We start from the raw sequence: 57,671 nt of genomic DNA, 5'->3' as shown, positions 1-57,671 counted from the left end.
AAGAAGAGGAAAAAGACCAATTATTTCGAATTCTCAAATTAAAACTTGGGTGCCTAGAGGTTATATTGTAGTGCATTCTTCTTCCCCTGGAACAGGTTTGTCTGATGGATCACCAACAGTTGGAGGAGATAATGAGTCTTTAGCTCCAAAAGCGGTTATAGAGTGGCTTAATGGAAAAGCAAAAGGTTATGCTTCTAGAGAAGGAAACGAAGAAATAAAGGCTTTTTGGTCTACAGGAAAAGTAGGTATGACAGGTACTTCTTATAATGGTACAATTCCTCTAGCAGCTGCAACTACAGGAGTAGAAGGTTTAGAAGCGATCATTCCAATTGCGCCAAATACTTCTTATTATCATTATTATCGATCAAATGGTTTGGTGCGTTCACCTGGTGGATATTTAGGTGAAGATATTGATGTTTTGTATGATTTTATTCACAGTGGAAAAGAAGAAAATCGTGCAAGAAACAACAAAGTTGTTAGAGATACAGAATTGGTTAACGGAATGGATAGAGCAACTGGAGATTATAATGATTTTTGGGCTGGACGTGATTATTTAAATGAAATGCAACCAATGAAAGCAGCATTATTAATGTCTCACGGATTTAATGATTGGAATGTAATGCCAGAGCATAGTTATAGAATTTATAAGAAAGCATCAGAAATGGGTTTACCAACTCAAATTTATTATCACCAAAATGGTCATGGAGGACCACCACCAATATCAATGATGAATCGTTGGTTTACACGTTATTTACATGGAGTTGAAAATGGAGTTGAGAATGATGCAAAAGCATGGATTGTTAGAGAAAATGATAAAAGAGAGGCACCAACTTCTTATGAAAATTATCCAAATCCGGCTGCAAAACCAGTTACTTTTTATTTAAATCCAGGTGCACCAGGAGCAGGTACTTTATCTACAGAAAAACCAACATCAAATACAAAAGAAACATTAGTTGATAATTATTCTTTTTCTTCGGAAGCTTTAGCGCAAGCTGATTATACAAATCATCGTTTATTATATGTAACTCCGGTTTTAGAAGAAGATGTTCATATTTCTGGATTATCAACCATAACCATAAAAGCAGCAAGTTCTAAACCAGCTGTAAATTTATCTGTGTATTTAGTTTCATTACCTTGGAATAAAGGTAGAAGAGCAAAAATAACTGATAATATTATTACACGTGGTTGGGCAGATTTACAAAATTATAAATCCTTAACAAAGAGTAAGCCTTTAACACCAGGCAAGTTTTACGAAATGACTTTTACTTTACAACCAGATGATCAAATTATAAAAAAAGGACAACAAATAGGTTTAATGATTTTTTCTAGTGATAACAATTATACATTACTACCAAAACCAGGCACAGAGTTAACTGTTGATTTAGAAAATACCTCTATAACAATACCTGTTGTGGGTGGTGTAGCTAGTTTTAATTTTTAGATTAAAGAAACTAAAATAGAATTTAATTAACATGTAATTTACCTATTTTTGCAACATGTTTAAACCAAGAATAGAGCTAGAAAAAGACGATTTTTATTTAAACGAACAAGGTTATAAAGTTTTTACAGAAAAATATCACCTAAAACGTGGTTATTGTTGTAAAAGCGGTTGTAAACATTGTCCTTATGGTTATGATAAAAAAACAGATAGTTTTAAATAATTTGAGTGACTTTTCATAAAAAAAGTGTCTAATAATAGTATAAAATAAATCAGGAATAATGATAAAAAGAATTTTAGTTTTAGTAGTTGCAATTCAGTTTGCAGGTTGTGCAGAGTTACAAAAAGTTGTTAGTCAATTACCAAGTGGAGGTGGAGTTTTAACACAAGAACAAATTGGTAATGGATTAAGACAAGCTTTAGATCATGGAATTGAAAATCAGGTTACAAAACTAACTTCTGTAGATGGTTTTTATAAAAATGATTTGGTTAAAATTTTATTACCACAAGAATTACAAGCTGTAGATAATGGTTTAAGAAAAATTGGTTTAGGTAATTTAGCAGATGAAGGAATTAAAGCATTAAATAGAGCTGCAGAAGATGCTGTAAAAACAGCAACGCCTATTTTTGTTGATGCTGTAAAAGAAATTACTTTTGCAGATGCAAAAAATATTTTATTAGGCGATCAAAACGCGGCAACATCTTACTTGCAATCTAAAACAAATCAAAGTTTATATAATAGCTTTAGTCCTGTAATTAATCAGTCTTTCTCTAAAGTTGGTGCAGATAAAATTTGGAGCAACTTAATTACTAAATATAATTCTATTCCTTTTGTAAATAAAGTAGATCCAGATTTAACAGCTTATGTTACTAACCAAGCTTTAAAAGGCGTTTTTACTATGATAGAAGTAGAAGAAAAAGGAATTAGAGAAAAAGTAGGTTTAAGAGACACTGCATTATTAAAGCAAGTTTTTGCTTTACAAGACAATAGATAAAACAAGTTTTTATTATCAGTATGGTATTTGTATAGGTGTTTTTTTACGAAACACCTGTATTTAAAGATATATTTGTAGTAATACATCAAAATCTTAAAAATGCAAAATTTTTTTATACTGATTGCCCTAGTTTTTATCAACTCTATTTTAGCACAACAAAAAGTCGAAGACGATTTTGAAGGTAATGGAACAATTTCTTCTTGGTTTGGAGACGATTGTGTAATTGATAATTCATCTCTAAATCCTTTTAAAACCGATTCAAATACATCAGATACCGTTTTAAAATATACTGATAATGGAGGGCAATATGCAAATGTTCGTTTTGATGTTCCTATAAACTTTAATTTATCTACAAACAGTACGTTTTCAGTTAAAATTTATGTTCCATCTTCTGGTATTACTGGTAACGAAACAAACCAAGTTTCTTTAAAGTTACAAGATGGGACAGTTGGCAGTCCTTGGGCTACACAATCCGAAATTATAAAACCTTTGGTTTTAGATCAATGGCAAACAGTTTCTTTTGATTTTAGTAGCGATAACTTTATCAATTTAGATGCAAATTCCCAAAATCCAATAAACAGAACTGATTTTAATAGGATATTAATTCAGATAAATGACGAAAACAATAACAGTTTTGTCACAGCTTATATTGATGATTTTATTTATGATGGAACCCTCAATTTAGGAACAAATCCTGTTTTTAACCATTTGGTTTGGTCTGATGAATTTGATGGAACTGGAGCTATTGATGGTGATAAATGGTTTCATCAAACACAATTACCAAATGGAGGAAGTTGGTATAATGGAGAAATTCAGCATTATACAAATCGAGTTGAAAACTCTTCAGTAAATGATGGGATTTTAAGCATTACTGCACAAAAAGAAACGTTTACAGACCAAGGTTACACTAAAAATTATACTTCTGCTAGGTTAAATTCTAAGTTTGCTTTTAAATATGGTAAAATAGAAATTAAAGCAAAATTGCCAACAGGTGCAGGTACTTGGCCAGCCATTTGGATGTTGGGCAAAAACATTATTGAAACTGGTGGTTTTTGGACAGATACTTATGGCTCAGAATATTGGCCTGCTTGTGGAGAAATAGATATTATGGAACATTGGGGACGTAATCAAAATTTTGTGCAAAGTGCTATGCATACACCTTCTAGTTTTGGAGGAACTGTAAATCATGGAGGTAGAAGCATTGCTACTGTTTCTAGTGAATTTCACATATATTCCTTAGAATGGTCTTCTGAAAAAATGGTTTTTAAAGTCGATGATGTAGAACATTATACCTACAATCCAAGTGTAAAAAATGAAAATACTTGGCCTTTTGATAAAGAGCAATATCTCTTATTAAATATAGCCATAGAACCAGGTATTGCTTCCTCTTTTACAAAAAGTGCTATGGAAATCGATTATGTAAGAGTATATCAAGAAGCTGTTGCCTCTGTAATACATGTAAATGATTTAAGTAAAGTAAAATTTTACCCAAACCCTGTTCAAAATAATTTAAACATTCAATTGTCATCTAATTTAGAGAAGTTTCAAGCTGAAATTTATAATGTATCAGGTCAAAAAATACTATCATTTTATCAGAATTCAAATCATAAAACAATCAATCTTTCACATTTATCAAAAGGTATTTACTTTTTAAAATACGAAACTGAAAACGGAATTAAAATACAAAAAATTGTAAAAAACTAATTTGATTTCTAAACTGATTAAAAAGTATAAAAGACAATGTATTTCTTTTAAGAAGATTTTATGATATACTATTAATTGCTAGTTAATAATTTTTTATTACATTTGAAATATAATATTAAAACCCCCATTATTATGCACTACAAAGTACAGCTTTCAAATTTTAAAAAGCAATTACAAAAACGTTACAAAAACCTTGTTGAAAAGTCTAACAGTTATAGACATATAAACGAAGCAGTAAGTGATTTAGCAGCTTTTAAAGCTATGAAAGTTTTAGAAAAGTTGAATAGATTTCGTTATTTGAACAGAGAAGTAGCAGTTTAAAAAGCTCGTTAAAACTTTTTAGAAATTTATTTATTTCCTATTTATTAGGAAAAAGAAATCACCATTAATTTATTAAGTTAATGGTGATTTTTTTTTTGATTTGACTTATGAAGATTTTAATAATATATCTCTTCTAAACTTGCAATCTCTTCGTCTTTTCTACGTCTAAATACTTGATTTGCTTGTATATCTTCAATAGAATCTAAACCAATAGCTGCAACCATTTCTTTTACAGCTGTAATAGTTTTATTATGGTAATTTTTAACACGAACGTTTTTTTGTTCTACTACTAAAGCTTCAACTAAGTCTTCATCTTGTGTAGCTACTCCAACTGGGCAAGTATCTAAATTACACTCTCTAGCTTGTATGCAGCCTAAACTTAGCATAAAGCTTCTTGCCATTCCTATTGCATCTGCACCTAAAGCAAGATATTTTACAATATCAAAAGCATCAATAGCTTTACCAGAAGCAATTATTTTAATATGATGTTTTAAATTGTATTGTATTAAAAGTTTATTTACAAAAACTAACCCCTCTACTAAAGGAGATCCAATATAATTGGTAAATTCTAAGGGAGCAGCACCTGTACCACCTTCTCCACCATCAACAGAAATAAAATCTGGGTAATTGTTAGCTTCAGCAAAAGCTTTAATCATTTGTTCAATTTCATCATTATTACCTACACAGAACTTAATTCCCACAGGTTTTCCTTCTGATAAATCTCTTACTTTCTGAATAAAATCAATCATTTCAGAATAATTAGAAAACGCAGAATGACCTGGAGGAGAATCTACTTGAGTACCTGCTTCTACAGCTCTAATTTTTGCAATTTCAGGTGTGTTTTTCTTGGCTGGTAAAATGCCTCCATGACCAGGTTTTGCACCTTGAGAGAATTTTATTTCAATCATTTTTACTTCTGGTCTTATTACGTTTTGTTTAAAAATATATTCATCAAAAACACGTTTGCCATCTACAGATTTTCCTGCTCCAAAATAACCTGTACCCACTTGAAAAATTAAATCTCCACCTTGTAAATGATAAGGAGATATTCCTCCTTCACCTGTGTTGTGTGCAAAATTGCCCATTTTAGCTCCTTGATTTAAAGCCATAATTGCATGACTACTTAAAGAACCAAAAGACATTGCAGAAATATTTATAATAGAGCCACTATACTTTTTTGTGCATTTATCAGAACCAAAAAGAACTCTTTCTCCTTTTGTTTGATGATGAGTTTTAGGAAATAAAGAGTGTTTTACAAATTCATATCCTTTTTCATATACATTATGTTGTGTGCCAAAAGGTATAGTGTCTTTTGCTAATTTTGCTCTTTGGTAAACGATACTTCTTTTTTCTCTATTTATTGGTGTGCCATTTAAATTGTCTTCTATAAAATATTGCTGAATTTTATCTCTTTCTTCTTCAAAAAACCAACGTAAACGAGCTATTAAAGGAAAAGCTCTCAATAATGAGTGCTTGGTTTGTAAACTATCGTAAATGGCTATTAAGGTTAATAATCCTGATATTGAGAGCAGTATTATATTACCAATATGTGGTAAAAAATAGACTAAAACTCCAGAAAGAATAGTTGCAGTTATTAAAATAGAAAGTATGGTATTTCTCATTTTTAATTTTCGTTTTTAAGAAGATTAAAAGTAATCTATTTGTTTTAAAATAATTAAAAAAGTTGGCAAATAATTGCGTTAGGGGTTGCAGTGGAAATCCTTTTTTAAGCTGTTTTTTTCAGCTAAAAAAAGATTGTAGCGTAAAACCCGACCTGAAAGGAAACGCCCAAATAATTATTTTTTAATTTTATTGAAAAGAAAAAGCCTCAACAATTGTTGAGGCTTTTGATATTGTTAAAACTCTAAGAAAATTATTTCTTGAATTTTGCGTATTTGTTTTTGAACTTGTCAATACGTCCTGCAGCATCAATAAGTTTAGATTTACCAGTGTAAAATGGGTGAGATGTTCTAGAAATCTCTAATTTTACTAAAGGATACTCTACACCATCAACTTCTAAAGTTTCTTTAGTGTCTACAGTAGAACGTGTTAAAAAAACGTCTTCGTTAGACATGTCTTTAAAAGCTACCATTCTATAATTTTCTGGATGAATTCCTTTTTTCATTTTATAATATTTTAATTCTTTAATGTTATGTTTGCAAAGTAAAGTTGGTAAGGCTTTACAAAATTCTCTAAATAGCTATAAATTACTATTTTGAGGATGCAAATTTAAGGATATTTTTTAATTTACAAATAAATAAATTACTTTTCTTTGTAGTTCTAATGAATTTCTGGTTTAAAACACTAAATATAAGTGGTTAAAAGTTATTTTTAGCTACTTTAAATCATATAAAATAAATATTAAAATGAAGAAAATTGCTTTTGTTACATTACTATTATCGTTCTTTTTATTTACAAGTTGCGATAAAGATTACAAGTTTACTTTAAATGTAACCAAAAAAAATACGATTAAAGATAAAATTACGATCACTTTAAAAGAAGAAAATAACCAACAAGTTAATAGTGTTCAGTTTTTTGTAAACGGAAAAGAAATTTCTTCGGATGGAAATTCGTTAACGTTAAATGCTGCAGATTTTGGTGTAGGTAAACATTCTGTTTCTTCATTGGCTTTTTATCCTGGAAAAACGAAAAAATTAAACAATTCTTTTGAAATTTTTGCTGACAAAAAACCTGTGCTTTACAACTTTGAAATTGTAAATTCTTATCCACATGACACTAATGCATTTACACAAGGTTTAGAGTACAGCAATGGTTTTTTATATGAAACAACTGGTAGAAGAGGGCAGTCTACGCTGAGAAAAGTGGATATTAAATCAGGTAAAGTGCTACAAAAAATAGATTTAGATAAACAATTTTTTGGTGAAGGAATGACCATAGTTAATGATAAAGTGTATTGGCTAACTTGGGAAGCTAAAAAAGGTTTTGTGTATGATTTAAAAACGTTTAAACAAGAGAGTGAGTTTAAGTACAATAAAAGTAAAGAAGGTTGGGGTTTAACACATAATGATAGAGAATTTATAAAATCTGATGGTTCTAATAAAATATGGTTTTTAGATTTAGAAACATTAAATGAAAAAAGAGCTATACAAGCGTATACAAATAAATTATCACTTAAAAAGTTAAACGAATTAGAGTGGGTTAATGGTAAAATATATGCGAACTATTGGCAAAAACCTTTAATAGCAATTATAAACCCTAAAAATGGTGTTGTAGATGGTATTATAAATTTAAAAGGTTTAGTTAAAGAAATGGAGAAAACTCAAAAATTAAAAGATCAAGATGATGTTTTAAATGGTATTGCTTACGATGCTGCTAATGATAGACTTTTTGTTACGGGTAAAAATTGGGGTAAACTTTTTGAAATCAAATTAATAACTGAATAATAAACCATTCATTTTAAAGTTCTATTTTTATAAAAATTGATTTATGCGTTATTTTATTACTTTTTTAATTTGTGTTGCTTTAATTTCTATGAGTTCTTGTAGAAAAGATTTTTCTACAGTACCTAGTTTTGGTAGTTTAGAATTCTCTAAAGACACTGTTTTTTTAGATACTATTTTTACAAACATTGGTTCTGCAACTTATAATTTAAAAGTTTATAATAGAGGTAATGAAGCCATTACAATTCCGCAAATTTCTTTAGAAAATGGAACCACATCTAACTATAGATTAAATGTTGATGGTATACCAGGTAAAGAATTTAACGATATAGATATTTTAGCAAAAGATAGTATTTTTGTTTTTGTTGAAACTACCATTGATGAAAGTACAATTTCAGATCCTTTATATACAGATCGTATTTTGTTTGATACAGGAACAAATCAGCAAGATGTAGATTTGGTTACTTTAGTACAAGATGCCAATTTTATTTTTCCTGATAGAGACCCAATTACAATGAAAATTGATAGTTTAACCATAGATGGACAAGCAACAACAATAAAAGGAAGATATTTATTAGATACAGAGTTAACGATTACAAATACAAAACCTACAGTAATTTATGGCTATGCAGCTGTGCCTGCTAATAAAACATTAACTATAGAAGCTGGTGCAAAACTCTATTTTCATGATAATTCTGGTTTAATAATCGATGATAAAGCCACTTTAAAAGTAAATGGAACTCTAAATGAAAAAGTAGTTTTTGAAGGAGATCGTTTAGAGCATAGATTTAACCAAACTCCAGGTCAATGGGGTACAATTTGGATGCGTGCAGGAAGCAAAGACAACGAAGTTTATCATGCACAAATTAAAAACGGAGTTATAGGTATTTTAATTGATAGTATTGGCTCTGATACCAACCCAACTTTAAAGTTGCAAAATACAGAAATCTACAACCATTCTAATTTTGGAATTTTAGCAAGAGAAACCAATATAGAAGCACATAATGTTGTAATTGGTTCTGCAGGCGAAGCTTCTTTAGCAGCAACCATTGGTGGTACTTATAATTTTACTCACAGTACTTTTGCAAACTTTTGGAACAATGGGATTAGACAATTACCTGCAGTTTTAGTAAATAATTTCTTTGTTTATAATGATGAAAATGGACAAGAAATTATAGAAACTAGAGACTTAAAAGCGGCTAATTTTACAAATTGTATTTTTAATGGGAACAACAATATCGAATTTGTTTTAGATAAAGTTGAAGGTAGCTTATTCAACTATAATATTAGCAATTCTATGATTCAATTTAACGATGTAAGTGGTTCTTACATAGGTTTTTATGAGTTAGATTTCGAAAACAATACCAATTATCAAAATATAATTTTAAACGGATTTTCAAATTTTAGAGATTCGCAAAATGAAGATTTTATTATTGGTCAAGATTCTGATGCTATAAACAAAGCAAAAACAACATCTTTTTCTTTTGATATATTAGGGGTAGATAGAACTACAAATCCTGATATTGGAGCATATCAAAATATTACTTTTGACTAATTTTTAAAAGTTTTTGTATGAAATAATAATAATTTTTAACACCTATTATTAACCATACAAATGCTAAAAACCAAAATTTAAATTCTTTACCTAAAATAGTAATTGAATTAATTTGATTCGTTTTTAACTCGTTAAAAATGATTATTGTTGCTAAAATAGCCCAAAAAAGATTCAAGTATTTTTTCATAGTAGAATTTTTCTTGGGGGAAGAGTGTAATTAGTTTTAAACTAATTGAATACAAATATAAAGCAATCTTCTTTGTTAACGCCTAAGTTCTAGTTAAAATGTAATATTTTATTTCCATTTAATACCACAACCTACACTTGGCTTTTGGTTTTCTAACGGATTTTTAAGTGTTAATATATTGTTTAAAGAAGTTCTTAAATCAAAACCTGTAACAGATTTGCCATTTCCAGGTCTAGAATCATCTAATTGTCCATGATAAACTGATTTTAAATCAGTATCAAAAACATAAAAATCTGGAGTACAAGCAGCATCGTAAGCTTTAGCAACTTCTTGTGTGTCATCATATAAATAAGGAAAAGTATACTTTTCTTTTGCAGCCAATTCTTTCATTAGATGAGGTGCATCTTGAGGGTAATTATCAACATCATTAGAACTTATAGCTATAAAATTGATGCCATTTTGCTGATACTCATTTGCTATTTTTACTAATTCAGCATTTACGTGAATTACAAACGGACAATGATTACAGATAAACATAATAACAGTTCCTTTATCACCTTTTAAATCATTTAAAGAGTAATTTTTATCATCAATAGAATTTATTAGATTAAAATCTGGAGCTTTTGTGCCTGTTTTAAATTCGTTAGATTCTGTTCTTGCCATTATAAATTAGTTTTTAAGTATTCGTTTGTCATTTCGATTTTATGGAGAAATTTCTAATATTTATATCTCAAGAATTCTCAATTTCGTTTCACTTTATTTAAAATAACAAAAAAAGATTAATTTTCAGCTAATGCTTTAGCGCAAATATAACCACCTGTCCAAGCATTCTGAAAGTTAAATCCACCAGTAACAGCATCAATATTTAAAACTTCACCTACAAAGAATAAATTTTTATGTTGCTTACTTTCAAAGCGTTTAAAATTAATTTCTTTTAAATCTACACCACCTGCAGTTACAAATTCATCTTTAAAAGTAGTTCTGCCATTGGCATTAAAAGTTCCTTTTGTTAATTGATTTGCTAAATTCTCTAATTGAGAATTCTTTAAATCTGCCCAATTTTGATTATTTTTTATTTCTGATGCAATTACAAAACGTTCCCATAATCTTTTTGAAATTTCAAAAAAAGGTGATTTTAAGATTACAGTTTTACGTGGTTCTTTCTTTTTTAGATTTAATAAAACGTTTAAAACCTTATCAGTTGGTCTAGATAACCAATTGACACTTACATTATATTGATAATTTTTATCAGCTAAAATTCTTGCACCAAAAGCAGATAATTTTAAAATAGCTGGACCACTCATACCCCAATGTGTAATTAATAACGGCCCAGAAGCTTCTAATTTTGTACCCACAATATTTACAGTAGCATTGGGCACAGAAGTCCCTAATAAATCTACAAGTCTTTTATCGTTAATGTTAAACGTAAATAAAGACGGAACTGGTTCTACAATAGAATGATTTAAAGATTTACATAAATCCCAAACTTTTTTAGAACTACCAGCAGCAAAAACAACTTTATCAGCTGTAAAAATTTTATTTTTTGTGTTGATAACCCACTCATTTTCTTGTTGATAAACTTCATTTACACCACAGTTTGTTAACACTTTAATTTGTAGCTTATCAACAGCATTTTGAAAACAATCTATAATTGCTTGACTTGTATTTGCTTCAGGAAAAACACGATTATCGTCTTCAATTTTTAAAGGCACATCTCTTTCTTCAAACCATTCAAAAGTGTCTCCTGTCATAAATTGATGAAAAGGACCTAAAAGTTCTTTTTTCCCTCTTGGGTAGAACTGCACCAAATCTTTAGGAATAAAACAAGCGTGAGTTACATTACAGCGTCCACCACCAGAAATTTTAACTTTTTGTAAAACATCTTTTCCTTTTTCGAGAATGGTGATGTCTAAATCAGGATTGTTTTCTTTGGCATTTATGGCTGTAAAATATCCTGCTGCACCACCTCCAATTATAATTATTTTAGTCATAAAATCATTTCTTGATATGTAAGAATTGTATCAAATCCTTTGTTGTTAAAATATGCTTTTGTTTTTTCGTTTCCTGTTGCCATTACAAAATCTCCACCCCAAGCTCCTAAACTTTTAATTTCTCCAAAATAATCAGAAAATAATCGTTCTTTTACTGGTTTTAGTTTGATGATTGAGCTTATAATCTGTTCGTGTTCTACTATTAATTTATTAAATTCTGTAATTGAATTCACTTTTAAAAAAGCATCAGAAATCTCAGAAATACGCGCTATTTCTTTGTCAAAAGAAATGTTACTTTCTCTAAATTTTGCAATTCCTTTTTTAGAATCTTGTTTCTGATTTAAATACACAAAAAAGATGTTTTCTTTAAAACTTGGATTAAAATTAACTTGTTTTACAACAGGTTTCTTATCCTGAATTTTATAAAAAATAGGAGAATTATTTTGAGCACAAGCAATGTCATATCCACTGCCTTTAAAGGAATTCCAAAGCAATTGAAAAGCATCAACCTTTGCCCAGGTTGCAATAGAATTTATTAAAGTAGAAGAGCTGCCTAATCCCCAATTTCTAGGAAAACTCAGTTTTGTTTTTACAATAAATCCATTTTCTGAAGACAAAAATTCTGGATTCATTCTTTTGGCTTCCTGTAAAATTTCTAACAAAGTCTCTGCAATAAACTCTGCACTTCCTTCTTTATCAGAATTAAAAGTACAGTTTGCCAAACGTAGCTTTGGTAAATCAAAAACTGCTTCAAACCAACATTCACCTATATTTGTGAAACTTCCCCAAATAATTTGAGGTTCTTTAATTTTTTCAATAATTAAATCTTGCCCAAATTTTGTAGGAATTGCTAATGATTTTGCACCATCTAACACAAGGTATTCTCCTGTTAGTAGCAATTTTCCATTAGAGTAATAGTTTGTCATTTGGTATTAAGGATTTTTCTTTTTTTTATTTAGAAACACACAAAGATAGTTATCTTCGTTTACTAAATAATTAAAATAGTTGCTTCTAATTGATGTTTATATTTTGTTGATTTTATGGATAAGATAAAAAACAAAATCAAAAAAAATAAAAAACCATGGCTAACTCAAAAGGCAATGGAGCAGATTTATGACTTGAATCTTTGGGGAGGAAATAAAACTGAATTTTATTCTGGTTTTGGCTCTCATCATCCAGAATTGGTGCAACCATATAGAGATATGGTAAAATCTTTTTTAACTTCTTTTGATGTTCCTCTCACAGTGTTAGATTTGGGTTGTGGTGATTTTAATATTGGTAAAGAACTCTATAAATACTCTAAAAATTATATTGCTATTGATATTGTTGAAGATTTAATCAATTATAATACAGAAAAATATAAAGAGGATAATCTAGAATTTAGATGTTTAGATATTGCAAAAGATAATTTGCCTAAAGCAGACTGTGTAATAATTAGACAGGTTCTACAACATTTATCGAATGCAGAAGTAGAAAGTATTTTAAATAAATTAAGCAATTATAAATACTTAATTTTAACTGAACACTTACCAAATGGAATCTTTGAACCCAATAAAGATATTATTTCAGGACAAGGTATCAGAATAAAAAAACAAAGCGGATTGGATATTTTAAAACCACCTTTTAATTTTAAGGTGAAATCTAAAAAAGAAGTATTATCTATTGATTTAGCTGATGGTAAAGGTATTGTTGTTACTTGGTGTTTTGAAGTTTTTTAATGATTAAAAAAATCCGTCTAAATTATTTTAAACGGATTGATTATAAAAAATTGAAGACTATTTTTTGTTATAAATAATAAGTGAATCCGAAAAGAAAATCTGAGGAATTTAAATGTTAGTTTACTGGTAATATAAGTCTGTTTTAAGCTTTTTTATTTTCTATAAACTTAGATAATTTAAAGAAATGTTTTTGCATCATTTCTTCAGCTTTCTTAGTGTTTTTTGCTTTTATTGCTAAATAAATATCTTTATGTTTATTTATTTCTGAAATAACTTGATCACCATCGCAAACAGCATCTCTTTCGTAAGTATCTAAAATTGGTGGTATTATTAAAAGCATAACAGAAAGCATTGTACTGTTTTTACTTGCTTTAGCAATTGCTAAATGAAACAATAAATCTTCTTCTAAATAATCTTGCCCATTAGTGATTTTTAATTCAAATGCTTTAAGCGTTTTTTCAATTCTAATTAAATCCTCTTCTGTTCTTCTTTTAGAAGCCAATGCAACAGTTTTTAATTCTAGAGAAATTCTAGTTTCTGCGAGTTCTATAAAAGAAGGAGAATCTATTGTTAAAATTTCTTCTACAATTCCGTTAAAACCTGTTAAGCCAATAGATAAAAATGTACCACTTTGCGATATTGATTTTACAACTCCATAAAACTCTAACCTTTTAATTGCCTCTTTAATATGATTTCTTTTGATATTAATTTTTTCAGAAATAACACGTTCAGAAGGTAATTTTTCTCCACGTTCTAAATTTTTAGAGTTTATTAAATCTCTAATTTTTCTAATAATATCATTTTGTAAAATTCTATTTTCATTAGAATCTATTAAGCTAATCTTCATTTAAATAATCAATCAATTAATTATGTGTTTTCTATTGTATGTCTATAATAATTCATAAAGCTATCAAATTTATTTATTTATCAATAATAATTTAATAGTTATTTGTATAATTTTATTAAAATTATTTTTTTTAAGACATAATTTCTTCTACATATAATCTTCAATTGGGGTACAAGAACAATTTAAATTTCTATCACCAAAAGCATCATCTACTCTTCTTACAGTTGGCCAGAATTTATTATCAGCAATATAATCTAAAGGAAAAGCTGCTTGTTTTCTGGTATATGGCAATTGCCAATCATCTGCAGTTAGCATTTCTTGAGTATGAGGTGCATTTTTTAAAGGATTATTTGCATCCTCTTTCGTTGCATTTTTAATTTCTTCACGAATAGCAATCATTGCATCACAAAAACGATCAAGTTCAGCAATAGATTCAGATTCTGTTGGCTCTATCATCATTGTGCCACCAACAGGAAAAGAAACAGTTGGAGCATGGAAACCATAATCCATTAAACGTTTGGCAATGTCTACAACTTCAATCCCTTTTTGTTTAAAGTCTCTACAATCAATAATCATTTCGTGAGCTGCACGTCCTTTTTCGCCTGTATACAAAGTATCAAAATGACCATTTAAACGCTCTTTAATATAATTTGCATTCAAAATTGCATTTTTTGTAGAGTTGGTTAATCCTCTAAAACCTAGCATGGTTATGTATCCATAAGAAATTAGGCAAACTAAAGCAGAGCCCCAAGGAGCAGATGAAATTGCTGTAATTGCATTTTCTCCACCAGTTTCTATTACAGGATTTGTAGGTAAAAAAGGGACTAGTTGATGTGCAACACAAATAGGGCCAACACCTGGACCACCTCCTCCATGAGGAATAGCAAAGGTTTTGTGTAGGTTTAAATGACAAACATCTGCGCCAATTGTTGCAGGGTTTGTTAAACCAACCTGAGCATTCATATTTGCACCATCCATATAAACTTGACCACCATTATCATGAATAATTTTAGTGATTTCTTTAATTTCACTTTCAAAAACACCATGTGTAGATGGGTAAGTTACCATTAACGCTGCTAAATTATCTGAATGTAATTCTGCTTTTTCTAGTAAATCAGCAACATCAATATTACCATTTTCGGCAGTTTTGGTTACAATCACTTTCATACCAGCCATAACAGCAGAAGCAGGGTTTGTACCATGTGCAGAAGCAGGAATAATACAAATATTTCTATGTGATTCGTTTCTAGATTGATGATAAGCTCTTATAGTCATTAAACCAGCAAACTCACCTTGTGCACCAGAATTTGGTTGTAAAGAAGTTCCTGCAAAACCAGTAATAATATTCAATTGATGTTCTAACTTTTTAAGAACTTCTTGATAACCTTGCGCTTGATTTAAAGGTACAAATGGATGAATATTTCCCCAATTAGGATTACTTAAAGGCAGCATTTCTGATGCTGCATTCAATTTCATTGTACAAGAACCTAAAGAAATCATAGAATGATTTAAAGCTAAATCTTTGCGTTCTAGTTTCTTTATATAACGCATCATATCTGTTTCTGAATGATATGTATTAAACACTTCGTTATCTAAGAAAGATGTGTTTCTAGAAACAGAATCATTAATAACTTCAAAATCTGAATGAAATGGTTCTTGAGTTAAAATTTGAGAAAAGGTATCGTAATTTTCTTCATTTACAGGGTTTGGTCTTTTTTTCATCTGACCAAAAATGGTAAACAAAGTCATTAAATCTTTTTGAGTTGTAGCTTCGTTTATAGAAATAGAAACAGAATTATCATCTACATAATTAAAGTTTACTTTAAAAGATTCTGCAATTGGTTTTAATCTAATGGCATCAATTTCTACTAAAAGCGTATCAAAATAAGATGAGTTTAGTTGTTTAAAACCAGCCTTTTCTAAAAAGTCTGCAACTAATTTTGTTTTATTATGAACTGTATCAGCAATATATTGTAAACCATTTTTACCATGGTAAACTGCATACATACCAGCCATAACTGCCAATAAAACTTGTGCTGTACAAATATTAGAAGTTGCTCTTTCTCTTTTAATATGTTGTTCTCTAGTTTGCAATGCCATTCTTAAAGCACGCTTACCATTCATGTCTTTAGTAACACCAATAATACGTCCTGGAATACTTCTTTTATATTTTTCTTTGGTAGCAAAATAAGCAGCATGAGGTCCTCCATAACCTAATGGGATTCCAAAACGTTGTGTGGTTCCTACAACTACAGAAGCACCAAATTCACCAGGAGCTTTTAGTTTTACTAGTGATAATATATCAGCAGCAACTGCTACTTTAATATCATTTTCATTGGCTTTTGTAACAAAATTTTCATAATCAAAAATTTGACCAAATTTTCCAGGATATTGTAAAATTGCTCCAAAATATTCATCAGAAAAATCAAATTCTTCATGGCTTCCTATTACTAGTTCTATACCAATAGGAGTGGAGCGTGTTTGTAATAAAGATAAAGTTTGTGGTAGAATTTCATCAGAAACAAAAAACTTATTAGCGCCAGCTTTTTTCTTTGCACGTTCTCTAACATCAAACAATAAGGCCATAGCTTCTGCAGCAGCAGTAGATTCGTCTAACAAAGAAGCATTTGCTAATTCCATTCCTGTTAAATCGCAAACCATTGTTTGGTAATTTAACAAGGCTTCTAAACGACCTTGTGCAATTTCTGCTTGGTAAGGTGTATAAGCTGTGTACCAACCTGGGTTTTCTAAAATATTTCTTTGAATTACACTAGGTACAATCGCTTCATGGTAACCTAAACCAATATAGGTTTTAAAAACTTTATTTTTATTAGCAAGGGCGTTAATATGCTGTAAGTATTCATATTCGCTCATTGCAGGATCTAAATCTAAATCATCTTTTAAACGGATATTATCTGGTACAGTTTCATAAATCAGTTGCTCTAAACTATCTGCTTTAATAGCTTTTAACATCTTTTCTTGCTCATTTGCATTTGGCCCAATATGCCTTAATTGAAACGAATTTGTGTTCATTAAATAAAGTTTTTAAAGTCTTATTTCAATCGATTTAGTCGTTTAAATTCTTAACGAATTTTATCGATTTTAAAAAACAACAAAAATAGCGATTTAATGAGTTCTAAAGTTCTATTAAAAATGATAAAAGTCTGTTAATTATCAACCAAATTAAAATGTTATTAACATAAACTTTACTTTTGTAAAATGAGATTCTTAAAATTTATTTTCGACTTTTATATTAAAGCTAGCATTCACGTTGCTATAGCTGTATATGCTTTTTTAAGAATCACAGAAATTTATTTTGATTTACCTTTTAACTCAAACTTAAATTATTTTGTATTTTTTGGCACAATAACAGGTTATAATTTTGTAAAATATGCAGGTGTCGCAAAATTGCACCATAGAAGTTTAACAAATAGCTTAAAAGTAATTCAAATTTTTTCGTTTTTTTGTTTTCTAGGGCTGTGTTATTATGCATATTTAGTTCCTATAAAAACGTTATACTATACACTTCCATTTATTGCATTAACTATTTTATATGGTGTACCTTTTTTAAGCGGATTTGATAAAACTTTAAGAGAAGTTAGTTCTCTTAAAATTGTAGTTGTAGCCTTAGTTTGGGCTGGTTTTACTGTTTTAATTCCTGCAATGGAAGAAGAGAAACAAGCCGCGATTAATATTGTTTTGTTAATGTTGCAGCGTTTTTTAATTGTAGTAGTTTTAATTTTACCTTTTGATATTAGAGATGTAAAATATGATGCAATTTCTCTACAAACTATACCAAAGAAAATTGGTGTAGAAAAAACAAAAAGATTGGGTTTAATGTTAATGGTTTTTTCGTTGATTTTAGAATATTTAACTTCAACATCAAACACAGTAAAAACTCCTTTTATGATTTTCTTTTTTTTGGTGATTATTTTCTTAATGAGAGCCAAAATAGACCAATCTAAATACTACAGTTCGTTTTACATAGAATCTTTACCAATTGTTTGGTGGTTAATACTTTTAGGATTTGATAATTTTTAATTAGAAAGTGCCTTTTTTTTAAAATGTTTTTTAAAGAATTCCAAGAAATTAAATTTATATCATAAAACTGCTAACTTACTTCTTAATTCCCCACTATATTTGTAGATTTACTCACTTAAATTCAATTAAGATTTTAAAGTAATGATTACTACAAAAAGAAATTACATTTTCGACTTTGACAGCACTTTAACACGTGTAGAAGCCTTAGATGTTTTAGCCGAAATTACGCTACAAAATAACCCTAAGAAAGACGAAATTATTCAACAAATTATAGATATTACCAATTTAGGAATTGATGGTGAAATCTCTTTTACAGAATCTTTAGAAAGAAGAATTAAGTTATTAAATGCGAATAAATCTGATTTAGAAGGTTTAATAAAAGCGCTTAAGAAACAAGTATCTAAATCTATAGAAAGTAATAAAGAATTTTTTGAAGATTTTGCAGACGATATTTATGTGATTTCCTGCGGATTTAAAGAGTTTATAGATCCTATTGTTGCAGAATACAATATACCATCAGAAAGAGTATATGCAAATACTTTTGAATTTGATACTGATGGAAAAATTGTTAGCTTTGACGCTAATAATCCTTTATCACAACATAATGGAAAAATCAAGTGTTTAAGTGATATGAACCTTGATGGAGAAATACAAGTAATTGGAGATGGTTACAGCGATTATGTAACTCGAGAAGCAGGTGTAGCAGATAAGTTTTTTGCATATACAGAAAATGTTTCTAGAGATAAAACAACAAAAAACGCAGACCATATTGCGCCAAATTTAGATGAATTTTTATACGTTAACAAGTTGCCAAGAAATATAAGTTACCCAAAGAACAGAATTAAAATTTTATTATTAGAAAACGTACATAAAGATGCTTTTACAAAGTTATCTGGAGATGGGTTTTCTGTAGAAACGGTTTCTAAAAGTTTATCAGAAGATGAATTGATAGAAAAAATAAAAGACGTACACGTTTTAGGTATTCGATCTAAAACACAAGTAACTCAAAAAGTAGTTGATGCAGCAGAAAAGTTAATGGTAGTTAGTGCATTTTGTATTGGAACTAAACAAATTAACTTAGATGCTTGTAAAGAAAGAGGAGTTGTTGTTTTTAATGCACCTTACAGTAATACACGTTCTGTAGTAGAATTAGCTATTGGAGAAATTATTATGTTAATGCGTTCTGTTTTTCAAAGAAGTACAGAAATACATAATGGTCAGTGGCAAAAAACAGCAGCAGGTTCTAGAGAAGTTCGTGGTAAAAAACTAGGTATAGTTGGTTATGGTAATATTGGTAAGCAATTATCTGTTTTAGCTGAAGCTTTAGGTATGGATGTTCATTATTATGATGTAGAAGATAAACTTTCTTTAGGGAATGCTACAAAAATGAATTCATTAGAAGAACTTTTAGCTATTTCTGATGCAGTAAGTTTACATGTAGATGATAATGCAGCAAATAAAAACTTCTTTGGAGAAAAAGAAATTTCTCAGATGAAAGATGGTGCTGTATTGGTAAATCTAGCACGTGGTTTTGTAGTCGATATTCCAGCTTTGGTAACTGCTTTAAAAAGTAAAAAAATAGCAGGTGCTGCAATTGATGTATATCCTTCTGAACCAAGAAAAAATGGTGAGTTTGAAACAGAGTTAAGAGGTTTAGATAATGTTATTTTAACACCTCACGTTGGTGGTAGTACAGAAGAAGCACAAAGAGATATTGCAGATTTTGTACCAAGTAAGATTATGGCTTATATTAATTCAGGTAATACTGTAGACGCTGTGAATTTTCCAAATATTCGTTTACCAAGACAAACGAATGCACATCGTTTTTTGCATATCCATAAAAATGTTCCAGGAGTAATGGCAGAAATCAATAAGATTTTAGCAAAATACGAATTGAATATTAGTGGGCAATATTTATCTACAGACCCTAAAGTAGGTTATGTTATTACTGATTTAGATAAAGAGTATAATAAAGAAGTTATAGACGAATTAAGAGAAGTTGAAGGTACTATTAAATTTAGAGTATTGTATTAACATTATTTTATAAGATAAATTTAAGCCTCTAAGTGTTAAAAAGCATTTAGAGGCTTTTTTATGAGATAGCCATTTATAAAGTGTAAGTTAAAAGGCTTATATGCTGTTAAATACTTATAAAATCACATCTAAAACACCCTTTTTTAATAAATGATAAGGAAAACAACAAAGTTAACAAAATGTTAAATACGCGCATGTAGTATTGTTAAAATCTGAAATAGTTGCGAATTATATTAACAAAATTTTTAGTTTCGTTCGATATTAATATAAATCAATTCAAATTTTTTATGAAACAAATTAACAAAAAAGCGTTGTTGTTGGTATTTCTCTTGGGAGTAATCACTTCAATTAGTGCTCAAAAATTGTCGGTTACAGGTACTGTATCCGAGGATTCAGGCGTTTTACCAGGTGTAAGTGTATTAGTTAAAGGTACATCTACAGGTGCAGAAACAGATTTTGATGGAAAATACACTATTTCTGCTGCAAAAGGAGATGTGTTAGTTTTTCGTTACTTAGGTTACAAAACAGTTGAGAAAACTGTAGGGAACTCTACTACTATTAATATTTCTATGGTAGAAGATAGTAGTGTTTTAGAAGAAGTAATTGTTGTTGCTTATGGTACAACTACAAAAGAAGCATTTACAGGTTCTGCAGATGTTGTTGGTGAAAAAGATTTAGCACTTAGAACTGTTACTTCTCCAATTGCTGCCATAGAAGGTAAAGCAACTGGTGTTCAGTTTATTTCTGCTTCAGGTCAGCCAGGTTCTTCTCCAGGTATAGTAATTCGTGGTGTTGGTACCCTTAATGGTAGTACTGCTCCATTATATATCGTAGATGGTATGCAATTTGATGGTTCTTTAAGTTCAATCAATCAAGATGATATTGCTTCTATGACAGTATTAAAAGATGCAGCATCTACTTCTTTATATGGTTCTAGAGCAGCAAATGGTGTTGTTATTATTACTACTAAAAAAGGTAAAAAAGGTAAATTAGCTGTAAATGCATCTACTCAATATAGTGTTATTACAAGAGCTATTGATAACTACGAAACAGTAGGAGCAAAATCTTACTATGAGTTAATGTGGGAAGCTTACAAAAATACTTTAAGTGGTACAGATGTAGAGGCTCAAGCTTCTGCTACAATTTTTAATCAATTAGGTTATAATCCTTTTGATGTTGCTAATGATCAAATTGTTGGTACTGATGGTAAGATAAACCCAGATGCTAATCTTAAATACCAATCTTTAAACTGGTTCGATTATTTAGAAAGAACAGGTTCTAGAGAAAACCATTCTGTAAATGTAGCTTCTGGTGGTGATAACTATAATGTATTTTACTCTGCTTCATTTTTAAAAGAAAAAGGTTACGTAATAGAAAGTGATTACGAAAGAGTTACAAATAGAATAAATGCAGATTTTCAACCAACTGAAAATATTTCTATTGGTGGTAGTGTTTATATTACAACTACAGATTCTCATGGGCCAACAAGTGGAGGTACAAGTTCTATTGTAAACCCTTTTAGTTGGGCAACAGATTTAGGTCCTATTTATCCTGTTTATCAGGTAGACAATGATGGTGCTATTATCAATGATACAGCTGGTAATCCATTATATGATTTAGGAGAAGGATACCCAGATTACAATATTCAAACAAGACCATATAACCCAGGTAGACATGGTATTGCAGAGTTAATTTTAAATGAAGATGTAAATAGATTAAACCTTTATGGATTTAGAAACTATTTAGAAATCGGAATTTTAGATGGATTAAAAGCTAAAGTAACTTATGGTAGAGATATTCAAGATAATATCATTAAAGGTTACGAAAATGAAATCGTAGGTGATGGAGCACCAACAGGTAGATATAGTGAAGACAGATATAGAAGAGTTATAGAAAACTTTACTCAAATCTTAACTTATGGTAAATCTTTTAATGACATACATAACTTAGATGTTACTTTAGGTCATGAAAGTATGGATAGAAACTATTCAGCTATGGGAGGTATTGCTAATACTCAAACTGCAACAGGTATTTATGAGTTTGATAACTTTGCTGCTGGAGATAATGTAGATGGTAGTACAACTGAACATAAAATTGAAGGATATTTTGCAAGGTTAAACTATAACTTTGATAGTAAATATTATTTAAGTGCTTCTGTAAGAAGAGATGGTACATCAAGATTTTCTAAAGATGCAAGATGGGGAACATTTTATTCTGTAGGTGGTTCTTGGAGAATAGACCAAGAAAAATTTATGGAAAACGTTTCTTTTGTAGATAGATTAAAATTAAGAGCTTCTTATGGAGAGATAGGTAACGAAAGAATTGGTAGTTATTATGCGTCTCAAGCATTATATGAAATTTTACCAAATGCAGGTTCTCCTGGTATCTTTTGGAGTACAACAGGTAATACTCTTTTAGAGTGGGAAAACCAAATTAGTTGGGATGTTGCTTTAGAGTTTGGATTATTTAATAACCTTATTGATGGTTCTGTAGAATTCTATAAGAAAACAAATAAAGATTTATTATATAACTTACCTATTCCAATTTCTGAAGGATTAAATGAAGCACCAACTAATGTTGGAGATATTTATAATCAAGGTATTGAAGTTGGTTTAACAGGTCATTTAATTAAATCAAACGATTTTAATTGGGATTTAACTGTACAAGCTTCTACTTTTAAGAATGAAATTACTAAATTAGATAGCCCTGCAGATAATGGGTCTAAACGTTGGGAAGTTGGTAGATCTAGATATGATTATTACATTTATCACTTTGCAGGAGTAGATTCAGATAATGGTGATGCACTTTACTATATGTTCGAAGATGATTTAGAAGCAGGAACTAGAGTACCAGTTTTAAACGCAGATGGTACACAAGCTACAACAAACGATTATCAAGCAGCAGGTGAAGCTTACACAGGAGATAGTAGTATACCAGATGTAATTGGTTCACTTTCTAACTCTTTTAGTTACAAGCAATTTTCTTTAGATTTCTTATTCACATTTGGTCTTGGAGGTAAAATCTTAGATGGTGGTTACTCTAACGCAATGCATGCAGGTACTTATGGTAGATCATTACACGTTGATGCAGAAAATGCTTGGAGAAATCCAGGAGATATTACTGATGTTCCACGTTTAGAAAATGGAAACCCAAATCAAAGTATTGCTGGTTCAACTCGTTTTTTAACTGATGCTTCTTATTTAGCATTAAGAAACGTAAACTTAGGTTATAATTTAGATAAAAGTGTAGCAGAAAAATTAGGTTTAACTAATTTACGTCTTTCTCTTTCTGGAGAAAACCTATTTATCAATGCAAAAAGAAAAGGAATTAATCCTCAATATAACTTAGCAGGTACACAAGGTGGAAACGACTTTAATCCTTCTAAGATAATTACAATGGGGTTAAATTTATCTTTCTAAAAAATAATAATAATTATAAAATATTACAATATGTTACGAAAAATAAACCTATTAATTTTAGGGATACTAGTAGTTTTTGTTACAAGTTGTTCAGAAGATTTTCTTGAAACAACACCAACAGATTCTATATCAGAAGGAGACGCTTTTGCAAGTGTAAATAATATGTTTTTGGTACTTAATGGTTTGCATAGACAAATGTATGCTCAAAACCCATTATCAGGTACAGCTTCAAGTAGGAGTGGTCAGAGTCACTTTATGCCATCATTAGATGCTATGGGTGGAGATATGATTCACTCATCACCAGGTAATGGTTGGATGACAAGTGATTTACGTTGGTTAACACATACTAACTCTACTTTTACAACAGTAAATAACTTTTGGTATGAGCGTTATCACTTTGTAGCTACTGCAAATAATTTAATAAACTTAATTGCAGATAATGGTTACGAAACTACAGACCCAGATATTAGAAATATCCTTGGTCAAGCATATGCATATAGAGCTTGGGCTTATCACCAATTAGTAGCTACTTATGCTAAAGGTTATTTAATTGGTTCTCCATCTACAGATCCTGGGGTACCATTATTATTAGTTGCAGGTGCACCTTATACTAGTGAAGCTAGATCTACTGTACAAGTAGTGTATGATCAAATTAATTCTGATATTGCTAATTCAATTAGTTTTTTTAATGGTGCTTCTAGCCCTGATAATAAATCTCACTTATCTATTAATGCAGCACAAGGTATTAAAGCAAGAATAGATTTAACTCAAGGTAATTGGGCAGCAGCAGCTACAGCAGCAGCTGCAGCAAGAGATGGTTTTCCATTATTATCTGAGTCTGCTTGGTTATCAGGTTTTAATTCTGCAGATTTGTCTGAGGTAATTTGGGCAGGTACAGTAATCGATGCTGAAACAAATTATTTTCAATCTTATTTCTATTACATCTCTCCAACTTTTAACGGAAGTCAGAATAGAACAAACCCTAAAATGATTAATAATGAGGCTTATGATGCAATACCAGACACAGACTTTAGAATTAATATGGCATTACCTTTAGCGCCAAATACAAATTCTTCTGCATCTAATGGTTTAGGAGGTAGTTTTGAAACTGATCCAAATTATGATAATGCAGACGATTTCTGGGGTGCTTGGGAAGATATAATTAATGAATATGGTATGACTACTGGTCATAATACTCACCCATATATGGCTGTTAAATTTTTACAATCTAATCCAGGAGGTATTGATCCAGATGATGTTATCTATATGAGATCTGCTGAAATGTATTTAATTGAAGCAGAAGCTAAAGCAATGTTAAATGATGTTTCTGGTGCGCAAGCTGTATTACAAGTATTTGGATCTAGCAGAGATTCTGCTTATGATGCTACAGCATTTGCTACACAAGATGATTTAATGGACCATATTAAATGGCAAAGAGCTATTGAACTTTATGGTGAAGGTTTCAGTTTCCATGATCACATTCGTTGGGATGAAGGAATTGATATGACCAATTCTGGAGCTTCTGAAGTATTATATAGAGATGGATTTATGCAAGACAAGCCTTTTGTAAACGATGCTTGGATATGGAAAATTCCACAAGATGAAATTGATGCAAATCCAAACTTAACTGAAGCAGATCAAAACTAAGATTTAAGCTAATAATTAGTTTTTAAATTGTCAGATATATTATTCTGACAGTTTTGCAATAGATATTAAAACCAGAACAAGTAATTGTTCTGGTTTTTTTATATGAAAATTTTTCAAAATGAATAGTTCAAAGATTTATAAAAAGTATTGAGTTAATTTCATTTATAAATTAAAATGAAGGTTTAGTATCATTTTAACTTCTGATTTTTAATAAGAATTTTCGTTATTAGTTAAGAATTAATGTTAAAATTATTTATTTAATAGAAACTCATATAAGCTCTTAAATATTAATTTAGATTACATATTGGTTAATTTAGAACTTGTTAACTCTTTGATAATTAGTTATTTTAATGGGGTCTAAACAAATATAACTAATTATGAAAGCTTGTCCCAAATGTAAATCTACATCAAGATATAGAATGAAAAGGGATTGGTATGTAAAGCTAATTCCAGGTTCACATTCTTATGCATGCGATAAATGCAACACAAGATATACTTGGATTCCAATCATAAATCGTTCTATTTAAAACTAAAAAAACCTCGCAATTGCGAGGTTTTTCAATAATATAAATGCTTTATAGTTTATTTAAATAGCCTAAAAATATCATTTCCGTTTGCAAAGAGTAGTAGTGCAACTAATAAAACAAAGCCAACTACTTGAGCGTATTCTAAAAATTTATCACCAGGTTTTTTACCTGTAATCATTTCCCAAAGTGTAAAAACTACATGACCACCATCTAAAGCCGGAATTGGTAAAAGGTTCATAAAACCTAACATAATAGATAAGAAAGCTGTAATATTCCAGAAAGATTCTGCACTCCATTCATCAGGAAAAATACTACCAATAGAAATAAAACCACCTAAACCTTTATAAGCACCTGTACTTGGGTTAAAGATTTTCTTTAATTGTTTAACATAATCAGTTAATGTTTTCCAAGATTTGTTCCATCCAGCAGGTATAGCTTCTGCAAAAGAATATTCTATATCAGCTAAGTCATAGTAACCTAGTTTTTCTAAATCTTTATATTTTAATCCTGCAAATGCAACACCTACTTTGCCTTCATCTGTAATTTTTAATTGAATATCTTTTGTTTCAGTTCCTCTTTTTATGGTTGCAGTTACTTCTTGTCCTTTGTAATTAGATAATACTTCTTCTGCTTCATCATAATATTTTAAACTATTACCATTTATAGCAGTAATAATATCTTTAGCTTTAAGCTCTGAATCTATATTAGGTGAATCTTCAGAAACTTCTGCAATAGCAAATGGATAACGTGGGTATAAAAATGCACCAGCATCTTTGCCACGATCCATTAATTGAGAAATAAAATCTGTAGGAATTTCCTTATCAATTACAACTCCATTTCTTTCAATCTGAAAATTATTTCCGTTGATAAACTCTAAAGTTAAACCAGAGAATTTTTTAATTTTCTGTCCATCAATAGTTAAAATTTTATCACCAGTTTGTAAACCTAAATTCATAGCTAAAGAGTCTTGTACCCAAATACCATCTTTTACGTTTTCATTAGGCAGATATTTTTCTCCATAAGCATACATCAACATAATGTAAATAAAAATACCCAAAACAAAGTTTACAAAAACACCACCTAACATAATTATTAAACGTTGCCAAGCTGGTTTTGAGCGAAACTCCCAAGGTTGGGCTGGTTGTTTCATTTGTTCAGTATCCATACTTTCATCAATCATTCCAGAGATTTTTACATAACCTCCTAAAGGAATCCAACCAATACCATAAACAGTTTCACCAACTTTTTTCTTAATTAAAGAAAATTTATAATCAAAAAATAGATAGAATTTTTCTACTCTTGTTTTAAATAATTTTGCAGGGATAAAGTGCCCCAATTCGTGCAAAACAATTAATAAAGATAAACTTAAAATAAATTGCGATGCTTTTATTAATATTTCCATTCAGCGTTAAATCATAATTAAAAAACGCACAAATGTACGTTTTTAAAGATTGGATAAAAAGAACTATTTTAGGTTGATTTTATTTTTAACAAACATTTTGGTACAAATTTATTTAGCCTCACTTTTCTAAGCTATTTTTAAGCAGTAAATTTGCAGAAATAACTCGTTTAATGGATTTTAAATTCTTCAAAAAAAGTAAATCAACATTAATATTTTTAATTGTTTTTTCGGCAGTTTCTCTCCCTGTTTTTTATCATTTATTAAAATCTGATAAAAAATTAAAAGTCTATAGCCCTGCTGATGTAAATCCCAGTTTAGTTGATGCTTCAATAAAGCATATAACCAAAGATCATACAATTGCTAATTTTGAATTAACAAATCAAAATGGAGAAATAATTACCAATAAAAATTATGAAAATAAGATTTATGTTGCAGATTTCTTTTTTACACGATGTACGAATATTTGTATAGCAATGGCATACAATATGAGTGAATTACAAGAATTTTATAAAAATGATGATGATATTATGTTTTTATCTCATTCTGTAACTCCAAATATTGATAGCGTTTCTGTTTTAAAAGAATATGCCATTAATAAAGGTGTTATTGATAATAAATGGAATGTTACAACTGGCTCTAAAAAGCACATTTATGAACTTGCTAGAAAAAGTTATTTTGCAGTGATTGAAGATGGTGATGGAGGAGAAAACGATTTTATACACACAGAACAATTTGTGTTAATTGATAAAGAAAGACGCATTCGCGGATTTTACGATGGTACAGAAAAAAAAGATATGGTAAAATTAAAAGAAGATGTTGCGCTATTAAAAGAAGAATATAGCACTAAATAACTTGTTTAGAATCATTCTAAAGTATTATCTTTGTAGAGAACAATATATCCCGCTTTTTTTTGCGGGATTCTTTTTATAACAAACGAATTGAGTACAATTGCAACTTTAAATATTGGTGAAATAGGTTATATTTCTGAAGAATCATTAGATTTTATTCCTTTAAAATTATTAGAAATGGGCTGTTTGCCAGGTGCAGAAGTAGAGTTAGTGCAAATTGCACCATTAAAAGATCCACTTTATATTTGTGTAAATGGCAGTCATTTGGCAATTAGAAAAGAAACAGCAAGTAAAATTCAAATTCTTAAAGCAAGTAATTAATGTCTAAGAATGATATAAAAGTTGCTTTAATTGGTAACCCTAATACAGGTAAAACCTCTTTATTTAATCAACTTACTGGTTTAAATCAAAAAGTAGGGAATTACCCAGGAGTAACTGTAGATAAAAAACAAGGAGTAAGTAAATTATCACCTACTCAGAATGCAATAATTACAGATTTACCTGGTACTTACAGTATAAATCCAACTTCGTTGGATGAAAGTATCGTTTTAAAAACCCTTTTAAATAATGATATTAAAGCTTCACCAGATGTTATTCTTGTGGTTGCAGATATAGAAAATTTAAAAAGAAATTTACTGTTATTTTCGCAGATTAAAGATTTAGAAATTCCTACAGTTTTGGTCATAAATATGGTTGATCAAATGCATAGAAAAGGAATTAGTATAGATTTATCTCTTTTAAAGGAAGAATTAAATACAGAAATAGTTCTTATTAGTGCAAGAAAAAATGAAGGGATTAAAGAGGTTAAAGAAGCTATAATTCGTTGTCATGTTGCAGCAAAAGCGTCTCCTTTATGTAGTATAGATTCTAAAATTGATCCAGATTATTTTGAAAAATTAAAAGAAATTAGCCCTAACTTCTCAATGTATCAATTGTGGTTAATGGTTACCCAAAATAATTTTCCAGAATCTATTACTAAAGAAGAAAAAGAAAAACTTTTAGCTTTTAAACAAGATATTTCTAAGCTTAAAAAATATCAGCATAAAGAAACCATTTATCGTTATCAAGAAATAAATAAGATTTTAAAAAAAACTTATATTATTGATAAAACTAAAGCTACAGACTTAAGAGGTAAATTAGATAAAATTTTTACCCATAAAATTTTTGGATATGTGTTTTTTAGTTTGATTTTACTTGTAATTTTTCAATCTATTTTTGATTGGTCATCAATTCCTATGGATTTTATTGATACCATATTTGCACAATTGGCAGACTTTGCAAAAAATAATTTACCAACAGGTGTTTTTACAGATTTGTTAATAGAAGGTATAATTCCAGGAATTGGAGGTGTTATTATTTTTATACCTCAAATTGCAATTCTATTTTTATTTATAGCTATTTTAGAAGAAACTGGTTATATGAGTAGAGTCGTCTTTTTAATGGATAAAATTATGAGACGTTTTGGTATGAATGGTAAGAGTGTAATTCCGCTAATTTCAGGTACAGCTTGTGCAATACCTGCAATAATGGCAACTAGAACTATTTCTAGTTGGAAAGAACGTTTAATTACCATTTTAGTTACACCCTTTACAACCTGTTCTGCGCGTTTACCTGTTTATGCTATTTTAATTGCATTGATAATTCCTGACACTAAAATTCTAGGGTTTTTAAACTTACAAGGTTTAGTTTTGTTACTGTTATATTTCTTAGGTTTTGCGTCAGCAATTATTGCTGCTTATATTTTACACAAAACATTAAAGATTAAAACAAAATCTTTTTTTGTAGTAGAAATGCCAAATTACAAAATACCATCAGTTAAAAATGTTTTTTATGAGGTGTTAGAAAAAACTAAAGCATTTGTTTTTGGAGCAGGTAAAATTATTTTAGCACTTTCTATTGTATTATGGTTTTTGGCATCTAATGGAGGTGAAGACTATAAAAAAGCTGAACAAAGTGTAATTACTAATGTTGATAATCAGAATTTAAATGATGATGAGCTTCAGCAAAAAATAGCATCAGTAAAATTAGAGAAATCGTATATAGGTGTTTTAGGAAAAACAATTGAACCAGCTATTAAACCTTTAGGTTACGATTGGAAAATAGGAATTGCTTTAATTACCTCTTTTGCAGCTCGTGAAGTGTTTGTAGGTACTTTGGCTACCATTTATAGTGTAGAAGCAGATGATGAAGATACTACAACTATTAAACAAAAAATGGCTTCTGAAATAAATCCTGATACAGGTAAAAAACGATTTAATTTTCCTGTGGGTATGTCTTTAATGGTTTTTTATGCTTTTGCAATGCAATGTATGGCAACTTTAGCCATTGTAAAACGTGAAACAAAATCTTGGAAATGGCCTTTAATTCAGTTGTTTGGAATGGCATTATTGGCTTATGTTTCATCATTATTAACCTATCAAATTTTAAGTTAATGCAACAAGTTATTGTATATCTTTTAGTGGCTTTAGCAGCTGTTTTTTTAATAAAAAAGTACGTTTTTCCATCAAAAAAAGATAAGAATTGCAGTTCAGATTGCAATTGTCATTAAATATTAACAGAAACTTAAGGATTGTCTTTGTAAGGTTTTTTACTTTTATAACACAAAACAGAAAATATAAATTTAAAATAAATGAAAAAAGCTATTTTATCAATTGCAATATTTACAATTGCTTTAATTTCAACAAAAAACACTTTTGCTCAAGAATTTGCTAAATTAGATGTAAGTCCTATGGATGCAGCTGCTTATCCTGTAAACTGGAGAAATGCAGATAAATTAGTAAAAGTTATTTACAGTAGACCGCAATTAAAAGGAAGATCTTTAGAAAAACTAGCGCCAAAAGATAAAGTTTGGAGAACTGGTGCAAACGAAGCTGCAGAAATTACATTTTATAAAAATGTAACTTTTGGAGATAAAAAAGTAAAAGCAGGTACTTATACGTTATTTACTATTCCTGCTGATGGTAAATGGACAGTAATTTTAAGTAATCAAAAAAATGTTTGGGGTTCTTATTTTTATGATGAAGATGAAGATGTAGTTAGAGTTACAGCAGAAGTTTCTAAAAGAAAGGAATCTGTTGAGGCTTTTTCTATTGCTTTTGATGGTGAAGAAGAGAACGTAACAATGTATTTAGCTTGGGGAGAAACAGTTGTTTCTTTGCCAGTTAAAGGGTAAAAAACGGATAACAATAAAAAATAAAAAACCTCAAAAGTAAATATACTTTTGAGGTTTTTTTATGAGAATTCAATATAGAATTAAGATTGTTTCTGTTGCCATTTCCAAGCAGATTCTAAAGCTTCTTCTAAGCTTTTTTCTGTTTTCCAGTTTAATTCTTTGTTTGCAATTGTAGTATCAGCAAAAGCAGCAGTAATATCACCTTCACGTCTACCAACAATTTTATAATTTAATTTTACGTTGTTTACTTTTTCGAAAGTATTTATAATTTCTAAAACAGACGTTCCTCTACCTGTACCAACATTAAAATATTCAAAAGTTTCTTTGTTGCTATTACCAATTAATCTTTTTAGAGCAGCAATATGTGCTTTGGCTAAATCTACAACGTGAATATAATCACGAACAGCAGTTCCATCTTCAGTTGGGTAATCATCACCAAAAACAGATAATTCTTTACGAATTCCTGCAGCAGTTTGTGTTACAAAAGGTATTAAATTGGCAGGCACACCTAATGGCAATTCTCCAATTTTTACAGTTGGGTGAGCACCAACAGGATTAAAGTAACGTAAAGCAATTGTGTTTATATTGTGTGCTGTACTAGCATCTCTAATAATTTCCTCTCCAATTTGTTTTGTGTTTCCATAAACAGATTCAGCAGTTTTTACAGGTGCATTTTCTGTAATTGGTAACTCATCTGCTTGTCCATAAACAGTACAAGAAGAAGAGAAGATAAAGTTATCTAATTTACGATCTCTCATTTCTTGTAGTAAATATACAAGGCTTCCTAAATTATTTTCGTAATAATCTAAAGGCTTGCTCATACTTTCTCCAACAGCTTTAAAGGCAGCAAAATGTATAATTCCATCTACTTTATTATTGTCAAAAAAGTTTTTTAAATCATTTTTAACACGTAAATCTATTTGATGAAAATCTGGTTTTGTACCTGTAATTTCTGTAATGCTATCTAAAACAGAAATTGTTGTGTTAGATAAATCATCAATAATTACTACTTCAAAACCTTCATTTTGTAATTCTACTACTGTGTGCGATCCTATAAAACCTAGACCTCCTGTTACTAAAATTCTTTTCATTTTTTTTGATTGTTATTTTTAGGGTTAGTTAATTTAAAAAATTGATTATAGTTTCTGTAATAAAAGTAAGTTGTTCTTTATCTAATTCTGTGTGCATTGGTAAAGAAATAACTGTTTTTATTAAACTGTTGGTTACAGGGAAATCTTCTTCATTATATCTTTTATCTTGGTAGGCTTTTTGCGAATGTAAAGCTACAGGATAGTAAATTGCATTTGGTATGCCTTCTGCAAGTAAATGTTTATGCAATTCATCTCTTTTTCCGTTTGTAATTTGTAATGTATATTGATGATAAACGTGGCAGTCACAAACATCACAAATAGAATTACAATTTTCTGTTTTATTAGATTTTATAGTAGGTGTAATAATGTTAGAGTTGTTTGCAAAAGCTTTATTGTAAAAACGTGCGGCATTTCTACGAGCATCACAATAACTATCTAACTTAGGTAGTTTTGCTTTTAAAACAGCAGCTTGCACAGAATCTAATCTAGAATTTACACCAACAACATCATGATAGTATCTTGTATACATTCCGTGATTTACAATTCCACGAATGGTGTGTGCAAGTTCGTCATCATTTGTAAAAATAGCACCTCCATCTCCATAACAACCTAAGTTTTTTGATGGAAAAAATGAAGTTGTACCCACATTACCAATAGTTCCTGCTTTTTTCTGTGAACCATCTTTAAAAGTGTAATCAGCGCCAATAGCTTGTGCATTATCTTCGATTACAAATAAGTTGTATTCTTTAGCTATTTCTAAAATAGCATCCATATTTGCTACTTGTCCAAATAAATGAACAGGTACAATGGCTTTCGTTTTTGGTGTAATTGCTTTTTTAAGAGCGTCTATATCAATATTAAAAGTATCCTCTTCTACATCAACCAAAACAGGTGTTAATTTTAGTAAAGCAATAACTTCTACAGTTGCTGCAAAAGTAAAATCTGCTGTAATAACTTCATCACCTTGTTCTAAACCTAAACCCATCATTGCAATTTGCAAGGCATCTGTTCCGTTTGCGCAAGGAATTACGTGTTTTACGCCTAAATATTCTTCTAAATCTTGTTGAAATTCTTTTACTAAAGGACCATTTATATACGCTGAAGAATTTAAGACTTCTTGAATTGAAGTGTCAACAGTTTCTTTAATTTGTTGATATTGGCTTTGCAAATCAACCATTTGAATTTTTTTCATAAAAGCTACATATATTGATACATCAAAAATACGATTTAAATCCTTTATCTTTGATAAGTTCAAAAATTTTCAAATGAAATTTCTAAAAAAAGGTTTAAAAGTTGTAGTTTTTCTTGTAATTCTAATTGCTGTCTTAATTTTTGTGTATTCTAAAGTAAATGAACCAAAATATTCAGGTGAATTAGAAATTAAAAATCTATCAGAAGAAGTAACTGTTTATTTTGATGAAATTGGTGTGCCACATATAAATGCACAAAATCAGAAAGATGCATATTTGGCTTTGGGGTATATTCACGCACAAGATAGATTGTGGCAAATGGAACTCATCAGAAGAATTGCACCAGGAAGATTATCGGAAATTTTTGGTAAAGATTTAGTAAGTACAGATGTGTTTTTCTCTGGATTAGGAATAGAAGAAGCTGCAGATAAAACGATTGCTAGTTTAGATAAAAACTCAGATTCTTATATGTTATCTAAAGCTTATTTAGATGGAATTAATCAATATTTAGAAGAAGGAAGTACGCCTTTAGAATTTAGATTAATAGGTATTGAAAAAGAGAAATATACCCTAAAAGATATTTATAATGTGTTTGGTTATATGTCTTTTAGCTTTGCTGTTGCTCATAAAACAGATCCGCTTTTAACAGAAATAAAAGAGAAATTAGGTAAACCTTATTTAGATGAAGTTTTAGGTGCTTACTCCAAAAATTTATTCATCAACAAAATGGATAGCGTTTCAAAAATAAACGCAAATTTCTCAAAAAGTGTGAGCGCAATTATGGATAATATGCCTGTATCGCCTTTAATAGGGAGCAATTCTTGGGTAATTGGTGCAGATAAAACTAAAAACGGAAAAGTGATTTTTGCAAACGATCCTCATATTGGGTATTCTCAACCTTCTGTTTGGTATCAAAATCATATAAAAACACCCGATTTTGAAATGTATGGATTTAATATTGCCTTAATGCCTTTTCCATTATTGGGTCATAATAAAGATTATGCTTTTGGTTTAACAATGTTGGCAAATGACGATTTAAACTTTTATATCGAAGAAAATAATCCGAAAAATGAGGGAGCTTATAAAACTGAAAATGGTTATAAATTTTATGAAACTAGAACAAAAACTATCAATATAAAAGGAGATACAGATACTACTTTTACAGTTAAAGTTTCTAAACATGGGCCAATTATGAACGGTATTATATCTCATTTAGAAGATAAAAGGCCAATAGCAATGAATTGGATTTATACACAATTAAAAAACGAAATGTTAGATGTTTCTTATGGAATATCTCATTCTAATTCAATTGATGATTTTAAAGTTGCTGTTTCTAAAATTCACGCTCCAGGTTTAAATGTAATGTATGGTGATGCTGATGATAATATTGCTTGGTTTGCTTCTGCAAAATTGTATCAATTAAGAGATAGTTTGTCATCTAAAATGTATTTAAATGGTGCTTCTGGTAAAGATGAAATTACAGAATATTTAGATTTTAGCGAAAACCCGAAATCAATAAATCCGAAATCAAATTATGTATATTCTGCAAATCATCAGCCAGATTCTGTAAGAGGTAAATTGTATCCTGGTTATTATCAGCCAGAAAATAGATCTAAAAGAATTGTTACCCTTTTAGAAGCTAAAAACGATTTTACAAAACAAGATGTTGCAGAAATGTTATACGATGTTACTTCTTCTGTAGATCATAATATTGCTAAAGATTTACTGCAATTTGTTTCTAAGAAAAATCTTGGAGCATCAGAAAAACAAGCATTTTCAATTTTAGAAAAATGGGAAGGTGTTTATTTAAAATCATCCATTGCACCTACAATTTACAATCGTTTTTTGTTTGAGTTTTTACAAAATACCTATAAAGATGAATTAGGTAATGGGTTTGATTTATTTATCAATTCTCAGTTGCAAGATCAGGTTTTGGTTAATCAAATAGATAGAGAAAATTCTGTTTGGTGGGATGATGTTTCTACAAAAAATAAAATTGAAACAAAAGAAGAAATTATTACAAAATCATTTAAAAATGCAATCTCTTTTTTACAAAATCAATTGGGTCAAAATGTAGAAAGTTGGACTTGGGATAGAGTGATTTCTGTTGAACACGAACACGCAATTGGTAAAGCTGGTGGACTTTTACGTAAAATTTTTAATGTTGGGCCTTTTAAAACAGTAGGTGGTAATGAGGTAATTAACAATCAAATTTTTAAGTTAGATAGTACAGGGATTTATAAAATTACGGCTGGTCCCTCTTCTAGAAGAGTTATCGATTTTTCTGATGTGGAAAATAGTTTAGGTATTGTTCCAACAGGTCAATCTGGTAATGTTTTTAGCGATTATTATAAAGATCAGGCACAAAAATATGTTGATGGTAAATTTGAAAAAATGAAATTGAATGAAACCGAAATTAAAAAAAGTGAGAATGTTTTGATTCTAAAACCCAAGAATTAATTAAAATCAAGATTTTTAACTTGTTCAAGAGTATAAACTTTATAGTTAATGCTTAATTGTTTAGAATATTCTTCAATTGTTGAAGTAAATCCTGTAGACTTTCTCAGTTCATTAATTTTCTCAGGATTTTTAATTGGCCAAATAAACCATTTATATTCTTCTTCTCCAGTATCTTTCTTTATTAGTCTTGAAGATCCTTGTGTCCCGTAAATTTGCTCTTTATTTTCAAACATTAATTGTCTGTCTTGCATCATAGCAACTAAAGTAAATTTCAGTTCACCATTTTTACTAGCATTTTCTATAATAGGTAAATATTCTTTTATTTTTTTTGAATGCTGAATCACATACCAAACTACTTCATTTGTTGGGTATCCTACTAAGCTTTTTCCTGGGTAACCATATTTTTTTATAATCTCTTCTATTCTTTCAAGATTTAGCTTATCGTGTTTGTCTATAATTGGCCAACTGTTTGCTCTAAATTCTTTTAGAGTATAACCTTGTTCTTTTAGAAATTCATTTAACTCTAATGAAGAATCAGCTGAAGAATTATTTATAAAGCGTCTGAAATTTTGATCAACTTTATATATGCTATCTAATTCAGTTTTTAGAGAGGCTGCATTATCTTTAGTTTGACTAAATATTATCAGTGGAAAAACAAGCAATAGAATTAATAATTTTCTCATTAGAATTTTTATTTAAAGATAATTATTAACTACAAGCATTCCAAATTACTTCAATAGGTGTAGGTGCAATTACAGAAATCTGTTCTTTAGAAACAGGGTGAATAAATTCAATTTTTCTAGCATGCAAATGTATGCTGCCATCTTTATTGCTTCTGTTAAAACCGTATTTTAAATCGCCCTTAATAGGAAAACCAATAGAAGATAATTGTGTTCTAATTTGGTGATGTCTGCCAGTTTCTAAATCAATTTCTAATAAAGAGTAATTGTCTAATTTTTTAAGAACGGTATAATGTAAAATTGCTCTTTTAGAGCCTTCTATTTCTTTATTAAAAACAGAAGATTTATTGTTTTTAGGGTTCTTTTTTAAGAAATTAATAAGTGTGTCTTTTTCTTTCTTCGGATGATTTTTAACGACTGCCCAATAAGTTTTGTTGATTTTTTTATCGCGCAACATTTTGTTTAAACGCTCTAAAGCTTTAGAAGTTCTTGCAAAAATAATTACGCCAGAAGTAGGTCTGTCTAAACGATGTACAACACCTAAAAAAACATTTCCAGCTTTATTGTATTTTACTTTAATATATTCTTTTACAACATCACTTAAAGGTTTGTCTCCAGTTTTATCACCTTGTGTGATATCTCCAGAACGTTTGTTAACAATAATGATGTGATTGTCTTCAAACAAAACCTGTAAGTTGTCTTTATTAGAATGCATTATCGATTATTTAAAATCTTTGGCAACATCTTTATTAACACCATCAATAAATTCTAAAAATTCTTTTCTACCTAAACCAGAAGTAGATGAGGTTAAAAAAGAAGTAGGTAAAGTTTCCCAGTGTTGCAATAACTTTTTCTTATAAGATGTTATTTGTTTGTTTAATTTAGAACTTGGTAATTTATCTGATTTTGTAAAAATTAAGCAAAAAGGAATTTGGTTTTCGCCTAAAAAACGCATAAAATCTAAATCGATCTTTTGTGGGTCGTGTCTAGAATCAATTAAAACAAAAGTACAAACTAGTTGTTCTCTTTCTTTAAAGTAGTTCTCTATAAAGTACTGAAAAATAACTCTTTTTTTCTTAGAAACTTGAGCATAACCATAACCAGGTAAATCTACCAAAAACCACTCATCATTAATTTTAAAATGATTAATTAATTGTGTTTTACCAGGTTTTCCTGAAGTTTTTGCAAGCGCTTTACGCTCCATTAACATATTTATTAATGAAGATTTACCAACGTTAGAACGCCCAATAAAAGCATATTCTGGTAGCCTTTCTTTAGGTGCATTAATAACATTGCTGTTACTCATTACAAATTCAGCAGTTTTAATTTTCACAACGTAAAAAATTTAAAATTTTGTAGATTTTAACCAATCACTAAGAATGTCATTAAATTCTTCAGGTCTTTCCATCATTGCAGCATGTCCACATTTATCTATCCAAAACAAGTTTGAATTTGGTAACAATTTATGAAAATCGTGAGCAACTTCTGGAGGCGTTACTCCATCTTGTTTTCCCCAAATTAAACAGGTTGGTTGTTGCATGTTTGGCAAATCATTGGCCATATTATGTCTAATGGCACTTTTTGCAATAGATATTGTTTTTAATGCCTTTATTCTGTCGTTAACAGTGGCATAAACATCATCTACCAATTCTTTAGTTGCTACTGCAGGATCATAAAAAACATCTTTCGCTTTTTGCTCTATAAATTCATAGTTTCCTCTTTTCGGAAAACTATCTCCCATTGCATTTTCATACAAACCAGAACTACCAGTAAGTACAAGACCACTCACTTTTTCTGGGTAATGTTTGGTAAAATACAATGCAATATGGCCTCCTAAAGAGTTTCCTAATAAAATAGCGCTGTCAATTTCTTTATATTCTAGAAATTCTTTTAAGTAAGCAGCTAAGTTTTTAACATTAGTCTTTATTAATGGAAGTGTGTACAATGGTAATTCTGGAATTAACACTGTATAGCCCTCTTTAGAAAAGTGTTCGAATGTAGAACCAAAATTACTCAGAGCCCCCATTAAACCGTGTAAAACAATGATTGCAGGTCCTTCTCCAGCTTCTGCATATGTAAACTTACCTTCAGTTTTTAACTTGTCAGTCATTGATTTTTGTTTGAATTCACTAATCGCAAATGTAGTTCTTTTTTATGATATAAAAATTGATTTCAGTATCAGTAAGTTAGAGTTGTTAACAACTGTTTTTTCTTGCAAATACTGAGGATGCTCTGTTTTTATTAACAAAGTGGTAAAAAGTGGTAAAAAGTGGTATATTTTGTATATTTTTGACCTATAAATCGAGATTTTAAGTGATAAACCTAATTGGTGAACATAATTGCAAGGCAGATGCCAAAGGAAGAGTGATGCTACCATCAGCTTTTAAAAAAGCACTTGCGCCAGTTTTACAAAAAGGTTTTGTGTTAAAGCAATCTATATTTGAGTCTTGTTTAGAGTTGTATCCAATGCAAGAGTGGGATGTAACAATGGCAGAGGTTAGTAAAAAAAATAGGTTCAATAAAAAAACAAACGATTTCATAAGAATTTTTTCAGCGGGTGTAAAGTTAGTTGAATTAGATGCAACAGGTAGGTTTTTAATTCCAAAGAATTTATGTGATTTCGCTGGTGTAAAAAAAGAAATCGTAATGTCTGCATCAGCAGGAATTATAGAAATCTGGGATAAAGAGAAGTACGAAAAAGCAATTGCAGATGCTAGAGATAATTTTGCAAGTTTAGCTGAAGAAGTAATGGGGGATTCAAATAATAATGATAATGAGTAGTTACCACAGTCCTGTTTTATTGCACGAAAGTATAGATGCATTAGCCATAAAAGAAGATGGTATTTATGTTGATGTTACTTTTGGAGGTGGAGGTCATTCTAAAGAAATTTTAAACAGACTTGGCAAAAACGGAAAATTGTTCGCTTTTGATCAAGATCCTGATGCTTTAGCTAATGAGATTGACGATGAGCGTTTTATTTTGATTCCAGAAAACTTTAGATACATTTCAAGATTTTTAAGATTTCATAGAATAAAAAAGGTTGATGGGATTTTAGCTGATTTAGGAGTTTCTTCTCATCAGTTTGATGAAGCTGAAAGAGGTTTTTCAACGCGTTTTGAAGGTGATTTAGATATGCGAATGAATCAGAAATCTAAAAAATCTGCACAAGAAATTATAAATAAATATTCTGAAGAGCAATTAGCAGCTATTTTATTTGCTTATGGTGAGTTAAGAAATTCGAGAAAGATAGCGAGACTTATAGTTCATGATAGAAGTAATAAAAAAATTGAAACCAGTTTTCAATTAAAAGAGGCTTTAAGAACAGTATTGCCTAAAGCAAAAGAACATAAAATATTGGCTCAAATTTTTCAGGCCATCAGAATTGAAGTGAATGAAGAATTAGATGTTTTAAAAGAGTTTTTAGAACAAGTGCCAAATTTATTAAATGATGAAGGTAGGTTAAGTGTAATTTCTTATCACTCTCTAGAAGATCGATTGGTGAAAAGATTTATAAGAACAGGTTTGTTTGAGGGTGAACCTGAAAAAGATGTTTTTGGGGTTTCTAATGAACCATTAAAAAAGGTGGGGAAATTAATTATTCCAAAACCTGAAGAAATCAAAATTAATAATAGAGCAAGAAGTGCAAAATTAAGAATTGCAACTTTAAAGAATTAGAATGGCAAAAGTTAAAAAAGGGGTTTACGATTTTCTAAGAGGAAGTTTCCTTACAGATGAATCAGCTTTTAAAAATTGGCGAATTATCATTTTTGTGGTGCTATTGATGTTAATTATGATTTATAGTGCTCATAGTTCTGAAAAGAAAGTATTCGAAATATCAGAATTAAATAAAAGAAAAAGAGAATTAAGAGCAGAGTACGTAGATACAGGTACCATTTTAATGAGAATGAAAATGGAATCTAGTATTAGAGAAAAAGCAAAAGCAAGAGGATTAAAACCATCAGAAACTCCTCCAAAGAAAATAAAAGTAACGATTAAAGACTAATAAAATTGGCAACTCACAAAAAAAGCATACTTACCAAATTCTACATAGTAGCTTCTTTTATGACGCTAATTTTGTTTGCAATCATTTTTAGGGTTGTAGATATTCAATACTTTCAAGGAGAAAAATACAAAAAACTTTCTACAGAGCTTACAGTTAAGCAATTTACAATTGCTGCAAATAAAGGAAATGTTTATGCTGCAGATGGTAATTTGTTAGCAACTTCAATGTCTAAATACACTATTAGAATGGATGTTGTGGCTGTAAATGGTAACGTATTCGAAAAAAATATTGCAGCTTTATCTAAAGAGTTGTCAAAAATGTTTGGTAGATCTGCAAGTTATTATCAAAATAAATTAAGGACAGCCAAAAAACGTAAAAATAGGTATTTGTTAATCGCTCGAAATGTTGGGTATAATGATTATCTAAAAATGAAAACATTTCCAATTTTTAAATTAGGTGTTTATCAAGGTGGTTTTATTGCAGAGCATAAAACTGTACGTGCGCATCCTATTGGTAAAATTGCAGAACGTACAATTGGTTATGATGATTTTAGAGGAGAAGCTGGTATTGAGGGTGCTTTTGCTGATTTTATGCAAGGTGAAAATGGCTTGCGTTGGAAACAGAAAATTGCAAAAAATCAATGGAAACCAATTTCTGATGTAAATGAAAAAGAGCCCATAGATGGTCATGATATTATTACAACTATAGATGTAAATATTCAAGACATTACACATCACGCATTATTACGTCAGTTAGAGCGTTTTGAAGCAGATCATGGATGTGCAGTAGTTATGGAAACTGTAACAGGAGAAATTAAAGCGATTTCTAATTTAGGAAGAACATCAAAAGGAAAGTATTTTGAAAAGAGAAATTATGCAGTTTGGGAAAGTCATGAACCTGGATCTACTTTTAAACTAGCAAGTTTAATGGCAGCTTTAGATGATAAAGTTATTGATACCTCTACAGTGGTTGATACAGAAAAAGGTAGGATTTACATCAATAAAAGAAAAGTAGAAGATTCTAGAAGAGGTGGTTATGGTAAAATTTCTGCAGCGCGTGTTTTTGAGGTTTCATCTAACGTGGGTATTGTTAAGTTGATAAAAAAGCATTACGATCATCAACCAGAAAAATTTATTGATAAAGTAGAAAAATACGGATTTACAAAACCAATTGGTTTTCAAATTAAAGGTGAAGGAAAACCTTATGTGCCAAAACCATCAGACAAAAGTTGGAGTAAAATTTCTTTAGAATGGATGTCTTGGGGATATGGAATTTCTGTAACACCAATGCAAACACTTATGTTTTATAATGCTGTTGCTAACAATGGAGTTATGGTAAAACCGCGTTTTGTAAAAGAATTAAGAAGAGAAGATAAAGCAGAAAAGGTTTTTGAAACTGAGATTATTAATCCACAAATTGCATCCGAAGAAACTTTAAATAAGATTAAAAAAGTGATGGAAAATGTAGTCATTAAAGGAACTGCAGATAATATTTATTCTCCAAATTTTTCTATGGCAGGTAAAACTGGTACTGCTAAAAAATACATACCAAGAACAAAAAATAGTAAAGGAGAATGGGAAGGTGGTTACTATTCTACAAAAGAATATGTGGCTTCTTTTGCAGGTTTTTTTCCTGCTGATGAACCAAAATACTCGTGTATAGTTGTGGTGCATAATCCTGATAAAAAGAAAGGGTATTATGGAGCAACTGTTGCAGCACCAGTTTTTAAAGAAATTGCTCAGAAAATTTATACAACAACGCCTATTGATAATCAATCTGTAGATGATAAAGTAGAATTTGCAGCAATAGATGATCAGTATAAAAAATACAACAAACTTTTAAGTGTAGATTTTACAAAAGTACCAAATGTAAAAGGGATGAATGGAATGGATGCCATTTCTATGTTAGAAAATATAGGCTTAAAAGTAAAATTTTCTGGAGTTGGGAAAGTAAAATCGCAATCTATTAAAAAAGGAGAAAAGTTAGTAAAAGGAAGTACCATTATTTTAAAATTATCATAAACTGAAAAATTTACAAGACATATTATATAAGGTTGCTATCAAACAAGTGTTTGGTATTACCAATATTGATGTAAATCAGATTGTTTTCGATTCTAGAAAAATTGAAAAGAACGATGTTTTTATTGCGCAAAAAGGTGTGCAAGTAGATGGGCATTTATATATAAATAAAGCTATTGATTTAGGTGCAACTGCAATAGTATGCGAAGATTTTCCTTCGGATAAAAAAGAAGGAATAACTTATATTCAGGTTGATGATGCAAATGTTGCTTTGGCAATTATGGCTTCTAATTTTTACGATAATCCATCAACAAAATTTCAAGTTGTTGGGGTAACAGGTACAAATGGTAAAACCACAATTGCATCACTTTTATATCAATTATTTAATAAAGCTGGTTATAAAGTGGGTTTATTATCAACCGTAAAAATTTTGGTTGATGAAACAGAATTTAAAGCCACACATACCACTCCAGATTCAGTTACTATTAACAGGTATTTAGATATGATGTTAGAGGCTGGTGTTGAGTATTGTTTTATGGAAGTGAGTTCGCACGGAATTCATCAAAAAAGAACAGAAGGTTTAACTTTTGCTGGCGGAATTTTTACAAACCTTTCTCACGATCATTTAGATTATCATGCAACTTTTGCTGAGTACAGAAATGTAAAAAAACAATTTTTTGATGCTTTGCCTAAATCGGCTTTTGCATTAACAAATTTCGATGATAAAAATGGCAACTTTATGTTGCAAAACACCAAAGCTAAAAAATACACTTACGCTTTAAAAACATTAGCAGATTATAAAACTAGAATTTTGGAAAAACAACTTTCTGGAACTTTAATTTCTGTGGATGGTACAGAAGTTTGGACCAAATTAATAGGTGTTTTTAATATCTATAACCTCACTGCAATTATTGCAACTGCAGAATTATTAGGCTTAGATAAATTAGAAATATTAACCATTGTAAGTCAGTTAGAGAGTGTTAGTGGACGTTTTCAGTATACTATTTCAGAAGATGGAATTACTGCAATTGTAGATTATGCACACACTCCAGATGCATTAAAAAATGTATTAGAAACCATTAATGATATAAGAACCAATAACGAAAATGTAATTACAGTTGTAGGTTGTGGTGGTGATAGAGATAAAACAAAAAGACCAAAAATGGCAAATATTGCATCGCAATTAAGTAACCAAGCCATTTTTACTTCAGATAACCCAAGAACAGAAAATGCACAAACCATTTTAGATGAAATGGAAGTTGGGGTTTCTGCAGAAAACTATAGAAAAACATTAACAGTATTAGATAGGAGACAGGCTATAAAAACAGCGTGTAAAATTTCTAAAACTGGAGACATTATTTTAATTGCTGGAAAAGGACACGAAAATTATCAAGAAATAAATGGAGTTCGTACTCATTTTGATGATTTAGAAGAAGTTACTAATTGTTTCAATCAACTAAAAAAGAAGTAGAAATGCTGTATTATTTATTCGAATATTTAGAAAGTCAGTTTAGCATTCCAGGCGCAAGTGTGTTTCAATTTATCACATTTAGAGCTGCAGCAGCTTTTATTTTGTCTTTATTAGTTTCTTCTATTTATGGTAGAAGAATTATCGATTTTTTAAGAAAACAACAAATAGGTGAAACTGTAAGAGATTTAGGTTTAGAGGGGCAAAAACAAAAATCTGGTACACCAACAATGGGAGGTGTTATCATTATTTTGGCAACTTTAATCCCTGTTATTTTATTAACAAAATTAGATAATATTTACATCGTAATTCTAATAATAACTACAGTTTGGATGGGTTCTATTGGTTTTTTAGACGATTATATTAAAGTCTTTAAAAAAGACAAAGAAGGTTTAAAAGGTAAATTTAAAGTTCTTGGGCAAGTTGGTTTAGGTGTAATTGTTGGTTCTATGCTTTATTTTAATGATGGTGTAACTATAAAAGAACAATTGCCAGTAGAACAGCAAGTTGTTCAAGAAAATGGAAAGAGAAAAGTTTTTGGAGAGGCACATAAATCAACCAAAACAACAATTCCTTTCTTTAAAAATAACGAGTTTGATTATGTAAAACCTTTAAGTTTTTTAGGTGATGGTTATCAAAAATATGGTTGGGTTATTTTCATTTTTATCACCGTTTTTATTGTAACAGGTATTTCTAATGGAGCAAATTTAACAGACGGAATTGATGGGTTAGCTGCAGGATCATCAGCAATTATTGTTATTACACTAGCAGTATTTGCATGGGTTTCTGGTAATATAATTTTTGCAGATTATTTAGATGTAATGTACATACCAAATTCTGGAGAAATGACAGTTTTTATACTTGCTTTTGCAGGAGCTTTAATTGGGTTTTTATGGTACAACACATATCCTGCTCAAGTTTTTATGGGTGATACTGGTAGTTTAACCATAGGTGGTATTATAGCAGTAATTGCAATTTCGATTCGTAAAGAATTGTTGTTGCCAATTTTAGCAGGAATTTTTGTGGTAGAAAACCTTTCTGTGATTATGCAAGTTTCTTGGTTTAAGTACACCAAAAAGAAATTTGGAGAAGGACGAAGGATTTTTAAAATGGCGCCTTTGCATCATCATTATCAGAAGTTAAATTATCACGAAAGTAAAATTGTAGTTCGCTTCTGGATTATCGGAATTCTGTTAGCAGTTTTTACAATTGTTACTTTAAAATTAAGATAAAAATGAAGAGACTAGTTGTTCTTGGAGCAGGAGAAAGTGGAGCTGGAACAGCAATTTTAGGCAAACAAAAAGGATATGATGTTTTTGTTTCAGACAAAGGTTTAATATCAAAAAAGTACAAAGAAGTTCTTTTACATAACGAAATAGATTTTGAGGAAAATCAACATACAGAAAGCAAAATTTTAAATGCTGATGTTGTAATGAAAAGTCCTGGTATACCTGATAAAGTTGCCTTAATTCAAAAATTGATTAAAAATTCGATTCCAGTAATTTCTGAAATTGAATTTGCAGCACAATTTACGGATGCAAAAATTATTGGTATTACAGGTTCTAATGGTAAAACAACGACCACATTATTAACGCATCATATTTTAAAAAACGCAGGTTTAAATGTTGGTATTGCAGGTAATATAGGTGACAGTTTTGCAAAGCAAGTGGTAGAAAACGATTTTAAAAACTATGTTTTAGAAATCAGTAGTTTTCAGTTAGATGGTATTATAGATTTCTGCCCACACATTGCAATTATAACCAATATTACACCAGATCATTTAGATAGATATGAATATGATTTTGATAAATATATAGCCTCAAAATTTAGAATTACTAAAAATCAAAAACCAACTGATTATTTAATTTATGATGCAGATGATGAAGCAATAAATAATTGGTTAAAAGTTAATAAAACAAGCGCAAAATTGGTTCCTTTTTCGCTTGATAAAGAATTAGAATATGGAGCTTACATCAAAGAAAATACAATAATGATCAATATAAATAAAGAAAAAATAAACATGCCAATTTCAACATTATCAGTGAAAGGAAAACACAATACAAAAAATGCTATGGCTTCTGCTATGGCTGCACAATTGTTGAGTGTAAGGAAAGAGTTTATTAAAGAAAGTTTGGCAGAGTTTGAGGGTGCAGAGCATCGTTTAGAAAATGTTGGTAAAATAATGGGTGTAGAATACATAAACGACTCTAAAGCGACTAATGTTAACGCAACTTTTTATGCATTAGAATGTATGGAAAAAACAACAGTTTGGATTGTAGGTGGTGTAGATAAAGGAAATGATTATGCAGATTTGTTGCCATTAGTTAGAGAAAAAGTTAAGGCTATTGTTTGTTTAGGTTTAGACAATACCAAAATTAAAAACATGTTTGGCAATGTTGTAGATTTTATTGTAGAAACTGCAGGTGCAGAAGAAGCAGTAAAAGTATCTCATAAATTGGCAGAAAAAGGAGATGCAGTTTTGTTATCACCAGCTTGTGCAAGTTTCGATTTATTCGAAAGTTATGAAGATAGAGGCCGTCAATTTAAAAATGCAGTTAGAAATTTATAATAAATAAAATCCTAGTTTTTAAAAAGAGATAAATAGGAAATGAAAACCGTTTTTCAACATATAAAAGGAGATAAAACCATTTGGGCAATTGTTGCTATTTTGGCGGTTTTCTCATTTATGCCAGTGTATAGTGCAAGCACGAACTTGGTATATGTTGTAGGCTCTGGTTCTACTTTTGGGTATCTAATAAAACATATGGTTTTATTAATTATGGGTTTCGCTATTATTTATGGAGTACATAAAATACCATACAGATATTTTTCCGGAGGCTCAGTTTTAATGCTGCCAATCGTAATTATTCTATTGATTTTTACTTTAATGCAAGGTACAGTAATAGAAGGTGCAAACGCGAGTAGATGGATTCGTATTCCGTTTGTTGGTGTTGGTTTTCAAACATCAACTTTAGCTGGTTTGGTATTAATGGTTTATGTAGCAAGATATTTGGCAAAGAATAAAGAGAAAGAAATAAAATTTAAAGAAAGTATTTTTCAACTTTGGTTGCCTGTAGCTATAGTTTTAATATTGATTTTACCCGCAAACTTTTCTACAACAGCTATTATTTTTGTAATGATTTTAATGGTTGTTTTTATAGGTGGATACCCAATAAAATATATAGGGATCATTTTAGGAGCAGGTATTTTAGCATTAGCATTTTTTGTTTTAATAGCAAAAGCATTTCCAGAAGCAATGCCAAACAGAGTGCAAACCTGGCAAAATAGAATAGAAAATTTTTCTGATAAAGAAAGTAAAGAAGCCTATCAAGTAGAAAAAGCGAAAATAGCAATAGCAACAGGAGGTCCAATTGGTAGAGGTCCAGGAAAAAGTGTACAGAAAAATTTTTTACCACAATCATCATCAGATTTTATTTTTGCAATAATTATAGAAGAATATGGTTTGGCTGGCGGACTTATGGTAATATTTATATACTTTCTATTGTTGTTTAGGATTTTTGTGGTTATTAGAAAAACGACCACAATTTTCGGAACTTTATTGGTGGTTGGTGTAGGTTGTCCCATAATTTTTCAGGCAACCATAAATATGGCAGTTGCTACAAATTTGTTTCCTGTAACTGGACAAACATTACCATTAATTAGTAGTGGAGGTACTTCTATCTGGATGACTTGTTTTGCACTTGGAATGATTTTAAGTGTAAGTGCATCAAAAGAAGAAACAGAAGAAGATATTTTAGATGATAACCCTTTAGATATTTTGCATGAAACGATATAACATACTTATTTCTGGAGGAGGAACAGGAGGTCATATCTATCCTGCAATTGCAATCGCAAATGAAATAAAATTGCGATATCCAGAAGCAAACTTTTTGTTTGTAGGTGCAAAAGATAAAATGGAAATGGAAAAGGTGCCACAAGCAGGTTACAAAATTAAAGGCTTGTGGATTTCTGGTATTCAAAGAAAAATAACATTCAGTAATTTAATGTTTCCAATTAAATTCATTAGCAGTTTAATTAAAGCATCAAGTATAATAAGACAGTTTCAGCCAGATATTGCTATTGGTACAGGAGGTTTTGCAAGTGGGCCAACATTAATAATGGCAAGTAGAAATGGAGTGCCAACATTAATACAAGAGCAAAATTCTTTTCCAGGAATAACGAATAAGTTATTAAGTAAAAAAGCTCATAAAATATGTGTAGCGTACAATAATTTAGAACGTTTTTTTTCTTCGGATAAAATTGTAAAAACGGGTAACCCTGTTCGTCAAGATTTGTTAAATATTTATACAAAAGTTGATGAGGGAAAACAGTTTTTTAAGTTAGATAAAACAAAGAAAACAGTTTTAGTTTTAGGAGGTAGTTTAGGTGCAAGAAAAATAAATCAGTTAATAGAAAGTAATTTAGAGTTTTTTAAAAAACAAGAAGTTCAAGTAATTTGGCAATGTGGTAAATTTTATATTGATGATTATAAGAAATACGGTGATTTAGAGCATACTCAAGTACATCAATTTATCAATAGAATGGATTTGGCATATGCAGCTGCAGATTTTGTGATTTCTAGATCAGGTGCAAGTTCAGTTTCTGAATTATGTATTGTAGGTAAGCCTGTAATTTTTATTCCTTCTCCAAATGTGGCAGAAGATCATCAAACAAAAAATGCAAAAGCAATTGCAGATAATCATGGAGCAATTTTATTACCTGAAAAAGAAATAGACACATTTCCAATTGTTTTTGAAACCTTATTAAAAGATAAAGGGAAACAAGAAAACTTATCAGAAAACATTAAAGAATTGGCTTTGCCAAGTGCAACAACGAATATTGTAAACGAAATAGAAAAGTTATTAAATAAGTGAATTTAAAAAATATACATAACGTTTTTTTCATAGGTATTGGAGGTATAGGTATGAGTGCAATTGCACGCTATTTTACAGCTAATAATAAAGCTGTGGCTGGTTATGATAAAACTCCTTCTCAAATTATAAATGATTTAGAGAAATCAGGAGTAGAAATTCATTTTAATGATGTTGTTAAAAACATTCCAATTTCATTTTTAAATAAGGATAAAACTTTGGTTGTTTATACGCCTGCAATTTCTAAGAATCATAAGCAATTAAATTATTTTATACAGAATGATTTTAAGGTTTATAAAAGATCAGAAATTTTAGGAGAAATTACAAAATCTACCTTTTGTTTAGGTGTTGCAGGTACGCATGGTAAAACAACAACATCTTCAATTTTAGGTCATATTATGGCAGATGTAAATGCAACTTCTTTTTTAGGCGGAATTGCAGAAAACTACAATTCAAACTTAATTTTAGGAGAAGATAAAATTTCTGTAGTAGAAGCAGATGAATTTGATAGATCTTTTTTACAATTAAGTCCTAACATTGCTTGCATAACTTCTATGGATGCAGATCATTTAGATATTTATGGAGCCCCAGAAGCTTTACGAGAATCGTTTTTTGCATTCTCACAAAAAGTGTCAGATACTTTAATAGTTGCCAAAGGCTTACCTATAGAAGGATTAACTTATGCTATAAATGAAGATGCAGATTATAAGGCATTTAACTTAAGGGTTAAAAACGGAAAGTATATTTTTGATGTACAAACACCATCAGAAAAAATATATGATATAACGTTTCTTTTACCTGGTAATCATAATATAATGAATGCTTTGGCAGCTTTAGCTATGGCAGATGTATATGGAGTTTCTTTAGAGAATATCAGAAAAAGTTTAGCAACATTTAAAGGTGTTAAACGTAGGTTTTCTTATAAGATTAAAACCAATGATTTTGTTTTGATTGATGATTATGCACATCATCCAACAGAAATAAATGCAGTAGAAAGTGCAGTTAGAGAAATGTATCCAAATGAAAAAGTGTTGGTTGTTTTTCAGCCGCATTTGTTTTCTAGAACAAAAGATTTTATAGATGATTTTGCAAATGCCTTATCAAAGTTTGATGAAATATTGTTATTAGATATTTATCCTGCTAGAGAAGAACCAATAAAAGGAGTAACCTCTGAGTGGTTATTAAATAAAATTGAGAATAGCAACAAAAAGTTGACCCAAAGAATACATTTGGTTAAAGATATTAAGAATTCAGCATCAAAAATAGTAGTAATGTTAGGTGCAGGTGATATTGGAGTAATGATAAATGAGGTTACAGAACAATTTTTAAAACCCCAAGAAAATGAAGTTTAAAAAGGTTTTAAAATACGCTCTATTTCTTTTATTAATAGCTAGTTTAGGGTTTTTGTATAGTTTTTCATCTATAAGAAATCAAGAAAAAAAAGTATCAGAAATAGTAATAGAATTTGAAGATGGAGACAATAATTTCTTAACACATTCGATGGTTAATAAATTGTTAATACAAAATGACTCGAGTGTGATAAACCAAGCAAAATCTGTGATAAATTTATACGGTTTAGAAAAACAGGTAGCAAAGAACCCTTATGTAGAAAAAGCATCTGTATTTTTAACCATAAATGGTACACTTAAATCTATCATAAAACAAAGAACTCCTGTAGCAAGAATTATTGCTGATGGTAGTTCTTATTATGTTGATAAACAAGGAGTAAAAGTACCTTTGTCAGAGAATTATTCAGCAAGAGTTATCTTGGTTTCTGGTATAGAAAAAGAGGAAGATATTAAAGAAATATTGCCTTTAATATCTAAAATTCTAGGGGATGATTTTTTGCGAAAAGAAGTTGTTGGAATTCAGAAATCTGACGTTTCTGAGTATAAATTTTCTGTAAGAAGTGGTAATTATAAAATCGATTTCGGAAAATTAGAAGAAGTTGACGTAAAATTTAAAAAATTAAAAGCGTTTTATAATAAAACATTTTTGGATAAAACTATTCAAAATTATAAAACAATAAATGTAAAATATCACAACCAAGTTGTGTGCACTAAATAAACTAAAATGGAAGATAATAAAATAGCTGTTGGTTTAGATATTGGTACAACCAAAATAGTTGCCATGATTGGTCGTAAAAACGAATATGGAAAAATTGAGGTTGTTGGTATAGGTAAAGCAAAAAGTTTAGGCGTTAAACGTGGTGTAGTAAGTAATATTACACAAACTATACAATCTATACAACAAGCAGTAGATGAAGCAGAAAGTGTATCTGGTGTTAAAATTGAAGAAGTTGTAGTAGGTATTGCAGGTCAGCATATTAGAAGTTTACATCATAGCGATTATATCACAAGAAATAATGCAGATGAAGTAATTGAAGATGTAGATATAGATGATTTGGTAAACCAAGTACATAAATTGGTAATGTTGCCAGGGGAAGAAATTATTCATGTGTTGCCACAAGAATTTAAGGTAGATTCTCAAGCTGATATTAAAGAACCAATAGGTATGTATGGAGGTCGTTTAGAAGCTAATTTTCATGTAGTTGTTGGGCAAGTTTCATCTATCAGAAATATTGGAAGGTGTGTAAAAAGTGCAGGTTTAGATTTAAGTGAAATTACTTTAGAACCTTTGGCATCAGCATCTGCAGTATTAAGTCAAGAAGAAAAAGAAGCAGGTGTTGCTTTAATTGATATTGGTGGTGGTACAACAGATTTAGCCATTTTTAAAGATGGTATTATTAGACACACAGCTGTAATTCCTTTTGGTGGTAATGTTATAACTGATGATATTAAAGAAGGCTGTTCAATTATAGAAAAACAAGCTGAATTGTTAAAAATTAAGTTCGGTTCTGCTTGGCCAGGAGAAAATAAAGAAACAGAAATTGTATCAATTCCTGGTTTAAGAGGTAGAGAACCAAAAGAAATTACCTTAAAAAATCTATCAAAAATTATACATGCTAGGGTTCAAGAAATTATAGAGCATGTGTATTTAGAAATAAAAAATTACGGACATGAAACTGCAAAAGGAAAACTTATTGCAGGTATTGTGTTAACTGGTGGTGGTTCTCAATTAAAACACTTACGTCAGTTAGTAGAATATATTACTGGTATGGATGCTAGAATTGGGTTTCCAAACGAACATTTAGCAGGCGATTCTGATGAAGCACTGTCAAGCCCTTCTTATGCAACAGCAGTTGGTTTGTTAATGGAAGGTTTAGAAAAAGAAATAAAAATTGAAGAGGTTGTAGAAGAAATTGTAAATGAACAAACTGAAGAAGAAACAGAAGAAGATACAACACCAAAAGTAGAAATTAAGGCAAAGCCAAAAAAGAAATCTTTCTTCGAGAAGTTTACAGAAGGATTAAAAGATTTTTTAGATAATGCTGAGTAAGATCAGTAAAGAATAATAGAAAGAACAAACAACAATATAAATTTAAAAAGATAAACGTTATTATGAGCGCAGAATTTGATAACATTTTATTTGATATGCCAAAAACACAATCTAACACCATAAAAGTAATTGGTGTTGGTGGTGGAGGTAGCAATGCTGTAAACCACATGTTTAAGCAACACATTAACGGAGTAGATTTTGTAATCTGTAATACAGATGCACAAGCTCTAGAAAATAGTCCTATTCCTAATAAAATTCAATTAGGTGCAAACCTTACTTCAGGTTTGGGTGCAGGTGCAAATCCAGAAATTGGAGCACAAGCTGCTAAAGAAAGTATGCAAGAAGTACAGCAAATGTTAAATACCCAAACAAAAATGGTATTTATTACTGCTGGTATGGGTGGAGGTACAGGTACAGGAGCTGCACCTATAATTGCAAAAATTGCAAAAGATATGGATATTTTAACGGTTGGTATTGTAACAATGCCATTCGCTTTTGAAGGTAAAAGACGTACAAAACAAGCACAATTAGGAATTGATCAACTGCGCCAAAATGTAGATTCTTTAATTGTTATCAACAATAATAAATTAAGAGAAGTTTACGGAAATCTAGGTTTTAAAGCTGGTTTCTCTAAAGCTGATGAGGTTTTATCTACTGCATCTAAAGGTATTGCAGAAGTTATTACACATCACTATAAACAAAATATTGATTTACATGATGCTAAAACTGTACTATCTAATAGTGGTACAGCAATTATGGGTTCTGCAAAAGAAGAAGGAGAAACAAGAGCCAAAAATGCAATTGTTAAAGCCTTAGATTCACCTTTATTAAATGATAATAAAATTACAGGAGCCAAAAATGTATTGTTGTTAATAGTTTCTGGTACTAGTGAAGTTACATTAGATGAAATAGGAGAAATTAATGATTATATTCAAGATGAAGCTGGTTATGATGCCAACATTATTATGGGTATTGGCGAAGATGAAGAATTAGGAGATGCTATTTCTGTTACCATTGTTGCCACAGGTTTTGCAGCAGATCAACAAAGTACAATTACAAATACAGAGGTTAAAAAAGTAATTCACACTTTAGAAGATGAGCAAAAAGCAACTTATAATTTTACAGAAAAAACAATTACAAAGCAACCAACAATAAATACACCTTTAGCTACAAATAGAGCCGAAGAAAAAATAGTACACACTTTAGTTGAAGAAGTTGAGGATACTAAACCTAAAATGGATTTAGTAAAAACGAATGCTATTATTGCAAGTATGCCAGTAGAATTCGAAGAAGTTTCTAATACTATAATTTCTGAGGATGACTTTATTATTACTGATATTGTTAAAGAAGAAAAAATAGAAGAAGAGCCAAAACCTATACAAACTGATTTGTTGTTTGATTTGCCTTTAAATTCTTACACAGAAGTTACAAAAGACGATGAAATAAAATTTAGCATTACAAACGAAGAAAAGGAAGTAAATGTTAATAATATTGAAGTGTTTGGAGCAACAGAAATTGTAGCAAAAAAAGAAACACGTTACGTTTTAGAAGATTTTGCAGCAGAACCAACAATTGGTAAGAGTTCTAGAATTACTGAAGAAAGAAAAATTGCAGAAGAAGAAATTAAGTTTGAGCTAAAATCAGCTACTCCAAATGAAGTTAATAATATAGAAACTTTAAGTGAAGAAGTTTCTCCTATGGATTTAACTATAAATGAGTTGCAAAAAAGAGCAGAAGAAAGACGTAAGAATATGAAAAAATTCAATTACGACTTTAAAGAGAACTTAAATAAAAACATAGATGAAATAGAACGCCAGCCAGCTTATAAAAGACTAGGAGTAGATTTAGATAAGAATATGACTACAAGTAAAACTAAAACAGCGTTAAAAAAAGATGAAGAAGGTATTGATTTTAAATCAAATAACTCTTTTTTACATGATAATGTAGATTAATTTTTAAGTTTTCATTAAATTATAAAAGTCACATCGTTTTGATGTGACTTTTTTTTGTAAATTGTTATCAAACAAGTAATAACCCCCAATTATACCGTTAGTCGACACTTTAAAGTAAAGCAACTTTTTTTAAAGTTTTATAGTTAGTCCACTCTGTATCTTTGACCAAAATCTAGGACAATGAAAACAACACAAAAAAAAAACAAAACATTTAAACTATTCTTATTAATTCTTTTAGTAGGATTTTTCGGGTATGCACAAGACGAACCTTTTAGTTGCGATTATAATGCATATTTATTTCAAAGAAATGATATTTATGCATTAGATTTAGCTTCAGGAAGTTCTTATTTAGTAAAAGAAAATGTTACAGAAGGTAATGTTAATGCTGTAGGTTACAATCCTACAGATGGGTATATTTGGGGAGCATTAACTGATGGCTCTCAAACAATTGTAAGAATTGGAAAGAGTTTTAATGTAGAAAGTTTTTATGTAGATGAACTGCCTACTTCTAGCATTTATATTGGTGATGTTAATTCAGAAGGAATCTATTATTTAAAAGGAGGAGGAACAACTTATTATACAATTGATTTAAATCCAAATTCTGAAAATTATACAAAATTTATAAGTCAAGGAACATTTTCTATAAATTTAAGTATTCATGATTGGGCATTTAATGCTGTAGATGGGTATTTATATACTGTAGAAAAAGGTACAAATCATTTATACAGAATAAATGGAATAACAAGTGAAATTGTAGATTTAGGTGAAGTGCCAATTTTAAAAGGATTAAATTATCATTTTGGAGCCGTTTATTTTGATGCTTCTGGTCGTTTTTATGTGTCTGCAAATCAAACAGGTACAGTGTATGTAATTAAAGACGTACAGTCTTTAGAATCAGGAGATACAATGGATTCTAATCTTTTTGCATTCGGACCTTCTAGTAGTTCTAATGATGGTGCAAGATGTCCTACAGCTCCTGTACCACAAGAAGATTGTATTAATGGTTTAGATGATGATGGAGATGGTTTAACAGATTGTGATGACCCTTCTTGTTCTGGTGTTGCAGAATGCCCAGTTATTGTACCAGAAGTTTCTAGTGGTAATGATGGTGGTTTAGAAAGTAACGATCGTTTATCACAAAAAATTAATCAGAGAAATTATTTAAGAGTAAAAGACAATCATAAATTTGATATTCAAACTGCTAAAAAAGTAGTAAAGACTAAAAAATATAAAACATCAGTAGCAAAAAATGAAAATATTGCTTTACAAGATTTAATTCCTTTAGATGTAATAGAAGGTGCAACAGCAGTAGAATCTTCTGCTACAGATTTAGTTGATATTACAAATGCTACAGAATTATATTCTTTAGATTATGTAAAAAATAACGAAACTATAGCAGTAGTATTAGCAACAAAAACAGAAGATGGTGTTTATGAACACACTAAGTTTATTTGTGATCGTTTATTAGGTGCAGAATTATTATCTGTCTCTACAATTGAGTTATTTCAAGAAAGTGATGAAAATGGAGAAGGAGAAGGGGTTCATTTTATAAAATCAATTATAAAAAATAGTAATGGTAGTAAAGAATTTGTTTTAAGTTTTTCTGGTAGATTAATTAATAATGACGAAAACTTTCAAATTGATAGCCATTGGAATATAGATAAATACGAAGCAGGTGCAACATATTACAACTTCCAAATTTGGGCAAGTAGTATAGATGATTTATTAACACTTGGTCATGAAGCATTAGAGTTGTTCGAAGTACAAAAGCCAATTACAAATTACGATACATCATCTCCACCACCAATATTTGTTAAAAAAGGTGAATATGTAAACGGAAAATTAGAGTTAGAATTAATTAATGTTAGAAGAAGTTCTTCTGCAGTAATAGATGCTGGTTTTAAAAGAACAGAAACTTCAGATACAGAATACTTTAATAATACAATTCAATTAAATGGTAACTATATAGAACACGTAACAATAGAAACAGGAAACATTTTTGATATCGGTTTTAGAATTGAAAATGAGTTTAATTTAACTCCTGATGATTTGTTTATGTCTGATGGTGTTTGGGGTAAAGACGATTCACCTGCAGGTACAACTGTAACTGAGTTTACAATATCTCAAAACGATAATGTTTATACAGGAAGTGGCTATAGAGTAGAAAGAAATATTTCTTTAAAAGCAAATACAAGTGAGTATGTTGCAGTCTTTAGATCTTTTACACCAAGATTTACAGCATTAGATTTATCAGAATACGATGTTTTAGAGTTTGATGCAAGTGGTACAGGAGATATAGAAATTACAATACTTAAAGAAAGTGTAGATGCTTGGGAAAGCCAATTTAGAACAACAGTTACATTAACAGAAGGAGAAACGCATTATGCAATACCTTATTCTTATTTTAAATCAACAACAGAAGGTGATATAGATTTAAGTGATGCTGTAAATATGGTCTTTACGATGTCTTCTGATGGACAAACAGCGGTTGATAAAGAATTGGAACTAAAAAACATTGAGTTTACACAACAAGCTTTAAGTGTAGGATCTGAGGTTATTGCTGAAAATGAAAGCATCATTTATCCTAATCCTTTAAGTACAAAAACTAATATTCGTTTTTATTCAGAAATAGATACTAAAACTAAAATTGAAGTGTATTCTTTAACAGGTGCTTTAATTAGAAGAGTAGAAGTAGAAACTCAAATAGGGAATAATAGTATAGAATTGTTTAGACAAGGCTTAAAAAGAGGTTTATATTTAGTAAAAGTCTCTAATGATTATAGAAATTATACTGCAAGTAAATTGGTAGTAGATTAGTTTAATAAATAGTTAATATTAAATTTAACCATCAAAAAGTTTATCTTTTTGGTGGTTTTTTTGTTTTATTTTGATTTTTTTTCTGATGCTCGTAAACCATCAATGCTATAAAAAATGATTTTTAGGGCTGATTTCTTGTTGTTTAGATTGTAACAAAATAAATTATATCTCGTCTTAAGTATGTAATCAATTTAACCAAACCTTATGAAATCAATATACACAAACACAACAGAAAGAGGAATTTTAACATCAACTTATAAAAGAGAAATTAAACAAAGTATTTCAGTCTCTAAAAGAGCTACATTATCTAATTTTAAATCTATAATAGAAAGTCATCAAGATCATGTACAAAGCCAAACAGGTACTATATTAAGAGTTGCTTTGTTTTTTGTAGCAATAATTAAAATTGTTTATTAATTAAAAAGTATTTGTAAAAATAAAAATCCATCTTTTTAGCTAGTCATGGTCGGAAGA

Annotated in this window: 46 protein-coding genes (1 of these 46 running past the window's edge); 32 read left to right on the top strand and 14 right to left on the bottom strand. The window is 29.8% G+C overall.

The features are described 5' to 3' along the window. From KO506_RS05080 to KO506_RS05060, 5 genes are all read left to right on the top strand, one after another. Positions 1-1,441: the 3' portion of a Xaa-Pro dipeptidyl-peptidase gene (locus KO506_RS05080; protein WP_215993813.1), read on the top strand. The gene continues 374 nt to the left of window position 1, outside the view; 1,441 of the gene's 1,815 nt are visible here — the last part of the coding sequence; its start codon lies off the left edge, out of view; its stop codon occupies positions 1,439-1,441. 55 nt (positions 1,442-1,496) lie between these two features. Next, entirely contained in the window at positions 1,497-1,661 is a 165-nt protein-coding gene (locus tag KO506_RS05075; protein WP_215993812.1) for a DUF5522 domain-containing protein, read from the top strand. 58 nt (positions 1,662-1,719) lie between these two features. Next, positions 1,720-2,433, top strand: coding sequence for a DUF4197 domain-containing protein (locus KO506_RS05070; protein WP_215993811.1), 714 nt, complete (start codon positions 1,720-1,722; stop codon positions 2,431-2,433). Between the two features lie 99 nt (positions 2,434-2,532). Further along, positions 2,533-4,137, top strand: a complete 1,605-nt coding sequence (locus KO506_RS05065) for a family 16 glycosylhydrolase (protein ID WP_215993810.1) — start codon at positions 2,533-2,535, stop codon at positions 4,135-4,137. 132 nt (positions 4,138-4,269) lie between these two features. Continuing rightward, on the top strand, positions 4,270-4,458 hold the full coding sequence (locus KO506_RS05060) for a Lacal_2735 family protein (RefSeq protein WP_215993809.1): 189 nt from the start codon (positions 4,270-4,272) through the stop codon (positions 4,456-4,458). A 116-nt stretch (positions 4,459-4,574) separates the two neighbouring features. Here the strand turns inward: KO506_RS05060 and KO506_RS05055 are convergent, their stop codons facing one another. Together KO506_RS05055 and KO506_RS05050 are read right to left on the bottom strand one after the other, a co-directional pair. Next, positions 4,575-6,080: an FMN-binding glutamate synthase family protein gene (locus KO506_RS05055; protein WP_215993808.1), complete on the bottom strand. Its 1,506-nt coding sequence runs from the start codon at positions 6,078-6,080 to the stop codon at positions 4,575-4,577. Positions 6,081-6,331: 251 nt separating this feature from the next. Then, positions 6,332-6,583, bottom strand: coding sequence for a type B 50S ribosomal protein L31 (locus tag KO506_RS05050; RefSeq protein ID WP_068363688.1), 252 nt, complete (start codon positions 6,581-6,583; stop codon positions 6,332-6,334). A 241-nt stretch (positions 6,584-6,824) separates the two neighbouring features. On the opposite strand from KO506_RS05050, the gene KO506_RS05045 reads away from it, so the two are divergent. Both KO506_RS05045 and KO506_RS05040 read left to right on the top strand, forming a co-directional pair. Next, positions 6,825-7,862: a glutaminyl-peptide cyclotransferase gene (locus KO506_RS05045; RefSeq protein ID WP_215993807.1), complete on the top strand. Its 1,038-nt coding sequence runs from the start codon at positions 6,825-6,827 to the stop codon at positions 7,860-7,862. A 43-nt stretch (positions 7,863-7,905) separates the two neighbouring features. Next, a complete protein-coding gene (locus KO506_RS05040) occupies positions 7,906-9,414 on the top strand; it encodes a hypothetical protein (RefSeq protein WP_215993806.1) in 1,509 nt (502 codons plus the stop codon). A gap of 295 nt (positions 9,415-9,709) precedes the next feature. Here KO506_RS05040 and KO506_RS05035 read toward each other — a convergent pair whose 3' ends face one another. The 3 genes from KO506_RS05035 to KO506_RS05025 all read right to left on the bottom strand — a co-directional run bounded on the left by KO506_RS05035 (position 9,710) and on the right by KO506_RS05025 (position 12,518). Beyond that, positions 9,710-10,264 (bottom strand): thioredoxin family protein, encoded by a 555-nt coding sequence (locus tag KO506_RS05035; protein WP_215993805.1) that lies wholly within the window; start codon positions 10,262-10,264, stop codon positions 9,710-9,712. Between the two features lie 116 nt (positions 10,265-10,380). Beyond that, positions 10,381-11,592: an NAD(P)/FAD-dependent oxidoreductase gene (locus tag KO506_RS05030; RefSeq protein WP_215993804.1), complete on the bottom strand. Its 1,212-nt coding sequence runs from the start codon at positions 11,590-11,592 to the stop codon at positions 10,381-10,383. Continuing rightward, positions 11,589-12,518, bottom strand: a complete 930-nt coding sequence (locus tag KO506_RS05025; RefSeq protein WP_215993803.1) for a GYDIA family GHMP kinase — start codon at positions 12,516-12,518, stop codon at positions 11,589-11,591. Before KO506_RS05025 ends, KO506_RS05030 begins: the two co-directional genes overlap by 4 nt. A 174-nt stretch (positions 12,519-12,692) precedes the next feature. Here KO506_RS05025 and KO506_RS05020 point away from each other — a divergent pair, with 174 nt between their 5' ends. Then, on the top strand, positions 12,693-13,310 hold the full coding sequence (locus KO506_RS05020) for a class I SAM-dependent methyltransferase (RefSeq protein WP_252726789.1): 618 nt from the start codon (positions 12,693-12,695) through the stop codon (positions 13,308-13,310). A gap of 142 nt (positions 13,311-13,452) precedes the next feature. On the opposite strand, the gene KO506_RS05015 is transcribed toward KO506_RS05020, so the two are convergent. Together KO506_RS05015 and gcvP are read right to left on the bottom strand one after the other, a co-directional pair. Next, positions 13,453-14,157 carry a FadR/GntR family transcriptional regulator gene (locus tag KO506_RS05015; protein ID WP_215993801.1) on the bottom strand — a complete coding sequence of 235 codons (705 nt, stop codon included), beginning with the start codon at positions 14,155-14,157 and terminating at the stop codon, positions 13,453-13,455. Positions 14,158-14,304: 147 nt separating this feature from the next. Beyond that, positions 14,305-17,190 carry an aminomethyl-transferring glycine dehydrogenase gene (gene gcvP, locus KO506_RS05010; protein ID WP_215993800.1) on the bottom strand — a complete coding sequence of 962 codons (2,886 nt, stop codon included), beginning with the start codon at positions 17,188-17,190 and terminating at the stop codon, positions 14,305-14,307. A gap of 186 nt (positions 17,191-17,376) precedes the next feature. Between gcvP and KO506_RS05005 the strand changes: the two genes are divergently transcribed. The 4 genes from KO506_RS05005 to KO506_RS04990 all read left to right on the top strand — a co-directional run bounded on the left by KO506_RS05005 (position 17,377) and on the right by KO506_RS04990 (position 25,298). After that, complete coding sequence (locus tag KO506_RS05005) at positions 17,377-18,198, top strand: hypothetical protein (protein WP_215993799.1); 822 nt, start codon at positions 17,377-17,379, stop codon at positions 18,196-18,198. 141 nt (positions 18,199-18,339) lie between these two features. Continuing rightward, positions 18,340-20,232: a phosphoglycerate dehydrogenase gene (gene serA, locus KO506_RS05000; RefSeq protein ID WP_215993798.1), complete on the top strand. Its 1,893-nt coding sequence runs from the start codon at positions 18,340-18,342 to the stop codon at positions 20,230-20,232. Positions 20,233-20,519: 287 nt separating this feature from the next. After that, positions 20,520-23,651 carry a SusC/RagA family TonB-linked outer membrane protein gene (locus KO506_RS04995; RefSeq protein ID WP_215993797.1) on the top strand — a complete coding sequence of 1,044 codons (3,132 nt, stop codon included), beginning with the start codon at positions 20,520-20,522 and terminating at the stop codon, positions 23,649-23,651. Positions 23,652-23,681: 30 nt separating this feature from the next. After that, the gene (locus tag KO506_RS04990; RefSeq protein WP_215993796.1) at positions 23,682-25,298 is read left to right on the top strand and encodes a RagB/SusD family nutrient uptake outer membrane protein; all 1,617 of its coding nucleotides are present in this window, start codon (positions 23,682-23,684) and stop codon (positions 25,296-25,298) included. A 582-nt stretch (positions 25,299-25,880) separates the two neighbouring features. Here KO506_RS04990 and rseP read toward each other — a convergent pair. After that, positions 25,881-27,227: an RIP metalloprotease RseP gene (gene rseP / locus KO506_RS04985; protein ID WP_215993795.1), complete on the bottom strand. Its 1,347-nt coding sequence runs from the start codon at positions 27,225-27,227 to the stop codon at positions 25,881-25,883. Between the two features lie 170 nt (positions 27,228-27,397). On the opposite strand from rseP, the gene KO506_RS04980 reads away from it, so the two are divergent. The 4 genes from KO506_RS04980 to KO506_RS04965 all read left to right on the top strand — a co-directional run bounded on the left by KO506_RS04980 (position 27,398) and on the right by KO506_RS04965 (position 31,247). Then, positions 27,398-28,078: an SCO family protein gene (locus tag KO506_RS04980; protein WP_215993794.1), complete on the top strand. Its 681-nt coding sequence runs from the start codon at positions 27,398-27,400 to the stop codon at positions 28,076-28,078. A gap of 87 nt (positions 28,079-28,165) precedes the next feature. Further along, a complete protein-coding gene (locus KO506_RS04975; protein WP_215993793.1) occupies positions 28,166-28,396 on the top strand; it encodes a FeoA family protein in 231 nt (76 codons plus the stop codon). Continuing rightward, positions 28,396-30,507 carry a ferrous iron transport protein B gene (feoB, locus tag KO506_RS04970; RefSeq protein ID WP_215993792.1) on the top strand — a complete coding sequence of 704 codons (2,112 nt, stop codon included), beginning with the start codon at positions 28,396-28,398 and terminating at the stop codon, positions 30,505-30,507. Before KO506_RS04975 ends, feoB begins: the two co-directional genes overlap by 1 nt. A 197-nt stretch (positions 30,508-30,704) precedes the next feature. Further along, the gene (locus KO506_RS04965; RefSeq protein ID WP_215993791.1) at positions 30,705-31,247 is read left to right on the top strand and encodes a DUF2911 domain-containing protein; all 543 of its coding nucleotides are present in this window, start codon (positions 30,705-30,707) and stop codon (positions 31,245-31,247) included. A gap of 80 nt (positions 31,248-31,327) precedes the next feature. Here KO506_RS04965 and galE read toward each other — a convergent pair whose 3' ends face one another. Then, the gene (gene galE / locus KO506_RS04960; RefSeq protein ID WP_215993790.1) at positions 31,328-32,338 is read right to left on the bottom strand and encodes a UDP-glucose 4-epimerase GalE; all 1,011 of its coding nucleotides are present in this window, start codon (positions 32,336-32,338) and stop codon (positions 31,328-31,330) included. Positions 32,339-32,366: 28 nt separating this feature from the next. Further along, entirely contained in the window at positions 32,367-33,530 is a 1,164-nt protein-coding gene (locus KO506_RS04955) for a DegT/DnrJ/EryC1/StrS family aminotransferase (RefSeq protein ID WP_215993789.1), read from the bottom strand. A 73-nt stretch (positions 33,531-33,603) separates the two neighbouring features. On the opposite strand from KO506_RS04955, the gene KO506_RS04950 reads away from it, so the two are divergent. After that, positions 33,604-35,988 carry a penicillin acylase family protein gene (locus KO506_RS04950; protein WP_215993788.1) on the top strand — a complete coding sequence of 795 codons (2,385 nt, stop codon included), beginning with the start codon at positions 33,604-33,606 and terminating at the stop codon, positions 35,986-35,988. Here the strand turns inward: KO506_RS04950 and KO506_RS04945 are convergent. From KO506_RS04945 to KO506_RS04930, 4 genes are read right to left on the bottom strand one after another with little or no spacing between them, the layout of a single operon-like run. Further along, a complete protein-coding gene (locus KO506_RS04945) occupies positions 35,985-36,671 on the bottom strand; it encodes a DUF6624 domain-containing protein (protein WP_215993787.1) in 687 nt (228 codons plus the stop codon). The two genes, KO506_RS04950 and KO506_RS04945, sit on opposite strands and share 4 nt — an antisense overlap. A 25-nt stretch (positions 36,672-36,696) precedes the next feature. Beyond that, a complete protein-coding gene (locus tag KO506_RS04940) occupies positions 36,697-37,383 on the bottom strand; it encodes an RluA family pseudouridine synthase (protein WP_215993786.1) in 687 nt (228 codons plus the stop codon). 6 nt (positions 37,384-37,389) lie between these two features. After that, positions 37,390-38,001, bottom strand: coding sequence for a ribosome biogenesis GTP-binding protein YihA/YsxC (yihA, locus tag KO506_RS04935; protein WP_215993785.1), 612 nt, complete (start codon positions 37,999-38,001; stop codon positions 37,390-37,392). A 12-nt stretch (positions 38,002-38,013) separates the two neighbouring features. Beyond that, a complete protein-coding gene (locus KO506_RS04930; RefSeq protein ID WP_215993784.1) occupies positions 38,014-38,778 on the bottom strand; it encodes an alpha/beta fold hydrolase in 765 nt (254 codons plus the stop codon). A gap of 203 nt (positions 38,779-38,981) precedes the next feature. On the opposite strand from KO506_RS04930, the gene mraZ reads away from it, so the two are divergent. The 15 genes from mraZ (at position 38,982) to KO506_RS04855 (ending at position 57,614) form a co-directional block, all read left to right on the top strand. Next, complete coding sequence (mraZ, locus tag KO506_RS04925; RefSeq protein WP_215993783.1) at positions 38,982-39,449, top strand: division/cell wall cluster transcriptional repressor MraZ; 468 nt, start codon at positions 38,982-38,984, stop codon at positions 39,447-39,449. Continuing rightward, on the top strand, positions 39,442-40,344 hold the full coding sequence (gene rsmH / locus KO506_RS04920) for a 16S rRNA (cytosine(1402)-N(4))-methyltransferase RsmH (RefSeq protein WP_215993782.1): 903 nt from the start codon (positions 39,442-39,444) through the stop codon (positions 40,342-40,344). The genes mraZ and rsmH overlap by 8 nt, the downstream gene beginning before the upstream one ends. Position 40,345: 1 nt before the next feature. After that, complete coding sequence (locus KO506_RS04915; protein ID WP_215993781.1) at positions 40,346-40,672, top strand: FtsL-like putative cell division protein; 327 nt, start codon at positions 40,346-40,348, stop codon at positions 40,670-40,672. A gap of 59 nt (positions 40,673-40,731) precedes the next feature. Next, a complete protein-coding gene (locus tag KO506_RS04910; protein WP_215993828.1) occupies positions 40,732-42,693 on the top strand; it encodes a penicillin-binding protein in 1,962 nt (653 codons plus the stop codon). A 1-nt stretch (position 42,694) separates the two neighbouring features. Continuing rightward, a complete protein-coding gene (locus tag KO506_RS04905) occupies positions 42,695-44,161 on the top strand; it encodes a UDP-N-acetylmuramoyl-L-alanyl-D-glutamate--2,6-diaminopimelate ligase (protein ID WP_215993827.1) in 1,467 nt (488 codons plus the stop codon). A gap of 2 nt (positions 44,162-44,163) precedes the next feature. Then, positions 44,164-45,390 (top strand): phospho-N-acetylmuramoyl-pentapeptide-transferase, encoded by a 1,227-nt coding sequence (gene mraY / locus KO506_RS04900; protein ID WP_215993780.1) that lies wholly within the window; start codon positions 44,164-44,166, stop codon positions 45,388-45,390. Positions 45,391-45,392: 2 nt separating this feature from the next. Beyond that, on the top strand, positions 45,393-46,727 hold the full coding sequence (murD, locus tag KO506_RS04895; protein ID WP_215993779.1) for a UDP-N-acetylmuramoyl-L-alanine--D-glutamate ligase: 1,335 nt from the start codon (positions 45,393-45,395) through the stop codon (positions 46,725-46,727). Between the two features lie 39 nt (positions 46,728-46,766). After that, complete coding sequence (locus KO506_RS04890) at positions 46,767-47,954, top strand: FtsW/RodA/SpoVE family cell cycle protein (protein ID WP_215993778.1); 1,188 nt, start codon at positions 46,767-46,769, stop codon at positions 47,952-47,954. Further along, the gene (gene murG, locus KO506_RS04885) at positions 47,941-49,032 is read left to right on the top strand and encodes an undecaprenyldiphospho-muramoylpentapeptide beta-N-acetylglucosaminyltransferase (protein ID WP_215993777.1); all 1,092 of its coding nucleotides are present in this window, start codon (positions 47,941-47,943) and stop codon (positions 49,030-49,032) included. Before KO506_RS04890 ends, murG begins: the two co-directional genes overlap by 14 nt. Then, complete coding sequence (murC, locus tag KO506_RS04880; protein ID WP_215993776.1) at positions 49,029-50,381, top strand: UDP-N-acetylmuramate--L-alanine ligase; 1,353 nt, start codon at positions 49,029-49,031, stop codon at positions 50,379-50,381. Before murG ends, murC begins: the two co-directional genes overlap by 4 nt. Then, a complete protein-coding gene (locus KO506_RS04875; RefSeq protein ID WP_215993775.1) occupies positions 50,371-51,096 on the top strand; it encodes a cell division protein FtsQ/DivIB in 726 nt (241 codons plus the stop codon). The genes murC and KO506_RS04875 overlap by 11 nt, the downstream gene beginning before the upstream one ends. Positions 51,097-51,102: 6 nt before the next feature. Beyond that, positions 51,103-52,428, top strand: a complete 1,326-nt coding sequence (ftsA, locus tag KO506_RS04870; protein WP_215993774.1) for a cell division protein FtsA — start codon at positions 51,103-51,105, stop codon at positions 52,426-52,428. Between the two features lie 62 nt (positions 52,429-52,490). Beyond that, the gene (gene ftsZ, locus KO506_RS04865; RefSeq protein ID WP_215993773.1) at positions 52,491-54,380 is read left to right on the top strand and encodes a cell division protein FtsZ; all 1,890 of its coding nucleotides are present in this window, start codon (positions 52,491-52,493) and stop codon (positions 54,378-54,380) included. Between the two features lie 180 nt (positions 54,381-54,560). Beyond that, positions 54,561-57,197 (top strand): T9SS type A sorting domain-containing protein, encoded by a 2,637-nt coding sequence (locus KO506_RS04860; RefSeq protein WP_215993772.1) that lies wholly within the window; start codon positions 54,561-54,563, stop codon positions 57,195-57,197. A gap of 204 nt (positions 57,198-57,401) precedes the next feature. Next, on the top strand, positions 57,402-57,614 hold the full coding sequence (locus tag KO506_RS04855) for a hypothetical protein (protein WP_215993771.1): 213 nt from the start codon (positions 57,402-57,404) through the stop codon (positions 57,612-57,614). Positions 57,615-57,671 lie beyond the last annotated feature (57 nt).

This window comes from Polaribacter vadi, from assembly GCF_018861005.1.
Classification (GTDB): Bacteria; Bacteroidota; Bacteroidia; order Flavobacteriales; family Flavobacteriaceae; genus Polaribacter; species Polaribacter vadi_A.
The sequence above is the reverse complement of the archived record's forward strand: the minus strand, read 5'-3'. Positions and strand labels throughout refer to the sequence as shown.

What these genes read in the sequence shown, in the direction of transcription:
- KO506_RS04940 (WP_215993786.1), bottom strand. Translation starts at nt 37,383, where the DNA reads ATGCATTCTAATAAAGACAACTTACAGGTTTTGTTTGAAGACAATCAC.
- KO506_RS05015 (WP_215993801.1), bottom strand. Translation starts at nt 14,157, where the DNA reads ATGAAGATTAGCTTAATAGATTCTAATGAAAATAGAATTTTACAAAAT.
- murD (WP_215993779.1), top strand. Translation starts at nt 45,393, where the DNA reads ATGAAGAGACTAGTTGTTCTTGGAGCAGGAGAAAGTGGAGCTGGAACA.
- KO506_RS05005 (WP_215993799.1), top strand. Translation starts at nt 17,377, where the DNA reads ATGAGATTCTTAAAATTTATTTTCGACTTTTATATTAAAGCTAGCATT.
- ftsA (WP_215993774.1), top strand. Translation starts at nt 51,103, where the DNA reads ATGGAAGATAATAAAATAGCTGTTGGTTTAGATATTGGTACAACCAAA.
- serA (WP_215993798.1), top strand. Translation starts at nt 18,340, where the DNA reads ATGATTACTACAAAAAGAAATTACATTTTCGACTTTGACAGCACTTTA.
- feoB (WP_215993792.1), top strand. Translation starts at nt 28,396, where the DNA reads ATGTCTAAGAATGATATAAAAGTTGCTTTAATTGGTAACCCTAATACA.
- KO506_RS04915 (WP_215993781.1), top strand. Translation starts at nt 40,346, where the DNA reads ATGGCAAAAGTTAAAAAAGGGGTTTACGATTTTCTAAGAGGAAGTTTC.
- KO506_RS04980 (WP_215993794.1), top strand. Translation starts at nt 27,398, where the DNA reads ATGGATTTTAAATTCTTCAAAAAAAGTAAATCAACATTAATATTTTTA.
- gcvP (WP_215993800.1), bottom strand. Translation starts at nt 17,190, where the DNA reads ATGAACACAAATTCGTTTCAATTAAGGCATATTGGGCCAAATGCAAAT.
- galE (WP_215993790.1), bottom strand. Translation starts at nt 32,338, where the DNA reads ATGAAAAGAATTTTAGTAACAGGAGGTCTAGGTTTTATAGGATCGCAC.
- KO506_RS05050 (WP_068363688.1), bottom strand. Translation starts at nt 6,583, where the DNA reads ATGAAAAAAGGAATTCATCCAGAAAATTATAGAATGGTAGCTTTTAAA.
- KO506_RS04990 (WP_215993796.1), top strand. Translation starts at nt 23,682, where the DNA reads ATGTTACGAAAAATAAACCTATTAATTTTAGGGATACTAGTAGTTTTT.
- KO506_RS04945 (WP_215993787.1), bottom strand. Translation starts at nt 36,671, where the DNA reads ATGAGAAAATTATTAATTCTATTGCTTGTTTTTCCACTGATAATATTT.
- KO506_RS05035 (WP_215993805.1), bottom strand. Translation starts at nt 10,264, where the DNA reads ATGGCAAGAACAGAATCTAACGAATTTAAAACAGGCACAAAAGCTCCA.
- KO506_RS05065 (WP_215993810.1), top strand. Translation starts at nt 2,533, where the DNA reads ATGCAAAATTTTTTTATACTGATTGCCCTAGTTTTTATCAACTCTATT.
- KO506_RS05030 (WP_215993804.1), bottom strand. Translation starts at nt 11,592, where the DNA reads ATGACTAAAATAATTATAATTGGAGGTGGTGCAGCAGGATATTTTACA.
- KO506_RS05070 (WP_215993811.1), top strand. Translation starts at nt 1,720, where the DNA reads ATGATAAAAAGAATTTTAGTTTTAGTAGTTGCAATTCAGTTTGCAGGT.
- KO506_RS04855 (WP_215993771.1), top strand. Translation starts at nt 57,402, where the DNA reads ATGAAATCAATATACACAAACACAACAGAAAGAGGAATTTTAACATCA.
- KO506_RS04950 (WP_215993788.1), top strand. Translation starts at nt 33,604, where the DNA reads ATGAAATTTCTAAAAAAAGGTTTAAAAGTTGTAGTTTTTCTTGTAATT.
- KO506_RS04890 (WP_215993778.1), top strand. Translation starts at nt 46,767, where the DNA reads ATGAAAACCGTTTTTCAACATATAAAAGGAGATAAAACCATTTGGGCA.
- rseP (WP_215993795.1), bottom strand. Translation starts at nt 27,227, where the DNA reads ATGGAAATATTAATAAAAGCATCGCAATTTATTTTAAGTTTATCTTTA.
- KO506_RS04860 (WP_215993772.1), top strand. Translation starts at nt 54,561, where the DNA reads ATGAAAACAACACAAAAAAAAAACAAAACATTTAAACTATTCTTATTA.
- KO506_RS05045 (WP_215993807.1), top strand. Translation starts at nt 6,825, where the DNA reads ATGAAGAAAATTGCTTTTGTTACATTACTATTATCGTTCTTTTTATTT.
- KO506_RS05040 (WP_215993806.1), top strand. Translation starts at nt 7,906, where the DNA reads ATGCGTTATTTTATTACTTTTTTAATTTGTGTTGCTTTAATTTCTATG.
- mraY (WP_215993780.1), top strand. Translation starts at nt 44,164, where the DNA reads ATGCTGTATTATTTATTCGAATATTTAGAAAGTCAGTTTAGCATTCCA.
- KO506_RS05075 (WP_215993812.1), top strand. Translation starts at nt 1,497, where the DNA reads ATGTTTAAACCAAGAATAGAGCTAGAAAAAGACGATTTTTATTTAAAC.
- KO506_RS04995 (WP_215993797.1), top strand. Translation starts at nt 20,520, where the DNA reads ATGAAACAAATTAACAAAAAAGCGTTGTTGTTGGTATTTCTCTTGGGA.
- KO506_RS05025 (WP_215993803.1), bottom strand. Translation starts at nt 12,518, where the DNA reads ATGACAAACTATTACTCTAATGGAAAATTGCTACTAACAGGAGAATAC.
- KO506_RS05020 (WP_252726789.1), top strand. Translation starts at nt 12,693, where the DNA reads ATGGAGCAGATTTATGACTTGAATCTTTGGGGAGGAAATAAAACTGAA.
- KO506_RS04955 (WP_215993789.1), bottom strand. Translation starts at nt 33,530, where the DNA reads ATGAAAAAAATTCAAATGGTTGATTTGCAAAGCCAATATCAACAAATT.
- rsmH (WP_215993782.1), top strand. Translation starts at nt 39,442, where the DNA reads ATGAGTAGTTACCACAGTCCTGTTTTATTGCACGAAAGTATAGATGCA.
- KO506_RS04930 (WP_215993784.1), bottom strand. Translation starts at nt 38,778, where the DNA reads ATGACTGACAAGTTAAAAACTGAAGGTAAGTTTACATATGCAGAAGCT.
- KO506_RS05060 (WP_215993809.1), top strand. Translation starts at nt 4,270, where the DNA reads ATGCACTACAAAGTACAGCTTTCAAATTTTAAAAAGCAATTACAAAAA.
- murG (WP_215993777.1), top strand. Translation starts at nt 47,941, where the DNA reads ATGAAACGATATAACATACTTATTTCTGGAGGAGGAACAGGAGGTCAT.
- KO506_RS04875 (WP_215993775.1), top strand. Translation starts at nt 50,371, where the DNA reads ATGAAGTTTAAAAAGGTTTTAAAATACGCTCTATTTCTTTTATTAATA.
- ftsZ (WP_215993773.1), top strand. Translation starts at nt 52,491, where the DNA reads ATGAGCGCAGAATTTGATAACATTTTATTTGATATGCCAAAAACACAA.
- KO506_RS04965 (WP_215993791.1), top strand. Translation starts at nt 30,705, where the DNA reads ATGAAAAAAGCTATTTTATCAATTGCAATATTTACAATTGCTTTAATT.
- KO506_RS05055 (WP_215993808.1), bottom strand. Translation starts at nt 6,080, where the DNA reads ATGAGAAATACCATACTTTCTATTTTAATAACTGCAACTATTCTTTCT.
- KO506_RS04910 (WP_215993828.1), top strand. Translation starts at nt 40,732, where the DNA reads ATGACGCTAATTTTGTTTGCAATCATTTTTAGGGTTGTAGATATTCAA.